This window comes from Cupriavidus basilensis (assembly GCF_000876015.1).
GTDB lineage: Bacteria > Pseudomonadota > Gammaproteobacteria > Burkholderiales > Burkholderiaceae > Cupriavidus > Cupriavidus basilensis_B.
Genome location: NZ_BBQM01000005.1, coordinates 1 through 55,458, shown reverse-complemented (window position 1 = coordinate 55,458; position 55,458 = coordinate 1). Strand labels below are relative to the sequence as shown.

Below are 55,458 nucleotides of genomic sequence, written 5' to 3'. Positions count from 1 at the left end.
GCCCAGGCTGTAGGCGGCCAGCCACTGCCCGCGCGGAATGCCGAGGATGGCGCCGCGCATGCTCTCGGAGAGATAGGCGCCCACGTTGAGGCTCAGCGTCAGCACGCCGGCCGGAGTCGGCTCCAGCGCGATGCCGATGCCCGGCAGCCCGTAGTACACCACGAAGATCTGCACCAGCAGCGGCGTGCCGCGCATGATGCTGACGTAGGCGCGCGCGAGCGCGCTCAGCACCGGCTGGTGGCCGATGCCCATCAGCGCCACCACCACGCCGGCCACCAGCCCGAACGCCATCGACAGCAGCGCGAACTTGATGGTCAGCAGCACGCCCTGCATCAGCACGGGCAGGGAAGCGACGACCAGTTGCAGGGCGGACATGAGCGCGCGCGAGCCTGCCGGCCTACCTGGCGGGCCTGGTCACGTCGCCGCCGAACCACTTCGCCGACAGCCTGGCGAGCGAGCCGTCCTTGCGCATGTCTTCCAGCGCGCGGTCGATGGCCTGCGCGAACTTCGGGTTGTCCTTGCGGAACGGAATCGCCACCTCGGAGCCGCCGCCCTCGACGATCGCGCCGGGCCGCAGCGGCAGGTTGGCGGTCTTGATCAGGTAGCCGACCATCAGGCGGTCGTTGAGCGCCGCGTCCACGCGCTGCGCGGCGAGGTCGCGCAGGTACTCGGGCGCGCCGGGATAGGTCCTGACGTCGATGCCGTCCACCGACTTGGCCAGCTCGTTGTAGTTGCTGCCCAGGCTCACGCCAAGCTTCTTGCCCTTGAGGTCCTCCAGCGACTTGAACTGGCGCTTGTCGTCCTTGCGCTGGATCAGTTGCGCGGCCGAGTAGACGTAGGGCGTGGAGAAGTCCAGCACCTGCCTGCGCGCCGGCGTGACCGCGACCTGGTTGACGATGACGTCGAACTTGCCGGCCTGCAGCCCGGCAATGATGCCGCTCCACTCGGTGGTGACGAACTCGGGCTTGACGCCCAGCCGGGACGCCACGCCCCTGGCCACGTCGACGTCGAAGCCGTCGAGCTGGTTGTTGGCGCCGCGGTAGTTGAACGGGGGATACGTGCCCTCCACGCCGATCCTGAGCACGCCGGCCTGCCTGACGGTGTCGAGCAGGTCGGCAGCGTGGGCGGCGGCGCCGGCGGCCAGCAGCGCAGCGGCAAACAGCACGGCGGACACGGCCTTGCGGCAGCCGGTGCGAAGTCGAAGTGATTGCATGGGGTCTCCAGACAGGACGGGCGGCGAATATCCGCATTAGGAGCGTAGTCCGCCTTCCCGCCTTGCGCAACTCCGCGGCCCCGCCTGCCGGGCCGCCCGGCCCGCCCGGAACCCGCGCGCCCTACTGGAACGCCTTATCGTTCGGATGCGCGTACAGGTCCTTCATGTCGGCCGACAGCGGGTAGTTGAGGTTGAGCCCGCGCGGCGGGATCGGCGACTGGAACCACTTCTTGTAGAGCTGCTCGGCGCGCCCGCTGGTCATCAGCCCGGCGATCACGTCGTCGGCCAGCTTCTTGAACGAGGGATCGTCCTTGCGGAACATGCAGGCGTAGTTCTCGGTCTGCAGCGGCGTGCCCACCACCACCCAGTCGGCGGCGTTCTTGGCCTTGGTCAGCTCGCCGTACAGCAGCGGCTCGTCCATGACGAAGGCCACCGCGCGGCCGCTTTCCAGGATCAGGAAGGACTGGCCGTGGTCCTTGGTGCTGATCAGGTTCATGTTCATGGCCTTCTCGCCGTTCATCTTGACCAGCAGGCGCTCGTCGGTGGTGCCGGCGGTCGTCACCACGTTGCGGTCCTTCAGGTCGGGGAAGTCCTTCACGCCCGAGTCCTTCTTGGTCAGCATGCGCAGGCCGTAGACGAACAGGCTGTTGGAGAACGCCACCTGCTTCTGCCGCTCGAGGTTGTTGGTGGTGGTGCCGCACTCGATGTCGATGGTGCCGTTCTGCATCAGCGGGATGCGGTTCTGCGAGGTGATCGGGGTCAGCCGGACCTGCAGGCTGGGCATCTGCAACTGCGCCTTCACCTTGTCGACGATCTGCAGCAGGATCTCGTGCGAGTAGCCCATCACGTCTTTGCCATTGGTGTACGAGAACGGGATCGACGAGTCGCGGTAGCCCAGCGAGATCACGCCGGTTTCCTTGATCTTGCGCAGCGTGTCGCCGTCCTCGGCACTGGCCATGCCGGGGGCGCCGGCGGCGCCCGCGAGCACGGCGGCGGCCAGCAGGCAGCGGGAGAATCGGTTCAGGCGGGGCAGGCGTGCATGCGGTTTCATCTTGTGTTTCTCCGTGGGTTGAGGGACGACTCTGTGAGGGTGGCTCGTATGTATGGTTGTCAGGCTCGGTGCGGACGCTGCCGCGGTACGGCCGGGGGATGCGGTAAGAAAAGCGACGGTAAAAGCGGCGGTAAAGCGCGATAACGCGGCGGCAAAGCGGATCCGTCCTGGCTGCGCGCCGCGGGCGCTACGCCGCCATCGCGCTGAAATCCTCGGCCTCGACCGCGGGCTTGCGCCCGGCCAGCCGGTCGGCCAGCAGGCTAGCGCTGCCCAGCGCCAGCGTGAAGCCCAGCGCGCCGTGGCCGAGGTTGAGCCACAGCCCGCGCACGCGCGACGGCCCCACCAGCGGCAGCCCGCTGGGCGTGGCCGGGCGCAGGCCGGCCCACGGCTGCAGCTGCGCGGGCGACTGCGCGTCGGGCGCCACCCCGGCGAACAGCGCGCGGGTCTCGCCGGCCAGCGTGGCGATGCGGCGGCGGTCGATCGCGGTATCGCCGCGCACGAGGTCGGCCATGCCCGCCACGCGCAGCGTGTTGCCGATGCGGGCATAGACGATCTTGCGCGCGAAGTCGGTGATGCTGATGTGCGGCGCGCCGGCGCCGTCGCGGATCGGCACCGTGATGCTGTAGCCCTTGAGCGGCCACAGCGGCACGCGCAGGCCGAGCGGGCGCAGCAGGCCCACGCTGCCCATGCCGCCGGCCACCACCACCGCGTCGGCGCGCTCGACGCCGGCGGCGGTGCGCACGCCTGTGACACGTCCATCCTCGCGTCCGCCCTCGCGCTCGATGCCCCGCACGTCGGTGCCGAAGCGCAGCGACACGCCGGGACGGTCATGCAGCAAGCGGGCCAGCGACAGGCAGAAGCGGTGGCAGTCCGCCACTTCCTCGCTCGGCGTATGGATGGCGCCGGCGATCTCGCCGCGGATGCCCGCCAGCGCCGGCTCCAGCGCCACGGTGGCGTCGCGGTCCAGCGCCTGCTGCTCGCAGCCCAGGCTGGCCTGGTAGTCGAGCAGGCGGCACGCCGCGGCGAAGCTCGCGGCGTCGCGGTGCACGATCAGCTTGCCGCGCCGCGCGAAGCCGAAGTCGTCCGGCCCGCCGTCGACGAAAGCCCGCATCAGGTCGCGCGAATGGAACGCCAGGCGCAGCAGCTTGCGCGTGGTGGCCTCGCTGGCGGCGGCGTTGCAGGCGCGCGCGAACGCCGCCAGCCAGCGCCATTGCGCCGGGTCCGGCGAGGGCCGGAAGCGCATCGGCGAATCGGCGCGCAGCAGCCAGCCCGGCACCTTGCCCAGCACGCCCGGCCCGGCCAGCGGCGCCACGTAGCTGTAGCTCAGCTGGCCGCCGTTGGCGAAGCTGGTTTCCTCGCCCGGGCCGGCGCGGCGCTCCAGCACCGCGACCTCGTGCCCGTCGGCCGCCAGCCGCCACGCCGTGCTCATGCCGATCACCCCCGCCCCCACGATCACTACCTTCATTGCCTGCCTCGCCGCCATTCGATCCGATCCGCGAGAGCGTAGACCAGCCGCGCCGGCTTGCCCAATGCGAATACGTGCCAGAATATGTCCTCAGGCTATGGATGCCCCGCCGCCCCTTCCCTTTCCCGTCCACGCCTGCCCCCGATGCGCCTGCGCCAGATCGAGATCTTCCGCGCCGTCATGCTGACCGGCACCGTCAGCGAGGCCGCGCGCCTGCTGCACGTCTCCCAGCCCGTGGTGACGCGCGTGCTGCAGCACGCCGAGGCCACGCTCGGCTTCCGCCTGTTCGAGCGCGTCAAGGGCCGCCTGCAGGCCACGCCGGAGGCCACCGCGCTGTACGGCGACGTGGAGCGGCTCTACGGCGAGATCGAGCGCGTGCGGCGCGTCTCGGAGAGCCTGCGCCACAAGGGCGCGGGCCGGCTGCGCGTGGCGGCCACGCCCAGCCTCGCCAACCCGCTGCTGGTGCCCGCCGTGCGCCGCTTCTGCGCGCGCCACCCGGACACCCAGGTGCAGGTGCTGACCCACCATACCGACGAGATCGTGCAGGGCCTGCTGGCCAACCAGATCGACCTCGGCTTCGCCTTCGCGCCGCCGCGCCACGAGGCCATCGCCAGCGAGCCGGTGGCCAGCGGGCAGATGCTGCTGGCGGTGCCGCGCGGCGAGCCGCTCTTGCCGTCCTCGCCGCGCGCGCGGCGCGCCGACGTGCCGATGCAGCGGCTGGTGGAGCGCCCCTTCATCGCCTACGACGACAACAGCTCGCTCGGCCTGCTGGTGCGCCAGACGCTCGCGCGCAACGCGCTCGAGCCGCGCTCGATGCTGGAAGTCCAGACCTACTCGCTGGCGCTGGCGCTGGTCGACGCGGGCCTGGGCCTGACCCTGCTCGACCAGTACACCGCGCTCGGCGCCAGCCCGGAACGGGTCTCGCTGCACACGGTCAAGCCGGCGCTGGCCTTCGAGATCCAGGCCCTGCGCGCCAGCCACCGCGGCAGCTCCAGCCTGGCCGACGACATGCGCGCGCAGTTCGCCGGCGCCGCGCTGCAACTCGCGGCCACGCTGCCCGCGCGCCTGGAAGCGCCGGCGGTCAGCTTCGAACACGTCCTCAAGTAGCGCCCGCCGGCGCCCGGAATTTGACAGCCCCATGCGCCGTGCACCATCATCAGACAGCCTGAAGCGCCCATCTGGTGCTTTCTGAAACCTATGTTCGCCCTAATCCTGCTCCTGCTCATCCTGATCAGCGCCTTCTTCTCGACCTCCGAGATCGCGCTGACCGCATCGCGCCGCACCAAGCTGCAGACGCTGTCCGAGCGCGGCGACCGCCGCGCCACCAAGATCATGCTGCTCAAGGAAGAGCCCGGGAATTTCTTCACCATCGTGCAGATCGGCGTCAACAGCGTGGCCATCCTCGCCGGTATCGTCGGCGAGAAGCACGTCTCCGACCTGCTGCACGCGGCGCTGCTGCCCTACTTCGACGCCGCGGCCGCCGGGCAGATCGCCAACGTCGGCTCGTTCCTGGTGGTCACGCTGCTGTTCATCCAGTTCGCCGACCTGATCCCCAAGCGCATCGCCATGAGCTTTCCCGAGCCCTGCGCGCTGCTGGTGATCGGGCCGATGCTGACCATGATCAAGGTCTTCAAGCCGCTGGTCTGGGTGTTCAACGCCAGCGCCGACGCCACCCTGCGCCTGTTCGGCCTGCCCACCAAGCAGATCGACCAGATCACCTCGGAAGACATCGCGGCGATGGTGGACGCCGGCGCCGAGGCCGGCGTGCTGCACAAGCACGAGATCCACCTGATCGAGAACGTGTTCGAGCTCGACGCCAAGAACGTCACCGCGGTGATGACGCCGCGCGACGACGTGGTCTACATCGGCCTGGACGAGCCCGCCGACAGCCTGCGCCGCAAGCTGGTCAACCACCCGCACGCGCAGTACCCGGTGTGCGGGCACAACCTCGACGACGTGCTCGGCTACATCGACTCCAAGGACATCCTGCAGATGTTCCTGGCCGACGACACCACCGGCGTGATCGGCAACATCGGCAACATCGGCAAGCACCACGACAAGAACGTGCTGGTGATCCCCGACACGCTCACGCTGACCGAGGCGCTCACGCGCTTTCGCGAGATGCACCAGAGCTTCGCGGTGGTGATGAACGAGTACGGGCTGGTGGTGGGCATCGTCACGCTGGACGACATCGTCGGCGCGCTGATGGGCAACATCATCTATTCCAGCGAGGACGAGCAGATCGTGCGGCGCGACGACGGCTCGTGGCTGGTGGACGGCCTGACGCCGCTGGTGGACCTCAAGAAGGCGCTGGAGCTCGACGATCTGCCCGGCGAGGACTACGTCGACACCGCCGCCGGGCTGGTGATCTACTCGCTCAAGCGCATCCCGAAGAAGTCCGAATTCATCGAGGCGGCGGGCTACCGCTTCGAAGTGCTGGACATCGACCATCACAAGATCGACCAGCTGCTGGTGTCGAGGCTGCCGCCGCCGGCGCCGTCCCAGCCGTGAGCGCGCGGCGGTAGCGCTCCACCGTCTCGTCCAGCCGGAACACCAGGATCCACGCGCCCGCCGCCAGCGCCGCGGCCGCGGCAAGCGCGCCCAGGCGCAGCGGCGCCAGCCGCTCCGGCGCGTGCAGCGCCGCGTAGGCGGTGCCCAGCAGCACGATCCACGCGAAACCCAGCGCGCAGCCGGCCAGCACGTCGGACAGCCAGTGCATGCCGAGGTACAGCCGCGACAGGCAGATCAGCGCCACCGCCACCGCGGTCAGCGCCACCACCGGCATGCGCACGCGCCACGGCTGACGCAGGCACAGCAGGAAGGCCAGGAAGCCATACGTCACCATGCTGCTGGCGGCGTGGCCGCTCGGGAACGAGAACGACTCCAGGCCATCGTAGATGCTGGCGGGCCGCCCGCGCGCCAGCGCCAGCTTGAGCACCATCACGCAGGCGCGCGCGCCGAGCAGCGCGCCCACCCAGTAGGCCGCGGCCACCCACGCGCGGCGCCATGCCAGCCACGCCAGCACGGCCACCGCCACCGCCACCGACACGCGCGCGCCGCCCAGTTCGGTGATGGCCACCATCGCCACGTCGAGCCAGTCCCGCCGCCACGCGCGCAACTGCGCGAACACGGCCTCGTCCAGCCGCACCAGCGGCGCGCCGTGGGCGATGGCCGCGCCCAGCCACAGCAGCGCCGCGGCGCACGCCAGCAGCAATGCGCCGGCGGTGGCCAGCAACAGCAGCTCGGCCACGTCTCGCTCCAGCACGCGCTCCAGCACGCGCAGCAGGCGCGGCCACGGCGGCCCGGCGCGCGCCAGCAGCGCGTCGCGCCCGCGCAGGCGCGCGCCGTCGAGCCGGCGCACCAGCGGCCGGATCACCAGCAGCAGGCCGCGCACCACGCCCAGCAGCAACAGCACGAACACGGCCAGCAGGCCGACCGCGCCCAGCGCGGCAAGCGGCGTGAGCCACGCATCGGCGCCACGGACGGCCTCCATCGCCTCAGGCCCCGGCCGCCATGCGCGCGATGTTGGCGCGCGCCGGCGCCTCGCAATCGGCGAAGGCCGGCGTCAGGAACAGGCGCTCGCGCCGCGCCATCGCCTGCAGGAAGGCGATGCGGCGCGCCATGAAGTCCGCCCGCAGCGCCTCGCCGGACAAGCCCGAGCGGCTGGCCAGCAGCGCGCGGTTTTCCTCGAACACCGCCTCGGTGTAGGCGTCGAAATCCGCCGCCGGCGCGGCCAGGCGCCACAGGTCGAGGTCCAGCACCGGTTCCGATTCGGGCGCCGAGGCGCGATGCCCGCGGGTATCCATCACGATGCGCGCGGCCAGCGCCATGACCGCGGCATCCGCGCCGCCGGCCACGGTCTCGATCAGCGCCGCGGAGGCGGCCTCGTTGTGCTCGCACCCCGGCACGTAGACCGCGTCGTGGAACAGCACCGCCAGCGCCTGCGCGGGCGAGAGCGCGAGGCCGCGCGCCTGCGCCACGGCGAACATCTCCAGCACGTGGCGGCGGTCGTGGTAGCGGCGGTACGGCGCGTCGTAGCAGGCCAGCGCCTGCAGCACCGCGGCGCGCGGCAGGAAGTCCAGGCAGGCCAGCGCCGCCGGCCAGTCCGGCGCGAAGCGCGGCTGCGCGCCCTGCGGCGTCGCCACGGTCTCGGTGAACACGGCGAGCGGGCGCACCCACAGCTCGCTGCGGTCGCGCATCGACTGGTACACCACCACGCGCGACAGGTCGGACTCGAGCAGGCCGAGCCCGGTGATGGCGTAGGCGCCGCCCTTGTAGTGGCGGAAGGGCATGCCGGGCAGGAAGTCGCCGGTGGCGGGCGGGGTCGGAGGCAGGGTCATGATGCTTGCGGTCTGGGTCGGGGCTGCGCCATGATAGTGCATGGGCCGCGCGGCGCAACGCGCACTTGCCGCGCCGGCGGCCGCGCAGGCGGGGCGCGCTCCGAAAGTTGACATGCGTCAACTTCCCCCGATGACGGGAGCGCATGATTGTGCAGTGGCACAAATGCCCGTGGAGGACGGTGTGAGAGACAGTGTGGAACCGACATGGCAGGCGCCGGCGGGCACGGGCGACGGCACGGGCGGCGAGACCAGTCGCGGCGTGATCGCCGCGGTGCGCGGCAGCGTGGTCGACGTGCGCTTCGAGGCCGCGCTGCCGCCGATCCGCACGCTGCTGCGCGCCGGCGAGGACAGCCGCATCGCCATCGAGGTGCTGTCCCAGCTCGACGCGCGCCACGTGCGCTGCATCGCGCTGACCTCCACCCAGGGGCTGGCGCGCGGCATGGCGGTGCGCGACAGCGGCGCGCCGCTGCAGGCGCCGGTCGGCGCGAGCATCCTGTCGCGCATGTTCGACGTGTTCGGCCAACCCATCGACCGCCTGCCGCCGCCGCAGGACGTGCGCTGGCGCTCGGTGCACCGCGCGCCGCCGCCGCTGGCGCGGCGCTCCACGCGCTCGGTCGTGTTCGAGACCGGCATCAAGGCCATCGACGTGCTGCTGCCGCTCGAGACCGGCGGCAAGGCCGGGCTGTTCGGCGGCGCCGGCGTGGGCAAGACCGTGCTGCTCACCGAGCTGATCCACAACATGGTCGGCCACCACCAGGGCGTGAGCATCTTCTGCGGCATCGGCGAGCGCTGCCGCGAAGGCGAGGAGCTCTACCACGACATGCGCGAGGCCGGCGTGCTGGCCGACATGGTGATGGTCTTCGGCCAGATGAACGAGCCGCCGGGCGCGCGCTTCCGCGTCGGCCACGCGGCGCTGACGATGGCCGAGTATTTCCGCGACGACGAGCATCGCGACGTGCTGCTGCTGATCGACAACATCTTCCGCTTCATCCAGGCCGGCTCGGAGGTCTCCGGGCTGATGGGCCAGATGCCGTCGCGCCTCGGCTACCAGCCGACGCTGGGCACGGAGCTGTCGGGGCTGGAGGAGCGCATCGCCAACACCGACACCGGCGCCATCACCTCGATCCAGGCGGTCTACGTGCCGGCCGACGACTTCACCGACCCGGCGGCCGTGCATACCTTCTCGCACCTGTCCGCCTCCATCGTGCTGTCGCGCAAGCGCGCCAGCGAAGGCCTCTACCCGGCCGTCGACCCGCTGCAGTCGAACTCCATGATGGCCACGCCCGGCATCGTCGGCGCGCACCACTACCAACTGGCGCAGGACATCCGGCGCACGCTGGCGCAGTACGCCGAGCTCAAGGACATCATCGCCATGCTCGGGCTCGAGCAGCTCTCCGCGTCCGACCGCAACGTGGTGGCGCGCGCGCGCCGCCTGGAACGCTTCCTGACGCAGCCGTTCTTCACCACCGAGCAGTTCACCGGCATCCCGGGCAAGACCGTCAGCCTGGCGGACGCGCTCGACGGCTGCGAGCGCATCCTGCGCGACGAATTCAAGGACTACCCGGAGAGCGCGCTCTACATGATCGGGCCGATCTCCGAGGCCAGAAGCAAGCCCGCCACGCCCCAACCCGCCGAGGTGCCGGATGCCGCCGGACAGCATGCAGCTTGAAGTGCTGCTGCCCTTCCGCGTGTTCCTGCGCAAGCCCGGGGTGTCGCGCATCGTCGCGGAAACCGCCGAGGGCTCGTTCGGCATGCTGCCGCACCGCCTCGACTGCGTGGCCGCGCTCGCGCCCGGCATCCTGGTGTTCGAGACGCCGGACGAAGGCGAGGTGTTCATCGCCATCGACCAGGGCGTGCTGGTGAAGACCGGACTCGAGGTGCGCGTGTCGGTGCGCCAGGCGATGGCCGGCACCGACCTCGCGCAGCTGCGCCGCACGGTGGAGCGCGAGTTCCTCGCGCTCGACGAGCAGGCGCTGAGCCTGCGCACGGTCATGGCCAAGCTGGAGACGGGCTTCCTGTCCCGCATCGCCAGGCTGCGCGGGACGGCGCCATGACGGCGCCGCCGGGGCACAAGGCGGAGCCAAAAGAACCGGCGCCGAAAGCGGAACCGCAGGCGCCCGCGCCCACGCTGGCCGGCAAGGTCGGCGCCAAGGCGCGGCGCAAGCTGTGGGCGCGGCGCCAGCGCGTGCCCGGGGTATGGTCCGGGCTCGGCATGATGGGGCTGGTCGGCTGGTCGGTGGTGGTGCCGACGCTGCTCGGCGCGGCGCTGGGCATCTGGCTGGACGAGCATTATCCGGGCCGGCACTCGTGGGTGCTGGCGCTGCTGGTGGCCGGGCTGGTGCTCGGCTGTTTCAATGCATGGCGCTGGGTCGCACGGGAAGACGCGGCCATGCGGCAAGACAAGGAAGGTCAGGACGATGCAGATGCATGACATGGCGGCGTTGCTGCTCGCGGGGCTGGCCGGCGGCGCGCTCGGCGCCTTCTTCTTCGGCGGGCTGTGGTGGACGGTGCGGCAAACCCTCTCGCCGGGCCTGTCGCCGGGCCGCGCGGCGCTGTGGCAACTGGGCAGCCTGCTGCTGCGCACGGGCGTCGCGCTGCTGGGCTTCTACTGGATCGGCGCGGGACAATGGGAACGCATGGCGGCGTGCCTGGCGGGCTTCACCGCGGCGCGCTTCGTCGTGATGCGCATGACGCGCACGGAACCGGCGGAGCAGACCGCGCAACAGGCGGCCGGCCGCCACGCGCCGGCCCGCGGGGAGGGCAGCCATGCGCCTCAGCCCTGACCAGTGGATCTTCTGGCAGCACGGCTTCGTCAAGCTCAATGCCACCATCGTGTTCACGTGGGCACTGATGCTGCTGCTGTGGCTGGGCTCGTGGCTGGTCACGCGGCGGCTCTCGCCGGACCACCGCCGCTCGCGCTGGCAGAACCTGCTGGAGATCGTCATCACCGGCATCGAGCAGCAGATCGCGGATGTGGGCCTGCGCCAGCCGCGCCGCTACCTCGGCTTCCTCGGCACGCTGTTCCTGTTCGTCGCGGCGGCGAGCCTGTGCACCATCGTGCCCGGCTACGATCCGCCCACCGGCTCGCTCTCGACCACGCTGGCGCTGGCGCTGTGCGTGTTCGTGGCGGTGCCGCTGTACGGCATCCGCGACCAGGGGCTGCGCGGCTACCTGCGCTCGTACCTGGAGCCGACCGTGATGATGCTGCCGTTCAACATCATCAGCGAGCTGTCGCGCACGCTGGCGCTGGCGGTGCGCCTGTTCGGCAACATGATGAGCGGGGCGATGATCATCGCCATCCTGCTGACCATCACGCCGTTCCTCTTTCCCATCGTCATGACCGCGCTCGGCCTGCTCACCGGCATGGTGCAGGCCTACATCTTCAGCATCCTGGCGGCGGTCTATCTCGCGGCCGCCACCCACACCGGCGAGACGGAGCCGGCACCGGCCCCGTCGCCCGAACCCAACTGAATCCAACCGAACCCCCAAACCAAGGAAACAGCTCATGGACAGCCTGACCATCATCGCGGTAGCGTCGATCGCCATCGCCGGCCTGTGCACCGGCTTCGGCTGCATGGGACCCGCGCTCGCCGAAGGCCGCGCGGTCGCCACCGCCCTCACCTCGCTGGCGCAGCAGCCCGACGCCTCCGCCACCATCACGCGCACGCTCTTCGTCGGCCTGGCGATGATCGAGTCGACCGCGATCTACTGCTTCGTCGTCTCGATGATCCTGATCTTCGCCAATCCGTTCTGGAACGCCGCCATTGCCCGCGCCGCGCTCAGGTGAGAGGTGAGTCATGTTGATCGACTGGTTCACCGTCGGTGCGCAGGCACTCAACTTCGTCGTGCTGGTCTGGCTGCTCAAGCGCTTTCTCTACCAGCCCGTGCTCGACGCCATCGATGCCCGCGAGAGCCGCATCGCCGCGCAGATCGCCGATGCCGAGGCGAAGGATGCCGCCGCGCGCCAGCAGGGCGACGCCTTCCGGCGGAAAAACGAAGCCTTCGACCGTGAGCGCGCGGCGCTGGTGGCGCAGGCCACCGCCGAGGCCGACGCCCTGCGCCGGCAGCTCATGGACGCGGCCCGGCAGGCCGCCGACGATCTCGGCGCCAAGCGCCAGGACGCGCTGCGCAACGAGGCCGGGCAGCTGACGCGCTCGCTCGGCGAGCTGGCGCGGCGCGAGGTGTTCGCCATCGCGCGCCGCGCGCTGGAAGACCTGGCCTCGGCCAGCCTCGAGGAGCGCGTGGCGGCGGTCTTCGTGCGGCGCCTGCGCGCGCTCGACGAGCCGGCCCGGCGCGGCCTCGCCGCCGCGCTCGGGACGGCGCCGGCGCGCATCGCGGTGCGCAGCGCGTTCGACCTGCCGCAGGCGCAGCGCGCCGCCATCCGGGCCGCGCTCGACGAATGCCTGGGCGGCGGCATTGCACCGGCCTTCGAGACCGCCCCGGAACTGGTGGGCGGCATCGAGCTGGTCGGCGGCGGCCAGAAGCTGGCGTGGAACGTCGACCATTACCTCGACGCGCTGGAACACGCCGCCGGCGAGCTGCTGGACGTGGACCGCGCGGCGGCAAAGGACACCCCGGCCACGTCGGCAGCCCCCGCCCCGCAAGCCGCGGCGGGCCAGCCATGAGCGCCGCCCTGCCCGCTCCGCGGGCCGCCATCGAGCACGCGTTCTCGGCCATGCGCGAGGCGCGCGAGCGCTTCGCGCCGCCGCTGGACACGCAGGAAATCGGCACCGTCGTCAGCGTGGCGACCGGCGTCGCGCACGTCTCGGGCCTGCCCGGCGTCGGCTTCGACGAATTGGTGCGCTTCCCCGGCGACGTGTACGGCATCGCGTTCAACATCGACGAGGACGAAGTCGGCGTGGTGCTGCTCGACGACTACTGGCGGCTCGGCGCCGGCGACCAGGTCGAGCGCACCGGCCGCGTGATGGACGTGGCGGTCGGCGAGGCCCTGCTCGGGCGCGTGATCGACCCGCTCGGCCGCCCCCTCGACGGCCTCGGCCCGGTGGCCGCGCACGCGCGGCTGCCGATCGAGCGCGCCGCCGCGCCGATCCTCGAGCGCGCCCCCGTCACGGTGCCGCTGCAGACCGGCGTCAAGGTCATCGACGCGCTGATCCCGGTCGGGCGCGGACAGCGCGAGCTGATCCTCGGCGACCGCCAGACCGGCAAGACCGCCATCGCCATCGACACCATCCTCAACCAGCGCGGGCGCGACGTGCTGTGCGTCTACTGCGCCATCGGCCAGCGCGCCTCCGCCGTGGCCAAGGCCGTGGCCACGCTGCGCGCCAACGGCGCGCTCGACTACACCGTGGTGGTCGTCACCGAAGGCGACCAGCCGCCCGGGCTGGCCTACATCGCGCCCTACGCCGCCACCAGCATCGCCGAGCATTTCATGGAAGCCGGGCGCGACGTGCTGGTCGTCTACGACGACCTCACCCAGCACGCCCGCGCCTACCGCGAGCTGTCGCTGCTGCTGCGCCGGCCGCCGGGCCGCGAGGCGTTCCCCGGCGACATCTTCTACATCCACTCGCGGCTGCTCGAGCGGGCCACCCATCTCGGCGCCGCGCGCGGCGGCGGCTCGCTCACCGCGCTGCCGATCATCGAGACCGAAGCGCAGGACATGTCGGCCTACATCCCGACCAACCTGATCTCGATCACCGACGGCCAGATCTACCTCTCGCCCACGCTGTTCGAGCTCGGCGTGCTGCCGGCGGTGGACGTCGGCAAGTCGGTGTCGCGCGTCGGCGGCAAGGCGCAGCACGGCAGCTTCCGCGCCGTGGCCGGCGACCTCAAGCTGGCCTACGCGCAGTTCGAGGAACTCGAGACGTTCTCCCGCTTCGGCGCCCGCCTCGACGACGACAGCCGCCAGGCCATCGCGCACGGCCAGCATATCCGCGCCTGCCTCATGCAGGCCGAGTCCGAGCCGGTTCCGGTGCCCGCCCAGGTCGCCATCCTCAGCGCGCTCAGCGCGGGCCTGTTCGACACCGTGCCGCTGGAGCGCATGGACGAAGCCCAGCGCGCCGTGTGCGCGGCGGCGGCCGCCATCCCGGACGCCCTCGCCGCCCGCCTCGAGGCGCCAGGCAAGCCGGGTAAGGAAGACACGCAGGCGGTCGTCGCCATCGCGCGCGCGGCGCTGGCGCCGTTCCAGCCCGCGGCGGGCAGCGCCGCGCCGCCCGCCAGCCCCGGCACGACGCCATGAGCGACACCACCGCCACGCTGCGCCACCAGATCGACAGCGCCACCGAGCTGCAAGGCGTGGTGCGCACCATGCGCGCGCTGGCGGCATCGAGCATCAGCCAGTACGAGCAGTCCGTGCTCGCGCTGGCCGACTACCGGCGCGCGGTCACGCTGAGCCTGGGCGCGTGCCTGCGCCCGCTCGGCGCCGCGGTCTCCACGCTCCGGGAAGAAAAGGCCACCGCGGCGGACAGCCTCGGCGCCATCGTGTTCGGCTCCGACCAGGGGCTGGTGGGCCAGTTCAACGAGATCATCGCCGATTACGCGGTCGCGGCGCTGCGAGCCCTGCCCGGCAAGCGCACGGTATGGGCCGTCGGCGAGCGCGTGCGCGCGCGCCTCGAGGACGCCGGCGTGGCGGTGGCCGGCGCCTATGCGGTGCCCGGCTCGGTCGAGGCCATCGCCCGGCTGGTCGACCGCCTCCAGCTCGACACCGAAACGCAGCGGAGCCAGCCGGAGCAGGCCCGCATCCACGTGTTCTACAACCAGCCCCAGCCCGGCGCGCAGTTCCGGCCGGTGGCGCAGCGCCTGCTGCCGCTCGACGCGCAATGGCTGGCCGCCCTGCTCGCGCAGCGCTGGCCCACGCGCAACCCGCCGCAGGTAATCGGCGACGGCACCGCGACGCTGCGCGCGCTGATCCGCGAGCATCTCTTCATCTCGCTGTTCAGCGCGTGCGCCGAATCGCTCGCCAGCGAGAACGCCAGCCGCCTGGCGGCGATGGAGCGCGCCGACAAGAACATCGACGAACTGCTGGACAGCCTGCGCAGCCGCTTCCACAGCGAACGGCAAAGCGCGATCGACGAGGAACTGTTCGACGTGACGGCCGGATATGAGGCGCTGTCGCAGGCGGGGACCGCCGACGGCGGGCTGTGAGTCGCGGCGGCTGCGCGTCGCGGCGCGAAGGCGGCCGCGGCCGGCCCGATCTCCGGCACCTGCCGGGACACCACTGGCACCCAGCCGCGCGACGTGCCCGGCACCACGCTCCGCCCGCAGGCTGTCTGCACGCCGGTGGCCGCCGAGACCACGACGACTTACCGCCGATGCACGAATGGACGTGTCCCGCGTGCGGGACGACTCGCCACCGTGATGCAAACGCAGCTTTGGCCCCGAGACATGACGCCGTGAGTGCCTGGGCACCGACCTCGGCGAAACGGAAAGTCGGCAGCCGATACGATATCCTTGTACGGCGTGGTCGAGATCGTCATATCTGAGCTGCAGGCCACACCTGCCGCTGCAGCGGCTGCGAGGATCCGATTCGTCCAACTTTCGCGGCCCCGGAATGGAAGACAGCATCCCCCTGATCACCACGCTCGCCGCTGGCTTCAGCATCGCCCTGATCCTCGGGTTCCTTGCCGAGCGCATCAAGGTGCCGGCGCTGGTCGGCTATCTGGTGGCCGGTATCATCATCGGCCCCAGCACGCCCGGTTTCGTGGCCGATGCGCATCTGGCCTCCCAGCTCTCCGAGATAGGCGTCATGCTGCTGATGTTCGGCGTCGGCCTGCACTTCTCGGTCAATGACCTCCTGGCGGTCAAACGCATCGCCGTGCCTGGTGCCGTGGTGCAGATGGCATTGGCTACGGTGCTGGGCATGCTGGTGGCGCGGTGGTGGGGATGGAGCTGGGGCAGCAGTCTGATCTTCGGCCTGGCCCTGTCGTGCGCCAGTACCGTGGTGTTGCTCAAGGCCCTGGAAGCACGTGGCGTGCTCGAAAGCATGAACGGCCGCATCGCGGTCGGCTGGCTGGTGGTCGAGGACCTGGCCACCGTGCTGGTGCTGGTCTTGCTGCCGCCGCTGGCCGGCGTCCTGGGCGGCACGGCGGGAGTGCCGGCAGCCGAATCGCAACCCTTGTGGATGACCATTGGGCAAACCCTGTTGCAGGTGTCGGCCTTCATTGCCCTGATGCTCATCGCCGGCCGCCGGGTGCTGCCCTGGCTGTTGTGGCAGATCTCGAAGACTGGCTCACGTGAGTTGTTCACCCTGTCGACGATCACCGCCGCCATTGGCATCGCCTACGGTGCCGCCCAGCTGTTCAGCGTCTCATTCGCTCTGGGCGCGTTCTTCGCCGGGATGGTCATGCGGGAATCCGAGTTCAGCCACCGGGCGGCTCAGGAATCCCTGCCGCTGCGCGACGCTTTTTCCGTGCTCTTCTTTGTATCGGTGGGCATGCTGTTCGAACCGGCTATCGTGATGGCACAACCGGTGCACGTGCTCGGCGTGGTGGCCATCATCATCGTCGGCAAATCCATTGGGGCACTGGCCCTCGTACTGGCTTTCCGCTACCCGCTCAACACCGCGCTGACGGTCTCCGCCAGCCTGGCGCAGATCGGCGAATTCTCGTTCATCCTGGCCGGGCTGGGGCTTTCCCTCGGCCTGCTGCCGGCCGAAGGCATGAGCCTGGTGCTGGCCGGCGCGCTCATTTCCATTGCCCTGAACCCCATGCTTTTCGCGGCCATCGAGCCGTTGCGCCGCTGGGTGCTCCGACGCTCGGAACTGGCTCGCCGCCTGGAGCGGCGAGGCGACCCCTACGCCGAACTGCCGGTGAACACCGAGCGCAAGTATCTGGAGGGGCAAGTCGTGCTGGTAGGGTATGGCCGGGTGGGCAAACGGATCGCCAGTGCACTGGATGAGCGCGGCATCCCCTATGTGGTGGCGGAACAGAACCGGGAACTGGTCGAGGATTTGCGCAAGAAGGGCATGGTGGCCGTGTCGGGCAACGCCACCGACCCCTCGGTACTGATTCAGGCCCACGTCGCCGACGCGGCCATGCTCGTGGTGGCCATGCCCGATTCGCTCAATGTCCGCCAGATAGCCGACACAGCGCGCGCACTCAATCCGAGAATCGAGATCGTCATGCGCACGCACAACGAGGACGAGTCACTGATGTTGCGCAAGGAAGGGATCGGAACGGTCTTCTTCGGCGAGGAGGAACTGGCCAAGAGCATGACTTGCCACGTACTCCAACGCTTCGCGCCGCGGTCGAATCATTCGGCTGCCTGGCATTGAGACGATCAAGACGGCACGAACGGCAATTGCCCCCTCTTTTGCGGCCCGCCATTGGCCGGACGCTACGTGGCAGGCGACGGCGCGCCAGCGTGGCCGCCGCCGCCGGAGATTCTCTCAGGCCACCGGCCCGGGCCGAACATTCTGGTTCAGGCGAAAGAAGTTGGCCGGGTCGTATTTGTTCTTGATCTCGACGAGCCTTTGGTAGTTCTCCCCATAGGCGGCCCGTACCCTGTCCTCTCCTTCCTCGCCCAGATTATTCGCATAAACCCCGCCCGTCGAGAACGGCCGGATGGCGTCCCACGTTTCACGCGCCCACCGTACATTCGCTTCATCGTCTGCCGGATCGTCCCAGATCGAGATGGGGAAGCAGTCATAAAGCGCATCGCGGTTTACATAGGGTGTCTCCGTCCTCGGGACCCGGGCAATCGCGCCGCCGACGTGCTGCAAGACCAGCAGTGGCATGCCGCCACGCGCGTTCGCATAGGCATCGAGCAGCGTATCGATGGCCGCATCCGCGAGCTCGCGCAGGAACTGCGCCTTCCAGTAGTAGCGGCGCCCGCGGGGAAAGATGGCGTCGCCGGCACGCTGGATCTGCAGGTAAGGGATCGCCTCAAACCGGCACGCGGCCGGGACGCCATGGTCCCTGAGCGGCGCGAGCACTCGCTCGCCTTCCGTGACCGGTCCGGCATAGCATGCCGAGAGGCTCAGGAAGCGCTCGCCGGACGGCGTGGTCACGAGGGCGGCGTCGACGCTGAGTTCGTCCGGCGCCTGGCTCGCAAACGCATGGTAGAAGCGCAAGGCGTCCCGCGCGTGGTCGTAGCGATGCAGCACGGATCCGGTCAGAAGGATCGGCCCGACAGGATGAAGCCGGTACTCGAACGCCGTCACAATGCCGAAGTTCCCGCCGCCGCCGCGAAGGCCCCATAGCAGGTCCGCGTTCTCGGTGGCACTGGCTCTCAGCATGCGGCCATCGGCCAGCACGATCTCGGCCGCGATCAGGTTATCGCATGCCAGGCCATGTTTGCGGCCTAGCCTGCCGAAGCCGCCGCCAAGCGTCAGCCCGGCGATGCCCGTATCGCTGTTGACCCCCATCGTCGTCGCCAGCCCGTGCGACTGGGTCGCGCTGTCGAATTCGCCCAGGCTCAGGCCCGCGCCCGCATGCGCAATGCGGTGCACCGGATCGATCTCGATCCGTTTCAGACGCGCCAGATCGATCACGATGCCGTCGTCGCAGACGGACAAGCCGGCGACGTTATGGCCTCCGCTGCGCACGGCGACCAGATAGCCGCCTGCCCGGGCAAACGTCACGGCACGGCTGACATCGTCGGCATCGGCGCAATGGACGATCATCGCCGGCCGCTTGTCGATAGCGCCGTTCCAGACCTGGCGCGCCTTGTCATATCCGTCTTCTCCGCGCAGGATCGCTTCGCCGTTCAGGCTCTGGCGGAACCGTTCCATGCCCAGGCCGGCATGCTCCGGCCTGCTTCCGGCACTCCCGGAGATGAGATGCGTATCCATGCAGCCCCCTTTCCATGTCCGGCACAGCGGCCTGTGCGCCGCGGTTTCCAGTGACATGCTTGACGCAAGCGGGAAACGAAGCAAGCTCGAAGAACTCATCTGGCAGATGAGCTCCACTCATCTACACTCAGTTCATGCGCAAACTGCCACCGCTACGTTCGCTGCGCGCTTTCGAGGCCGCGGCCCGGCACAGGAGCTTCAAGGCCGCCGCCGCGGAACTCGGTGTGACGCCGACTGCCATTAGCCATCAAATCCGGTTGCTGGAGGAAACCTGCGGCCAGACGCTGTTCCAGCGGCGCCCCCGCCCGCTGGCCCTGACTGGCGCGGGCGCGCAGCTGTTCCCGGCGCTGCGCAACGGCTTCGATGCCCTGGCGAGCGCCGTGGCATCGATCGCGGCGGCCGACCACCAGCTCCCGCTGCGCGTGACGAGCTCGAACGCGTTCGCGAGCCGATGGCTGGTTCCCCGACTACCCGAGTGGCGTGCCTTGCACCCCGGGATCGCGCTGGAAATCATCGGCACCGATGCTGTCCTGGACTTGCGGGCGGGCGAGTCCGATATCGCGATCCGCTACGCGCGAACCTCGCCGTCCGATCATGCCGCGCAGGAGATCTGCCGGGACGCCTTCTTCCCCATCTGCCGGCCGGAACTGCTCGCCACGGATGGCCGGCCCGTTCAGTGCGCCGCAGATCTGCTGCGCTTTCCGCTGATCCATTTCGACTGGATGAACCGGGATCCGCACGCCCCCACGTGGCACAAATGGCTGGCTACCGCGGGCATGATCGACCCGATGATGACGCACCTCACCGTCAAGTGCGGCCTGAGCTTCCGCGAGGAACTGCATGCGATCGACGCAGTGGTTGCCGGACAGGGAATCGCAATATGCAGTGATGTCGTGATCGGCGATGAACTGCGCGCGGGGACCTTGGTCAAGGCGCACCCTCTTTCCTTGCCGGGCTATGGGTTCTACCTGGTGACGACCGCGCATCATCCGAGGCAGGCGTCCATCGACGCCTTCGCGGGCTGGATCCGGTCGACGGCGTTGAAGACCGAGTCGATGTAACGCCGATCCGCATTGCCGAAATCGTCATTTGACTGGAACGATAACGGTAACGCTCAAACCGGTTTGCCGTGCTTTGTCAGCGAAGTCGAGGCGAATTTCCGCGCCGATGCGATTGGTGATCGCCTGGACGATGGACAGCCCAAGTCCGGAACCGATCTGCTCGCTGCCCAGCGTACGGTAGAAGGGATCGAAAACCCGGTCCCGTTCAGCCAGGGGAATACCGGGTCCGTTGTCCTGGATATGCAAGTCGGCCTTCCCGTTCGATACCCCCAGGGAAAGGTCAACTCGCCCACCCTCCGGCGTGTAGCGGATGGCGTTGTCGACCAGGTTCCTGACCACGGCGATCATGTCCAGTTCGCTCACCCATACTTCGGCGTCCTGCATGCCTTCCACACCGATGTCGATGTGCTTGGCCTCGGCCAGCGGCATGAGGTCCTCCAACACGCGGCGGTAGATACCCTGGACGGATACCGGTGACTTCGGCGTGTCAGTGGCGGACTGCGCCCTGGCCAGGGTCAGGAGTTGATCCAGCAGGCCCCGGCCGCGCTCGATCCCCTGGCGTAGCACCGACAGCCGTTCGCGTGCTCGCTCCGACATCTCCGTGTCCGCCAATCGCTCTGCCTGCAGCGACAGGGCGGTCAGCGGGGAGCGCAGCTCGTGCGCGGCATCGGCCACGAAGCGGCGCTGAGACGCCATGGACTGGCCGACACGGGCAAGCAGGCGATTGATCGCCACGGCAAACGGGCGCACCTCGACTGGAAGGTGGCGGTCTTCGACGGGGTGCAGCTCCCGCTCGGCGCGCTGGTCGATTTCCCTGGAGAGCGTGGCAATGGGCCGGAACATCTTGCGCACCAGATCGGCGACGATCAGCAGCAGAACTGGAACGAGAATCAGGAAAGGCATCACGGTGCGCAGCGCGCCATCGCGGGCGATTTCATTGCGGAAGCCCGCTTCCTGGGCCACGGCGATGCGTTCGTTGGCGGCCGTGGTCTTGACCAGCACGCGGAATGTCTCGCCGCCGACCTCCAGCGTATGCAATCCATCGGACAGCGTGGCCGGCAGCGGGAGTGTTCCTCCAGCATCCACGCCGGCCGGAGAGGGCCTGGCCTCGCCCAGGCGCTGGACGATCACGCGCGATTCTTCATCCGCATCGTTAGGGCGGGCGTCGGCAATCGAAGTGGCCGGTGACAGGCGCTGCCGATCCATGAGCTGCGCCACCTGGCGCAGAACGTCATCCTGTAGCTCGTGCGCTTCGTCGAAGGCGGACAGGAACGAGAAGGCGCCGGCCACCGTGGCCACGACAAGGATGGCCAGCGACAGGATGACAGACAGCTTCAGTTGAATCGATTCGTTCAGGCGCCTTTCGAGACCATCCATCCGACCCCCCTGACGTTCTTGATGACCTCGCTGCCGAGCTTGCGCCGCAGCGCGTGGATCAGATATTCGACCGCGTTGCTTTCGACCTCTTCCCCCCAGCCGTAGATCCGGTCCTCCAGTTCGCTGCGCGAGAGGATCGCTCCCGGCCGAACCAGCAGGGCCTGCAGCAGCGAGAACTCGCGGTTGGACAATTGCTGCGGGGAACCGCCGTTGACGCTTGCTTCCCTGGTGGCCGGATCGAGGGACACCACGCCGTTGCCGAAAACAGGCGCCGCCGTGCCGCCTTTGCGCCGCAGGACGGCGCGCATCCGCGCCAGCAGCTCCGCCATCTGGAAAGGCTTGGAGACGTAGTCGTCGGCCCCGCCGTCCAGGCCGCGCAGGCGATCATCCAGGCCATCGCGTGCCGTGATGATGAGCAGGGAAATCGGATTGTCCCTGGCTCGGATGCTGGCCAGCACCGCCAGCCCGTCCTTGCCGGGCAGGCCCAGATCGAGCAGCACCAGGTCGTAGTGCTGGCTTCCCAGTGTCGCGAGCGCCGTCTGTCCGTCTTTGACCCAGTCAGCCGCATAGGACGCATCCTTCAATGCGCCCTGAATCGCTTCGCCGATCATGGGGTCGTCTTCGACCAGCAATACCCGCATCCCCCCTCCCTTCAAGCGATGTGCAATGCGCCGCCCTGGCCGCCCGCTGCCTGAACAGCAGGATTGCCGTCAGCATGAAGGCCAGCAGCACGGCCGACGCTGAATGTACCCGATTCCCAGCGAACGATCCGCAAAATCGGCCGGGGTCGTGCCAACCCTGGCGGTGGCGATGATGGTGCGCCAGTAGAGGGAGGGATGGAAGCCCTTGGCCCTGGCCTGCGCGATCACGGCGGCCAGGAAGGTCGCCGCGAAGATGCCCGTGCCGACCGGGTAGCCCAGGTTCATGGACATCGAAACGGCATCGCCGCCGGTTTCGCCGAGCGTGGTGGCGGCAATCTTGATAAGCCAGAAGCCCAGCGTGACTTCGGGGACTTTGGCCAGGGCGTGTTCAGTGCGTGCATGGGGCGCGCTCACGGGTCAGGCTTTGCCTTCGAGCGTGTCCAAGGTTTTCAGCAGGGCGCCCAGCGCTGCCTTGCAGTCAGGCTGGCTTGGCGTATCGGCGCGCAGCGCCGCAAGCGACTTGTCGATGGCCTTGTCGAGCAGATGCCAGTCTTCGGCTGCTTGCGGTTTCAAACCGGCCTCGGCCGAATCCCAGGAGACTTCCAGATCCTTGATGCGGGTCCTGGCCGCGGGTAGATCCCCCTTGTCAACGATGGCGGCCACATCGGCGGCGATGCCGCGGAAGGCCGACAGGTCGCCCAGTCTGGAGGCCGTCTTGCCCTGCGGTGCCGGGGCAGTCCGGGCCGGCGTGGCGGGTGCTGCGCCGGCGTGGCTCTGATCGGCTGGCTTGGAACAACCGGCCGCCAAGGCCAGGAGCACGGCCGCCGACACGGCGGCCACAGGACGAACGATCGAGTGCTGCATGGTCATGATTTCTCCTTGAGCTTGGGAAGGGGGCCAAAAGGGAGTTAAAGGGGGTTACTCGGCGGCTTGCGCAGCGCTGCTTCCGTTCATGCCGATCTGTGCAAGAGCCACAAGCATGACGATCACCGAAAGGAACAGGACACTGGTCCACATGGCCCCCATGCCGAGGCCGCCGTAGGTCTTGGCCTGCGTCAGCAGGTCGCCGAGCGCCGCGCCGAAGGGACGGGTCAGGATGTATCCAATCCAGAAGGTCAGCACGGCATTGCCTCCCATGCGCCAGGCGGTGTAGGTGATGCCGATCAGCGCGCCGAACGCGACGGCGCCCCAGGTGAAGCCCAGGCCCAGTGCCTCGGTCGCCAGGTCGCCGGCGGCGGTGCCCAGAGCAAACGTGCAGAGGATGGCGGCCCAATAGAACAATTCGCGGCGGCGCGTCACGATGTCGTGGATGGACAGGGTGCGCTCGACCCGATACCAGACGAGGAAGATCGCGGCAAGCGTCACCGCGAAGGCCGAAGTACTGACGTACAGGCTGACGCCCAGGCCATCGGTCAGCAGGTCGGTGATCTGGGTACCGACCACGCTGACCAATACCACCGTCAGCCAGTAAATCCACGGGGTATGGCGGCGGGTACGCAACTGCGTGAACAAGGCGGCCGCCAGCAAGGCGGCCATGACCGCGCGGGTCATGCCCTGGCCCCAGCCCGCGTCGACCGCCAGGAAATCGGCGCCCGTCTCCCCCACCGTGGTGGACATGATCTTGATGATCCAGAACGACAGCGCGACTTCCGGAACTTTGTTGAGCCAGCCCGTGGAACTGGCCGTGGGCAAGTTGTTCATGGTGTTATTCCGCCGAGGTGAAATGGGTTGCCATCAGTCTGGCCAGGCTGACTTAGCCCTGCCATAGGCTCACCATCGGCTCACCCGCGAACCCATCCCGGCGCGGTCGGCCCGCCGCGACTCGGACAGGCCAGTTGGCCGACGAACGGCTGCTGCGTCCCCGGAAACCGTCGCCGCCCCGGCGCCTCGGCGTTCGTCTCCTTCGGGTCGAGCGGAGGCCATATGACGATGAAGACCGGCCGTTCCAAACGCTGGCGGAACGACTTCGCCGGCTGGAAGGTGGGTAATCGCCACGGCACGGAAGGAGCGCCGCCGCCGGCGAGCGCGGACGCAACGCCGGACCGCACAGCGGAACGCGCCGTTGGCGCGCGGTCCGGCGCCCCCTAGACTTTCCACACCGCCGCCCGCATGGCCCGACTTCCGGCACGTCATGGGCGACGGCCAGGAAGCCGTCTCCATGCACCTGCACGCATCACCATTCGATCTTCAAGGCCGCGCCGCCTTCATCTCCGGCGCTTCGAGCGGCATCGGCCTGCACACCGCGCGCATGCTTGCCGAAGCGGGGGCGGCGGTGGCGCTGGCGGCACGGCGCACCGACCGGCTCGAAGCCGTCGCCGCCGAGTTGCGCTCGGCGGGACACAGGGCATGCGCCGTGGCACTGGACGTGACCGACGCCACGGCCATCGCGCCCGCATGGCGGGCGGCCGAGGCGGCGCTGGACCAGCCCATCGACATCCTCGTCAACAACGCGGGCGTCATTCACGTGGCGCGCTTCGTCGAGCAATCGCCCGAGGCCATCTCGCGTGTCTTCGACACCAACCTGAAGGGGGCCTATCTGATGGCCCAGGAAGCGGCACGCCACATGGTGGCGCGCGGGCGGGGCAGCATCATCAATATCGCTTCATCCTCGGGGCTGCGCGCCGGCGGCCAGATGTCGAGCTACGGCGCATCGAAAGCCGGGCTCATTCACCTGACGCAGATCATGGCGCTGGAACTGGCCGGCAAGGGGGTGCGCGTCAACGCGATCGCCCCGGGCAACATCGAAACGGACATGCACGCCGAGTTCGCCGGGCGCGGCATCGAGGAGGGAATTCTCCGGCGGATTCCCATGCGCCGGTTCGGCAAGCCGTCGGACCTCGACGGCGCGATGCTGCTGCTGGCGTCCGATGCCGGCCGGTACATGGCCGGGGCGGTCATTCCCGTCGACGGCGGCCAGGTGCTTAGCTGGATGTAGCAACGCCTTTCGCATCAAACCAGAACCAGAACCAGAACTATCAGGAGACAACCATGCATCACAGAACGCGCACGGCGCTGGCCGGCGTGCTGGGCAGCGCTTTGCTTTCGCTCGCCCCGCTTTGCATCGCGGCGCAGGACTATCCCTCCAAGCCGGTCAAGATCGTGGCGCCATACGCGGCCGGCGGCGCGATCGACATCGTCGCCCGCACGCTGGCGCAGCCGCTCGGCCAGGCGCTGGGCCAGCCGTTCGTGGTCGACAACAGGACCGGCGCGGCCGGCAATCTTGGCGTGGATGTCGTGGCCAAGGCGCCGGCCGACGGCTACACGCTGACCGTGGCGCTGAGCTCGAACCTCATGATCAACCAGTTTCTGTACACGAAGCTGCCCTACCAGCCGGAGAAGGACCTCAAGCTCGTCGCCAAGGTCGCGGAGGCGCCGCTGGTGCTGGTCGTGACGTCCGGCATCCACGTCGGCAACCTGGCGGACCTGCGCAAGTACGTGCAGTCGCACAAGGGCAAGATGTCGTACGGCTCCTGGGGCGTCGGCACGATTTCCCATCTGAGCGCCAGCCGCCTCAACGACCTGCTCGGCGGCGACATGGCGCACGTTGCCTATCGCGGCGAATCGCCCATGATCAACGATCTGGTCGCCGGCAACATCCAGGTGTCCTTTGTCACGGGCGCGCAGGCGCCCCAGTTCATCGCCGCGGGGCGGCTCAGGCCGATCGGCGTGACCGGGCCGGCGCGGCTGGCCGCATTGCCCGACGTCCCCACGTTGACCGAGACCGGCATCGACGACGCGCTGCTGCGCGCGGTGGGCTGGGTCGGCGTGGCCGTGCCCGCCGGCACGCCGGCGCCGGTGGTGGACCGCCTGGCGCTGGAACTCGACAAGGCATTGCGCAAGCCCGACGTGCAGAAGCGCATCCGCGACCTGGGGTGGGCGCCCAGCTTCCAGGGCCCCGTCGACGTGGCGGCCACCTACCGGCGCGAAGCCCCGGTATGGAAGCAGGTCGTCCGTGAATCCGGCGCCAGGCTCGATTGACCGAATCGATTCACCCCGAGGAACACCCACGCCATGAGCACAGACCGCACCGCCGTCCGCGAAATGAATAGCTGGTTCTTCGACACCTACCTGCCCGACTGGGTGCGGATGGGGGCCGACACGGACCACGATCCCGAGGCCATCCTGAAATACTGGGGCGCGCCGCTGCATGCCGCTTCGGTCAACATGACCCGATGCCTGCACACCGGAGACCAGGTCATCGGGCTGCTGCGGGCCAACCAGGCCCCCCTGCAGGCCGAGCGGTACACCCATACCGTCGTGCTGGACCGCGCCGTCAAAGGCTACAACCACAACGCCGGATCGATCGACGTGATCTGGTCGCGGCGGCGCGCCGACGAGAGCGAGATCGAACGCCGCGCCGTGCATTTCGGCATCCACCGCACGGACAAGGGCTGGCGCGTGGTGTCCGTCGCCAGCGCGCTGACCGATCGCACGTCGCTCGCCGACATCTGGGAAACCGTCTGACGGAGCAACGACATGACCGCATCCACCCAATCCACCGGCGAACCGCTGATCCGCCATGCCATGCGCGACGGCGTGGCGATCGTCACGCTGAATCGCCCCCCGCAGAACCGCCTGACCCGGACGCTGTATGCCGAGCTCGAGGCCGCCATCCGTCATGGCGTGCGCGCCGGCGCGCGCGCCATGCTGTTCCGCAGCGAACTCGACGACTTTTGCCTGGGCGGCGATTTCCGCGAATGGCCTCACCTTGAAACGCACAGTGCCAGGCGCGAGCGCTTCGGCTATTCGAACGGCATTCTCAATGCCATCGAATCGTTGCCGATTCCCACGATCTGCGAGGTCAACGGCCGCGCCTATGGCGGCGGCTTCGAGCTTGCGCTGCATACCGACCTGATCTTCGCCGCCGAATCGACGCGGTTCCGCTTCACCGAAGCCACGCTGGGGGTTTCGCCTCTGGCGGGCGGCATCCAGCGCATAGCGGAGCGCTGCGGCCGCGGCGTGGCGGCGCGCCTGGTGATGCTGTCCGAGGAAATCACCGCGGCCGAGGCGCTCTCGCTGAACATCGTCGCCAAGGTCGTGCCCGACGGTGCGCTGGCCGAAACCGCCATGCGGCATGCCATGCAGCTGGCCGCCGGTCCCACGCGCGCGCATGCCGTGACCAAGTCGGTGCTCGGCGCCTGGTCCGCGGGCGGCGTGCGGGCCGCGGACGAAGTGATGATCGAGCAGGTTTCCGTGCTGCTGGCGACCGACGACGTGCAACGCGGCGTGCAGTCGGCCATCGCGGCCATCGAAGCCGGCCTGCCCCGGCCGGAAGTCCCGTTCCACGGACAATGAAAGGCAACGACATGATGCAACCCGAAGAACACTACATCCCGGCCGAAGGCGGAATCGAACTGCATGCCTGGGTCTTCCGGCCGGCCCCGCACGACGGGCCCGCTCCCGCCATCACGATGGCGCATGGCTTCTCCGGCCTGAAATACCGCGGACTCCGCGAGTATGCCGAGCGCTTCGCGGCCGCGGGCTTCGCGGTGCTCGTCCACGATCATCGCAATTTCGGCCTGAGCGGCGGCGCGGTGCGCGGCGACATCGACCCGTGGCAGCAGATTGCCGACTGGCGGCGCGCCATCGGCTACCTGGCATCGCTCGACGGCATCGACGCGAAGCGGATCGGCATCTGGGGCACGAGCTACGCCGGCGGCCACGCCGTGGTGCTGGGCGCCACCGATGCGCGGATTCGCGCGGTCGTGGCGCAGGTGCCGATCGTCAGCGGCTACGAGCAAAGCCTGCGCCGCGTGGCGCCCGACGCGCGCGCGGCCCAGCAGGCGCTGTTCGACGACGACGAACGGGCGCAGTTGCGCGGCGAGCCGCCGACGATGCAGCGCGTCGTCAGCCTGGACCCGGCGGTGCGCGCGGTCTACCGGTCGAAGGACATGATGGACTACCACAACGCCTACGACATTCCCGACGGCGTCGAACCCAGCGAATACGTGACGTTGCGCTCGTCCCGGCTGTCGCAGCTCTACGAGCCCGGCCACTGGATTCCGCGCATCGGGCCGAAGCCTTTGCTGATGGTCGTCGCCGAACACGACGTCGTCACGCCGACCGACCTGGCGCTGGCAGCTTACGAGCGGGCCGTGGAGCCCAAGCGGCTGCGCCTCATCGCCGGCGGCCACTTCGACGCATACCGGAAGTCGTTCGAGGCTTCCAGCTCGGCGGCGCTGCAGTGGTATCTGGAACATCTGATGCCGGAGGTGAGAGCATGACGCAGGGCATCATGGTGCTCGTGCACGGCTATCTCGACGGCCCGGGCGTCTGGAGCCGCCTGATCGGCCGGTTCGCGCCGCAGGGCTGGAAGATTGTCCCGGTGGCATTGCGCTCCGGCGCGGCCGGGGCCGGGCCGGACCGTCAACTCGAAGGCTATGCCGCGGACGTGGTGCGTCAGATCGGGGAAATCACAGCGGACGCGTCGGTGCCGGTGATCGTGGTTGGCCACAGCATGGGCGCCCAGGTGGCGGAACTGGCCGCGCTGCAACTGGGCGACCGACTCGCCGGCCTTGCCTTGATCACCGCCGCACCGCTGGCCGGCTATCCGCTGCCGCCGGCTGTCATGGCACGGTTCGCCGCACGGGCCGGACTGACGGACCGTGAGGCCATCGGCGCGGGCAAGCGCGGGCTGGCGGTGGAGCTCGATGCCGATGCGCTGGACATCCTCGTCGATGGCACCGTGGCGACACGGCGGGAGGATGCGCTGGCCCAACTGCAGGCATGGACCGGCGGCCACCCCGCCGGCCGGACGCCATCGGCTTTGCCCTGCCCCGTCCTCTGCGTGGCGACCGACGACACGTTCTTTACCGAAGACGTCATCGCGGCCACGGCCACGCGCTTCAAGGATGCGAGCCTCGAGAGGGTGCCGCGTGCCGGCCATTGGCCGCAGCTTGAGCAACCGGAGGCGCTTGCGGAAGTACTGAGACGCTTCCTTGTATGCCGTGCCAGAGGCGATACACTTCGTTGACGCGCTGCCGCGCACGAGCGTGGGCAAGTACGACAAGCGCGCGATGCGGGAACGCTGCCAGCGGAAAGGGGAGACGCCGTGAAAAAAGCATCGGGCAAGGCAGAAACTCCGAGCGTGCTTGCGGCGCGCGCGGCGGCATCCGAAGCGCCGGACAACGCGGGCGCCGTGGCGTCGATCATCGCCGAGGGATCGGACCGGAATTTCGTCGAGGCACTGGCGCGGGGCCTGCGCATCCTGCAGGCGTTCCATTCCAGCGAGGAGCGGCTCAGCAACCTCGAAATCGCCCACCGCTGCGGTTTGCCCAAGTCCACCGTCACGCGCCTGACCTATACGCTGACGACACTCGGCTTTCTCCATCACATCGCGGATCTCGGGCGCTATCGCATTGGCCTCGCCACGCTGACACTGGCTCATGTGGCGCACGCGCGGCTGGACCTGCGCGCGGCCAGCGACGCGGCGCTTCAGGCGCTGGCCGACAGTACCCACACCATGATTTCCCTTGGCATACGCGATGACCTGTCGGTGCTCTATATCGATTGCCGTCGCAGCCAGTCGACCGCCGTCACACTGAACCTCGACGTCGGCAGCCGGCTGGCGCTTGGGACAACCGCCGTTGGCCGGACGCACATCGCGATCATGGGCGCGGCGGAACGGCGCTCCGTCATGCAGCGGCTCCAGGCACTGGGGGAAGCGCAGTGGCCAGCCATCGAGCAAGGTATTGCACGCGCGTTCTCGGAACTGTCGGAAATCGGCTGCGTCACGTCGTTCGGCGAATGGAACAAGGAGATCAACGGCATCGCGGTGCCACTCAGGCTCGGTGCCGAACTGCCGCCAGTGGTCATCAATGCCGCAGCGCCATCGCGAACCATGTCCGCCGGGCATTTCATCTCCGACGTCCGTCCGCGGCTGATCGCCACGGCCCGCATGATCGAGAACCGCTATCAGCGTCACTGATGACGATCCGCCCGCAATTGGGCTTTTCCGCACGCCAGGACCTCGCCCGAGCGGACTTCATCCGGCCGGCCATATCGGTTCGCGCCGCGGAGAAGTCACCGCTCGGGCTGACCGGAAATGAACGCCACCGCCTGCCCCTCCCCGCCCGCCCCTCCCTTTCAGGGCTGTTTTACCTTGACGATCACCTTTCCCTTCGATCGCCCATTCTCGACATAGGCCAACGCATCTGCCGTGGAGTCCAGCGAATACACTCGATCAATGACTGGCTTGATTGCGCCGGAGTCGATCAACGAACCAATCTCGCGCAATTGATCTCCGCTGGCACGCATAAACACGAACGAGTAGCTGATGCCCTGCTGCTTGGCCTTCTTTCTGATCCGATAGCTCAGAAGGCGGATCACCTGCTTCAACGGCCAAGATAAGCCTTGCTCCACCGCGAACTCCGGGCTGGGAGGGCCGGATATGGAGATGAGTTTTCCGCCGGGCTTCAGCACGCGCAGCGACTTCCCAAGCACGTCGTTGCCAAGGCTGTTCAGAACGACATCATAGCCATGCAAGGCATCTTCGAAGTGCTGTTTCCTGTAGTCGATGACAATATCCGCGCCCAGGGCTTTCACCCAGTCGATGTTGCTCGTGCTGGTGGTCGTGGCCACGAAAGCGCCGAAATGCTTGGCGAGCTGAATGGCGATCGTTCCCACGCCACCGGAACCGGCGTGGATCAGCACCTTCTGCCCCCTTTTCAATTTCGCGGTTTCGACCAGAACCTGCCAGGCGGTCAGGCCGACCAGAGGAATGGAGGCCGCTTCCTCCATGCTGAGGTTGCTGGGCTTCAACGCCAGCGCACTTTCCTTTACCGCAATAAGTTCGGCGAACGTGCCAATGCGATCCTGGTCCGGACGCGCATAAACCTCGTCGCCTGGCTTGAATCCCCGCACATTGGCCCCGACACGGACGACGACGCCAGCCACGTCATTTCCGAGAACCAGAGGCAAGCGATACGGCAGGATCAGCTTGAACTCGCCTTTCCGGATCTTTGAATCCAGGACGTTGACGCTTGCCGCATGGATCTGCACCAGAACATCATCCGTCCGCACTTCAGGTTCGGCCACCTGGCCGATCCGCCCACCGCCTTTGCTGCCGTAACGATCAATGATGAAGGCTTTCATGACTTCTTCCCGATGAATGGAAACGCCGATGCGAGTACGGCCTCCACCAGAACGGCCGCCCGGATTCCGGTGCCCGCATGATCTGTGATCCGCCCGGCATCCAATGCACGAATGCCCGCTCGAACGACAGAGGGCGTCTGCATTATGATGGCCTTCAGTTGGGGAGTCATTCTTTGCCGCGCGACACTTGCGAGGCCTGTATCCGTCAGTCCCGGGCAAAGCGATGTCACCGTCACGCCATCACGCTTGAACTCCCGGTGAGGCGCCTCACCAAGCCGAAGAACATACGCCCGCAACGATTGCGCCAACGCTGCAAGCCGGTCCAAACGGCGGGCAACGAGTATCAGCTGGTGGCCAAGCTGCGCATATTGCTTGGCGAACGCTTCACCGAAGCCGGTGGATGCGCCGGAGATGAGCACCCATGTGCCGTTATCTGGTTTCATTGGACTGGCCTATTCACAATAAGAGATGTATTTGTTCGGCATCTCAGGAAACCGTCCGATAACGTTCTGCGGCATGTGCCTGCCTGATACCCGAAAGCAGGGCTTGCCGAGCGGCGTCAAGGCGCTCCCAGCGTTCGGCATCGTGCAGCGGCGGGATGGTCACGAGTTCGCGGCGATCGAAGCCGGCCAGTGCGGCATCGACCAGCTCGCTCACTTCCATGACTTCGGGCAGCGTGTTGACGTCAATGCCCGCGCGTTCCCATATCTCGGTGCGGGTGGCCGCGGGAAGCACGGCCTGGATATAGACGCCCTTGGGCAGGAGTTCCAGGCTCAACCCTTGCGAGAGGAACAGCACGAAGGCTTTCGTCGCGCCGTAGATCGACATTCCGAATTCCGGCGCCAGGCCGACGACCGAACCGATGTTGACGATTGCGCCCTCACCAGCCTGCGCCAGCCGTGGGGCAATGGCGCCGGCAAGCCGTGCCAGGGCCGTCGTGTTGAGCGTGACAAGCCGATCAATGCTGTCTGCTGTTTGCGCAAGGAAGCTGCCCGATTGGGCGGCTCCGGCATTGTTGATGAGGACACCAATTCGGGCGTCGCTGCGCAGGCGCGCCTCGACCGCCTGCAGGTCATCGGCCCGGGTCAAGTCGGCCTGGAGCACCTCGACGGCGACGCCGTTTTCCTGGCGCAGACGGGCGGCCAGCGCATCCAGTCTGGCCTTGTCGCGTGCGACAAGGACGAGATCGTGGCCACGACGCGCGAAGCGTTCGGCATAGGTTGCACCAATGCCGCTGGAGGCGCCGGTGATAAGGACCGTGGAGCGAATGGACATGGGCTTGTTCTCTGAATTTCAGTGTTTGCGAGGCCGTGCCGAAGCACGGCCCCTTCGGCTTTACTGGGCGCTTGTTCCGGCCAGCGCCGGGTAGTCGGTGTATCCCGCGGCGCCCCCGCCGTAGAGCGTGGCCGGGTTGAAGGCAGCCAGCGGTGCACCGGCCTTCAGTCGCTCCACCAGATCGGGGTTGGCGATGAACGGACGGCCGAAGGCGAACAGATCTGCCTTGCCTTCGTCGAGGCGCGAGGTGGCCAGTTCCAGGTCATAGCCGTTGTTGGCGATGTAGGTGTTCTTGAAACGCCGGCGCAGCGCATCGTAGTCGAACGGCGCCACATCGCGCGGGCCGCCGGTCGCGCCCTCGACCACATGCAGATAGACGATGCCCAAGGCATTGAGCTGGTCGGCGATGTAATCGAACTGTGGCTGCGGATCGCTGCTGGAGATGCCGTTGGCCGGCGAAACCGGCGAGATGCGTACGCCCGTGCGCCCTGCGCCGATCTCGGCCACCACGGCAGCGGTGACTTCCAGCAGTAGCCGTGCGCGGTTTTCGATGGAACCACCGTAGGCATCGGTGCGGACATTGGCCCCGTCCTTGATGAACTGTTCCAGCAGATAACCGTTGGCGCCATGAATCTCCACGCCATCGAAACCTGCGGCGATGGCATTGGCTGCGGCCTGGCGGAAATCGTTGACGATCCCCGGCAACTCATCGAGCGCCAGCGCCCTCGGCTCGGAAACGTCCACGAAGCTGTTGTTGGCGAAGGTCTTGGTTTCGGCGCGAATGGCCGACGGTGCTACCGGCGCAGCGCCGTTCGCCTGCAGGTCGACGTGCGAGACGCGGCCGACATGCCAGAGTTGCAGGAAGATTCGCCCGCCCTTCGTATGCACGGCATCAGTAACCTTGCGCCAGCCGTCGATCTGCGACTGCGTGTAGATGCCGGGCGTGTCCTGGTAGCCCTGTCCTTGCTGCGAGATCTGCGTGGCCTCGGAGATCAGCAGGCCCGCCGATGCACGCTGGCTGTAATAGGTCGCGGCAAATTCACTCGGTATGAAGCCTGCACCGGCACGATTGCGCGTCAACGGTGCCAGCACAATCCGGTTGGAAAGCGTCAACGGGCCGAGGGTGTAGGGATCGAACAACGTCTTGCCACTCATGCTTTTTCCCCCAGAAACTGGATTGCATGCTTCAGGAAACGCTCGGGATACTGGTATTGCGCGCCATGCCCGGCATCGGGATAGATCAGCAACTGAGCGTTGGGAATGTGTTGGGCCAGATGCCACGAATTGATTGAGGCGATCATGATGTCGTTGGTGCCGTTGAGCACCAGGGTCGGCTGTCTGATCGCATTCAAATAGGCATAGGGGTTCTCGCCCGACAGCGGTGCGAAATAAGCCGCGTGTGCCTGGGCCTGCGCTTGTGCAACCGCCGCCGAACTGGGTGGGTCCTGGTCAGCACGGAGATGGCGCCGTTCCCAGAAGGCCAGCCCGGCCTTCTTCGCCGCATCGGAGCGGCCGAAGAACAGGTAGAGAAAGTCTTCGGCGGTCGGCACGGGATTCGGCGCGATTTCCAGCACCTTGGGTGCCATCGTCGGATCGCCGCCACGCAGGCCGGTGCCGAGCAACAGCAGCTTGCGTACCAGTTCTGGATGGCGCAGCGCGACCTCCTGCGCCTGCATGCCGCCAATCGAGAAGCCGAGCACATCGACCTGCAACAGGCCCAGCGCCCGGATCACCAGGGCAATGTCGTCGGCCAGGTCTTCGATCCGGTTGCGCGGCGTGCCTGTCGAGGAGGCGATGCCGCGGCCGTTGAACAGGATGACTTCCCGGCCTTCGGCCAGGCCGTCGGTCAGCAGCGGGTCCCAGTGATCCAGGCCGCCACGGAAATGCTGGACGAAGAACAGCGGTGGCTGGCCGCTGGCGGCGTTGCCCCAGCGGCGGTAGGCAAACCGGTCGCCATCGGCTTCGATGAAGCGCGTCGGCGCGGTCAAGTGGGTATCGGTCATGGCATCGGCTCATCAAGTCAACGGAACTCAATGATGATGATCATCATCATAACCGTCAAGAACTTTGATGATGATCGTAATCAATGTAGTATCCAGACTTTGGATGAAGAAAAAGGCGTGCTGGCATGAAAGTCACCAAGACACAGGCGCAGGAGAACCGGACGCGCATCGTCGAGACGGCTTCCGAATTGTTCCGCGAGCACGGCTATGACGGTGTGGGCGTTGCGGACTTGATGGCGGCCGCCGGCTTCACCCACGGCGGGTTCTACAAGCACTTCGGCTCCAAAGCCGACCTGATGGCGGAGGCATCGGCCTGCGGCATGTCGCAGACTGTTGCCCTGACAGGTACGGTGGACGTCCCCGGGTTCGTCCGGCAATACCTTTCCCGCGAACACCGCGATGCTCGCGCCACCGGCTGCACGCTAGCGGCACTGGGCGGTGACGCCGCGCGTCAGCCCGAGGCAGTCAAGGCCACGTTCGCGGCCGGAATTGAAGGTCTGCTGGCAGTACTGGAGCGCGAAGACACGGAACTGGACGCGGCCGATCGGCGAAAGGCACGCGCGAGGAGGATCGACACGCTTGCCCATTTGATCGGGGCGGTCGTGCTGTCGCGTGCGTGTCCCGACGACTCCCCGCTGGCGGACGAAATCCTGGAGGTCTGTCGCGCCGCACTTCTCGCACCACACATGAACTAGGCGTTTTCGGTCTTGAAAACACCGATGCGGCAAGGCGCTGCCAGTGGACATTGAAGCCGGGCGCGGCGCGGCGCGGCGGCGCGCGGCACCTCGGTCACGAAGATCGGCCTCGCGCGCTCGTCTACTGAGCGCCGCCGCATCGGCAAGCGCCAGGGTTTCGTCCGGAATCCGCCACGACCGACGGGATGCCGGATGTCGTCAGAAGCGGTAGTTGACCGCCAGTTCCACCCGGCGGCCGGAGCCCTGCAGCCACTGCGTGGGGTTGTAGTAGGCAGTCGTCACGTAATGCTTGTCGAACACATTGAAGCCACGCAGCGACAGCGTCGTATCCTTGCGCGGGCGCCACTGCAGCAGCACGTCGGTCGTCGTGTAGGCCGGCATCTCCAGCGTGTTCGCGCGATCGGCGAAGCGGCGCCCCACGTAGCGCAGGCCCGCGCCAGCCGTCCAGCCCGGCAGGAAACGCCAGGTCAGCCAGGCATTGGCCACGCGTTCGGGAACGTCGGTCGGCACATTGCCCGCGCGTGAAACAGGCGCGCCGCCCACCGACTCCGTGAAGTCGTCGTAGCGGGCCTGCAGCAGCGCAGCATTGGCATCGAGACGCCAGCCCGGCAGGAATTCGAGTCCGACGGTGGCTTCGATCCCCCTGGAGGACTGCTGGCCCACCTGAACGCTCTGCGAGGGGTTGAACACATCGCGTGTGACCAGGTTGTTCTTCACGATCCGGTACGCGGCGAAGGTCCATTCACCCTTGCTCCGCCAGAACGACTGCTTCAGGCCGGCTTCCACCTGGTGGCCCGTGGACAGGCTGAAATTGCTGTTGGCTGGCGAGAGCATCAGCAGCGCGCTGACGGGGTCGGCCGCCGCCGAGTACTGCGCGTAGACAGCGAGGTTGTCGGTCAGGTTGTAGACCGTGCCGGCACGCCACCCCACGTGCGAGAACGACTTGTCATAGGCTTGCTGGTTGCTGGTCAGGTCGTGGCGCGTGATGTCGGCATGGTCGTAGCGCAGGCCGGCCAGCACCGACCATTTCGGCGTGATCTCCAGCCGGTCCTCGAGGAACAGCGCGTACTGCGTAGCCTGGTTGGCGTAGCGCGGCGTGGTGCCCGCCACGTTGATGAACGTGCCGCGGTCGAACACCTCGGGATCGACGACGGAACTGCCCGAGTACGGCGCATTGTTCGTGTGCTGGAAGGAGGCGCGGTTCAGGTCATAACCGGCCGAGACGTTGTTCTTCATGCCGAGCAGGTCATGGCGGATCGCGGCATCGGACGTGTTCCCCACCTGCCACTGGTCATGCAGGATCTCCGTGTAGGAGGAGCGGTTGATCAGTCCACTCGCCGGAAGGTAGTCGTAGTACTCGGCGTCGCGCCAGTGCCGCTTGCTGTCGATGTAGTACAGCCGCGAACGGACCGTGAGGTTGCTGTTCGGCGTCCATTGCGCGGACAGCTCGGACCATTGGTCGTCGTACTTGATCAGGCTGTCGCCGACGTTGTAGTTCCTGGTCCGCAGCGCCGGGTCCTGTTGCCCGTTGACGAGCGGGACGCCGAAGTATCGCGGTGGCTCCTGCCATCCCTTGGCATAGCTGAGCTTCACGCTCAACTCCGGGGTGGGGTCCCACTGCAGCGCGCCGGAGACCGACAAGTTGCGCGAGTTGCCGAAATCGACCCAGCCATCGGAGCGATTGCCGCTCACGTCCAGCCGGTAGGACCACTTGTCGTTGATGGCACCGCCGCTGCCGAAAGCCAGCCGTTGGGTGTTTTCCGTGCCGATGACCGCCTGGATTTCGTTCTCGATGGCGCCGCGCATGGGCTTCTTGGGCACCACGTTGACCACGCCGCCGATGGCACCCTCGCCATAGATGACGGAGGCCGGGCCGCGCAATACCTCGATGCGCTCGACCGACCACGTATCAAACGGAAAGGTCACGCCAATGCCGCCGTACTGGCGCAGGCCGTCGTAGAGCCGCATGACCGATGTGGAATCGGTGAAGCCGCGCGATGACAACGACGCGCCGCCGTTGCCCGGATGGCCAAGGCTGGTCATGCCGGGCGCGCGAGTGATGGCGTCCACCAGCGAAGCGTCACCGCGCTCTTCGATCCGGTCTCGCGTCATGACGTCGACACTGGCGGGCGTCTGCATGAGCGTCAGGCCAAAGTTCGAGCCCGTCGTGGTCGGCTCCCGCAACCCGGACACGGCCGACGCATTCACCGTGACCGGGGCCAGCTCCCGGATGTCGGCGCCGGGCTCCGCCGCGTGCGCGGCGACATGAGGCATGCAGGCGGCCCCGGCAGCCAGTGCGAGAAAACGTTTGCGAGGAAGGCAGCGGGACATGGATGAGCAGGCGGCAGCCGCACGCGGCGATGCACGACCTGGAAGTGGAGGAATGGGCACGCATTGTATGAATCCGGAGGCAATGACGGCATGCGGCACAGGGACGCACAACCAGTCAGGCCCGTGAGCCCGGGCATGTCCGATCCGCATGCCCGGGACGGCCTGGCGTGCATAGAAGAACCGGGAAGGATCCAGCGCGGCCATTGGTCGCACGAGCCGCAATCACGTGCGCGGTATGCTTGCGACCTGAAAGCCGCCCCGCATTCATTCCCATGAGCAAGAGTCCCTCGCCCACCGTCGCTGCCGCGGCCTGCGCCTATCGCATGCTCTGGCGCTGGCATTTCTATGCCGGCCTGTTCGTGATGCCGTTCCTGATCGTGCTGGCGATCACCGGCACGATCTACTGCTTCCAGCCACAGATCGAGCCGCTGCTCTACCCCCATCTGCTCAAGGTCCGGCCGGCCGGTGAATCCATGTCCGCGCAGGCGTTGCTGGATCGCGCGCGCGCGGCCGCGCCAGCGGGCGCCGTCGCGACGACGTACACCATCGATCCCCGCCCCGATGCCAGTACCGAATTCATCTTCCGCCTGCCGACGGGAATGAGCGAGAGCGTCTATCTGAATCCCCATTCCGGCGAGGTGCTGGGCCGCCTGAGCGTCGAGGACCGTTTCATGAAGCAAGTCCGGATGCTGCACCGCGCGCTGCTGGCCGGCAAGCCCGGGGAGCTGCTGATGGAACTGGCCGGCTGCTGGACGCTGGTGATGATCGCCACCGGCGTGGCCATGTGGTGGCCGCGCCTGCGTGCCGCCGGCATCGGGGCATTCCGGATGGCCAATGCAACGAGCAAGCGCGGATGGTGGAAGGAGATCCACCTGTTGCTGGGAGCATGGCTTGCGCTCGGCGCGCTGGCCTTCGTGCTGTCCGGCCTGCCGTGGACGGCATCATGGGGCAAGCAGTTCAAGGCCATCACCACCGCGGCGAACCTGGGCCGTCCTGATACGGGCACGGCTGCGCACCAGCACGGCAATCCCGTCGCACAGCAGCGCCAGCAGGCACCACATGACGCGCCTGCTGCGCGCGGTTCGCACAGCCACACCGTGGAAAGCCTGCCGCTGACGGACGTGCCCTGGGCCACCGGGTTCACGACGGTGCCGACAGGTTCCTCCGGGCACACGCCTGTCGGGCTCGACCGCGTCCTGGAAATCGCAAAGGCGCGTGGCGCGTCGGCGGGTTGCCAGATAGCATTGCCGGCGTCGGCCAGCGCCGTCTACACGGTTTCCTGTTTCCCGAGCGATCCGCAAGGTGAACGCACGTTGCATATCGACCAACATAGCGGCGACGTCGTCAAGGACATCCGGTTCGCAGACTACGGTGCCGTGGCCAAGGCCGTCTCCTACGGAACGTCGCTGCACATGGGGCGCTACTTCGGGCTGGCCAATCAGATCGCCTGTGCGACGATATCAATTGGCCTGATGGCGCTGGCCGTCACCGGATGTGTCATGTGGTTGCGGCGCAAACCCGCGCGGACGCTTGGCGCGCCGTCCCATCCGTCGGCGCTGCCGGCCATGCGGGTATGGGTGATCGGGCTGGGGTTGCTTGGCGTGATCTTCCCGATGATGGGCGTCACCCTGGCAGGGGTCTGGCTGATCGATCGGATGATTGCACGCGGCAAGGGTACGCCGCCGGCAGCGTCGGAGCGCGTTGCCGCGTGAGGCAGGCGCATCGCGGCGTGGTGGCTGCGCCGATGCCGGAGGCGCAGCGCGATGCGCATGCCCTGAACCCGCGGCTTGGGAAGCGCCACGACGCAATCCATCGTGCTGTTTCCTGGCGCGTGCATCGCAGGTTCTTTGACAGCAAGACCGGGAGATTTGGACATCGCGCCGTGAATCTCGACGGCGAGCAAATGGCCTCGCGGACCCTGCCTTCGATGTACCGCCCGACCGCTTCCCGGAAAAAATAAAACCGACGCCTGCTGGTGCAGTGCGTCGGTTTGAGCGTGTGTTTCTTGTTCTTGCGTGCTTACCCTTGCTTATCCAGCTAGCATCTGACCCGTTTGTTCGAAATGTTGTTTTCGATCATTCTAGTCGGCGCTAGCCGATGCTTGGCTAAGCTACTTCTTCTGGCGGAGAGGGTGGGATTCGAACCCACGGTACCGTCGCCGGTACGCCTGATTTCGAGTCAGGTACATTCGACCACTCTGCCACCTCTCCGGTAACTTGGTCGCGTGTCGCGAAGAATAAGATTATAGAGTGAAGTCCACCGCGACCGCAAGTCCCTTACGCGAGAAAATTTATGCCTCGGGTTCGAGGCGCGCGAGGCCGCCGAGGTACGGCTGCAGCGCGGCGGGCACCGTCAGCGAGCCGTCGGCGTTCTGGTAGTTCTCCAGGATCGCCACCAGCGTGCGGCCCACGGCCAGGCCGGAGCCGTTGAGCGTGTGCACAAGCTCGGGCTTGCCCTGCGCCGTGCGAAAGCGGGCCTGCATGCGGCGCGCCTGGAAATCGCCCATGTTCGAGCACGAGCTGATCTCGCGGTAGGTGTTCTGCGCGGGGATCCACACTTCGAGGTCGTAGGTCTTGGTGCTGCCGAAGCCCATGTCGCCGGTGCACAGCACGATGGTGCGGAACGGCAGGTCGAGCTTCTTGAGGATCGCCTCGGCATGGCCGGTGAGCTGCTCGAGCGCGTCGAACGACTGCTCGGGCGGCACCACCTGCACGAGCTCGACCTTGTCGAACTGGTGCTGGCGGATCATGCCGCGCGTGTCGCGGCCATACGAGCCGGCTTCGGAGCGGAAGCACGGTGTGTGGGCGACGAAGCGCAGCGGCAGCTTGTCGCCGGCCACGATGGCGTCGCGCACGATGTTGGTCAGCGGCACCTCGGCGGTGGGGATCAGGTAGAAGTTCTCGGTGCGCTCGCCGCCTTCGTTGTTCTCGCCGCCGACCTTGCGCGGCACCTTGAACAGGTCTTCCTCGAACTTGGGCAACTGGCCGGTGCCGCGCATCGACGCCGCGTTGACGATGTAGGGCACGTACATCTCGGTGTAGCCGTGCTCGAGCGTGTGGGTATCGAGCATCAGCTGCACCAGCGCGCGGTGCATGCGCGCGATGCCGCCGCGCAGCATGGCGAAGCGCGAGCCGGTGACCTTGGTGGCGGTGTCGAAGTCCAGCCCCAGCCGCGCGCCCACGTCCACGTGGTCCTTCACTTCGAAGTCGAAGCTGCGCGGCGTGCCGACGCGGCGCACTTCCACGTTCTCGGTCTCGTCGCGGCCCACCGGCACGCTGTCGTGCGGCAGGTTGGGAATGGCCAGCATGGTCTCCGCGAGCTGGGCCTGGATCTCGTCCAGGCGCGCGGCCGAGGCCTTGAGCGCATCGCCGATGCCGCCCACTTCCGCCATCACGGCCGAGGCGTCCTCGCCCTTGCCCTTGAGCATGCCGATCTGCTTGGACAGGCTGTTGCGGCGCGCCTGCAGTTCCTCGGTCTGGGTCTGCAGTTGCTTGCGCTCGGCTTCGAGTGCCTGGAAGGCCGCTACGTCGAGCTGGAAGCCGCGCGCGGCAAGGCGCTGCGCCACGGCGTCGATGTCTTTGCGGAACAACTGGATGTCTAGCATGTTGCGTGTGTGGAGGGTGCTGGGCCGGCGACATGCCGGCGGACCCGCCATTTTACTGCACTGGCCCCGCCGCCCGCCGTTCGGCCAAGCGCGGAACAGACGGCCGCGGCGGCCGCTGTTCCGCGGGACGGGCGGCCCCGGCGCCGGGGTGTGCCGGCTAGGGCTCGCCGCCCTCGTCCTTGCCCTTGCCTTTGCCCTGCTGGCGCAGCCACTGCGCGTCGAGCTCGCGCAGGTGGCGCAGCTTGTCGCCGATCTTGCCTTCGAGCCCGCGCGGCGTGGGCTGGTACCAGCCCTGGCGCTTGAGGTCGTCGGGGAAATAGTGCTCGCCGGCCGCGTAGGCTTCCGGCTCGTCGTGCGCGTAGCGGTAGGCGTGGCCGTAGCCGAGTTCCTTCATCAGCTTGGTGGGCGCGTTGCGCAGGTGCACCGGCACGCCGCGCGACTTGTCCTTGGCGACGAACGCGCGCGCCGCGTTGTAGGCGTTGTAGCCGGCGTTGGACTTGGGCGCCACGGCCAGGTAGACCAGCGCCTGCGCCAGCGCCAGCTCGCCTTCGGGCGAGCCCAGGCGCTCGTAGGTCTCGGCCGCGTCGAGCGTGATGCGGGCCGCGCGCGGGTCGGCCAGGCCGACGTCCTCCCAGGCCATGCGCACGATGCGGCGCGCCAGGTAGCGCGGGTCGGCGCCGCCGTCGAGCATGCGGCAGAACCAGTAGAGCGTGGCGTCGGGGTCGGAGCCGCGCACCGACTTGTGCAGCGCGCTGATCTGATCGTAGAAGGCGTCGCCGCCCTTGTCGAAGCGGCGCAGGTTCTCGGACAGCGCGCTGCCCAGCAGCGCCGTGTCCACGCTGGCGGCGCCGGCGTTGCGCGCGGCGCGCGCCACGATCTCGATGTTGTTGAGCAGCTTGCGGCCGTCGCCGTCGGCGGACGCGACCACCAGCGCCAGCGCCTCGTCCTCCCACTGCAGGCCGCCGAGCTCCTCGCTGGCGCGCCGCGCGAGCTGCGTGAGCTCGGCGTCGTCCAGGCTCTTGAGCACGTACACGGCCGCGCGCGACAACAGCGCGCCGTTGACCTCGAACGAGGGGTTCTCGGTGGTGGCGCCGATGAAGGTGAACAGACCGCTTTCGACGTGCGGCAGGAAGGCGTCCTGCTGGCTCTTGTTGAAGCGGTGCACTTCGTCGACGAACACCAGCGTGCGGCGGCCGTGGGCGCGGTACTGCTCGGCGCGCTCGACCGCCTCGCGGATGTCCTTGACGCCGGACAGCACCGCCGAGAGCGCGATGAACTCGGCGTCGAAGGCGGTGGCCATGAGGCGCGCCAGCGTGGTCTTGCCCACGCCGGGCGGGCCCCACAGGATCATCGAATGCGGCTCGCCGGAGGCGAAGGCCACGCGCAGCGGCTTGCCCGGGCCGAGCAGGTGCTGCTGGCCGATGACTTCGTCGATGTTGCGCGGGCGCAGGCGCTCGGCCAGCGGTTGTTGGGAACGGTCGGGAGCTTCGGAGAACAGCGAATCCGCCACGGTAATCAGGCCTCTTGGTCAGGGCGGGCGCACGGGCAGGCCGCTGCGCCCTGGAACCTGACAGTGTAGACCATCGCGGCGGGCGGCCCGGCGTTCGCGCCGCGCGGCGGGCCTGCCCGCGCCTTCGCGCCGCCCTCCCCGTTCTCTACTTCGCGGCCTGCTCGTTGCGCGTGAACGCATCCAGCACGCCGGCGCGCTCGCCGCCGACGCGCGCGCGCCAGGCGCTCACCGCGCCGGCGCCGGCCTCGCGCAAGGCCTGCTGCACGGCGGGCGCGGGGCTCGCCTGGATGGCCACGCCGTTGGCGCGCATGCGCGCGGTGTTCTCTTCCAGGCGGGTGTCCAGGCGCGCCCACTGTTTCTGCTCGGTGGCCTGCGCGGCGGCGTCCACGGCCGCGCGCGTGGCCGGCGGCAGCGCGGCGTAGGCCGCGGCGTTGACGGTGGTGAACGACAGCGGCATGGCGTAGCCGATCGCCGTGAAGTTGGGCAGGTAGTCCCACAGCTTGCGGCCCGCGCCGCCGTCGCCCGAGGACAGCACGGCGTTGACCGAACCGTCCTTGAGGCGCGGCATGGCGTCGGCGAACGACAGGTTGGTGGCCTGCGCGCCGGCGGCCTTCATGACCTCGGTGGAGGTCTCGTCGTAGGTGCGCACCGACAGCGCGCGCAGCCCGGCCAGCGTGGCGACCGGGTCGCGCGACCACAGCCCGGTGGGCGGCCACGGCGTGAGATAGAGCAGGTGCTGGCCCTGCGCCGCGAACGCGCGCGCGTAGTCGGCGCGCGCCAGCTCGGCCAGGCGCCGCGCGCCGTCCACCGAGGTGGCGACGAACGGCAGCGACGACAGCAGGAACAGCGGGTCCACCGCGCCCAGCGCGCCGCCGAAGGCATCGCCGCCCTCCAGCTTGCCTTCCCGGACCGCGGCCGGCATCTGCGCGGAGCGGATGCCGGCGCTGGCGTCGTAGCTCGGCCTGACCGCCAGCGCGCCCGCGGTGCGCGCTCCGACCTCCTCGGCGAACGTGGCCAGCCCTTCGCCGGGCATGGCGCTGGCCGGGTATTCCGTGGCCATGCGCCAGGTCGTGGCCGCGGCCGGCTGCGCCCAGCCCTGGCCGGCGCCGCAGGCAATCAGCGCGAGCAGCGCGCCGGCGCGCAGCAGCCGGCGGCGCAACGGGTGGAACGCGGACTTCGGGGAAGCGGGCATGATGAAAGGTCCTGGGGGTCGTGGGTGGGGAAATGAAAACTTCGGGGCAGGCAACCGGCAATCAGGCCGCGAGGTGGCCGCGGGCCTGGCCGCGCGGGAACGCCACCACGTCGTCGACCTCCACGCGGATGCCGATCCGCTCGCCGAGCGCGTGGTCGTGGTGCGAGGGCACCAGCGCCAGCACCTGCCCGCCGCCGGCCAGGCGCAGGGTGTAGAGGATCTCGGCGCCCCGGAACGCCTTGTGCAGGACCTCCGCGCGCAGCGGGCTGGCGTCGTCGTGGACGATGTCGTCAGGCCGGATCAGCACGTCGACCTCCGCCGTGGCGGGCGGCACGCGCAGCGGCTCGCGGCTGCGCAGCGTGCCGAGCTCCAGCGTGACGGCATGCGGGCCGTCGAGGCGCCCCGGCATCAGCACGCCCTGCCCGATGAAATCCGCGACGACGCGCGTGGCGGGGCGGTGATAGAGATTGTGCGCGTTGTCCCACTGCTCGATGGCGCCGGCATGCATCACGCCGATCTCGTCGGCCACGGCAAACGCTTCGTACTGATCGTGCGTGACCAGGATGGCGGTGGTGCCCTGGGCCTTGAGGATGTCGCGCACGTCCAGGCTCAGGCGTTCGCGCAGGTCGATGTCCAGGTTGGAGAACGGCTCGTCGAGCAGCAGCAGGCCGGGACGCGGCGCCAGCGCGCGCGCCAGCGCCACGCGCTGCTGCTGGCCGCCCGACAATTCATGCGGGAACTTGCCGCCGGCGCCGGCCAGGCCGACCAGCGCGAGCATCTCCGCCACGCGCGCGGCGCGTTCGCCGCGGCGCGCGGCGCGCAACCCGAAACCCACGTTGTCGGCCACGCTCAGGTGCGGGAACAGCGCGTAGTCCTGGAACACCATGCCCACCCGCCGCCGCTCGGGCGGCACCGCGAAGCCCGGCGACGACACGACCTCCCCCTGCAGCAGGATGCGGCCTTCGCGCAGCGGCTCGAAGCCGGCGATGGCGCGCAGCACGGTGGTCTTGCCGCAGCCGCTGGGGCCGAGCAGGCAGGCGATGCTGCCGCGCGCCAGGGTGAACGACATGCCGTTGACGACGGCGTGGCTGCCGAAGCCGTGACGGATGCGGTCGACCTCGATCACGGTGTCGGCATCGGCGCGCGCGGGCGCGGAGGAGGAATGAGGGTGGCCTCGCATGCCAGGCATTATATGGGGCGGGCGCGCGCATGCGGCGGGGATCGGGGCGGAAACCGGGGAAGGAAATCGGGGGGCGAGGATCCGGGCAAGAATCGGCGCAGGAATCGGCGTCGATGGCGGGACGGGCGGCGCGCGTCCCGGCCGGCCCGCCGCCATTGCTAGAATGCGGAGCCTGCCCAACGGTGCCGCCAGCCGGCACCGGCCCGCCGGGCCTCGCCCGCCGACCGACCGCAACCGACGCCATCCCGCCGCCGAATGAGCCTGCCCCGCCTTCGCCATGCCAGCCGCCCGCAGCCGCTCGCCCTTGTCGCGGGCCTGGCCGCGCTGCTGATCGCGCTGCCGGTCGCGCAGGTGGCCGGCAGCCTGCTCGCGCCCGGCGGCGACACCTGGCGGCACCTCGCCGACACGGTGCTGGCCGAATATGTGGGCAACACCCTGTGGCTGCTGGCCGGGGTCTGCGCCGGCGTGCTGCTGCTGGGCGTGCCCACCGCCTGGCTGGTCAGCACCTACCGCTTTGCCGGGCGGGGCTGGCTGGAGTGGGCGCTGGTGCTGCCGCTGGCCATGCCGGCCTACGTCATCGCCTACGCGTACACCGACGCGCTGCAGTTCGCCGGCCCGGTGCAGGGCTGGCTGCGGGCGCTGACCGGCTGGCGCGCGCGCGAATACTGGTTCCCGGACATCCGCTCGCTGGGCGGCGCCATCGTGCTGTTCACGCTGGTGCTCTATCCCTATGTCTACCTGACCGCGCGCGCGGCCTTCCTGCAGCAGACCCTGAACACGCTGGAGGCGGCGCGCCTGCTCGGCTACGGCACCTGGGGCAGCGTGTGGCGCGTCATGCTGCCGCTGGCGCGCCCCGGCATCGTCGCCGGCACGGCGCTGGCGCTGATGGAGACGCTGGCCGACTTCGGCACCGTGGCCTATTTCGGCATCCCGACGTTTTCCACCGGCATCTACCGCGCGTGGTTCTCGCTCGGCGACAAGAACGCCGCGGCCCAACTGTCCGCCTGCATGCTGGCATTCGTGCTCGGCATCCTGCTGGCCGAGCGCGTCAGCCGCGGGCGCGCGCGCGTGCACGGCGGCCAGCGCCGCGCGCCGGCCTATCGCCTGCATGGCTGGCGGGCCGCGCTGGCGCTGCTGGCATGCCTGCTGCCCGTGCTGCTGGGCTTCGCCGTTCCCGCGCTGATGCTGTGCAGGATGGCGCTGGCCGAGGGCGACGCGCAGTTCGGCCCGCGCTTCGTCGGGCTGGTGCGCAACAGTTTCCTGCTGGCCAGCGTCACCGCGCTGGTGGCGGTGCTGGCCGCGCTGCTGATCGGCTATGCGGGACGCGGCATCGGGGCCGGCCGGGGCTGGCTGCTGCGCGCGCTGACGCGGGTCTGCGGCATGGGCTACGCGCTGCCCGGCTCGGTGATCGCGGTGGGCGTACTGGTGCCGGTGGCGCGGCTCGACAACGCCTTGTCGTCCTGGCTGCAGCAGCACCTGGGATGGCCGGCCGGGCTCCTGCTGACCGGCGGCATCGCCGCGCTGGTCTACGCCTACCTGGTGCGCTTTCTCGGCGTGGCCCGGCAGACCGTCAACGCCGGCCTCGCGAAGATCACGCCGGACATGGACGCGGCGTCGCGCAGCCTCGGCCACGGCCCGGGCGCCACGCTGCGGCGCGTGCACCTGCCGATGCTGCGCGGCAGCCTGCTCACCGCGGCGCTGATCGTCTTCGTCGACGTCATGAAGGAGCTGCCGGCGACGTTCGTGATGCGCCCGTTCAATTTCGACACGCTCGCCGTGCAGGCCTACAACCTGGCCGCCGACGAGCGCCTGGCCGAGGCCGCCACGGCATCGCTGGTGATCGTGGCGGTGGGCCTGCTGCCGGTGATCCTGCTGTCGCGCTCGATCCGCCGCGACGCGCGGCAATAGGCCCGTGCGGCCGCCGCGCTTCTTTTCCTAAAGTTCTCCGACGGGCTGCCGATATATCGCTGATCCGAAGCTGCGCCCCGGCGCGTGCGCGTTGCCGCGCGCGCCAACCGGTCCGCCCCCGCCGCTGGCCGGCTTCGCGCTGCATTGCGGCGATATCGCCGCACTTGCCCCGTACTTGTTCGCAGCGTCTTCAGGGAGTGTTATGCAGCTTCGTTACCGCATGCTCGTGTTCAAGCTGGGCCGCCTGCCCCGCCAGGAGCGGATCAGCCCGGTCGATGAGATCGCCCTGGCGGGCCAGTTGGCGGAACAACTCGACAAGCCGGGCATGGTCGAGCGCCTCGTGGCGGACCTGTTCGACCACGAGAACGCCCATGTCAGGCGCATCGCGCTCAACGCGGTGAGGCGCGCGCACGGCTACCGGCAGGCCGACATCACGCTCGCGCTGCTGCGCAAGCTCGGCGACCCCGATCCGTGGCTGCGCCATGACGCCGCCTGGATCCTGCACGAGTCCGGGCTGGACAGCCCGCACATCCGCGCGGCGCTGCGCCAGCTGGCCGGCCCGGTCATGCTGCCCTACGACCTGGAGCGCTCCCGCGCCAACCCGGGCGACGCGCTGCTGCATGCCCAGGTGCGCGCGCGGCAGGCGCTGGACGTGCTGCTGGCGCGCCAGACCGCGGGCACGGTGATCGCCAAGCTGCCTTACGCGGACGGCACCGTGGGCCACACGCGCGTGCGGCGGCGCGAGCAGCTGAAGCTGGCCTTCGAGCGGCACAAGGAGCGCGGCGCGAAGCTGCGCTTCCGGCGCGTGGAAAACGGGGAGGAAAACAAGGAGGCGGCCGCCGTGCCGCGGCCGAAACCGAAGGCCGTGCCGTGAACATGGCGGCGCGCGCCGCCATGCCCGTCCGGCGCCGCCGCGCCGGGCTTATTTGTAGCCGGCCTTGTCCGCCAGCTTCTGCGCCTGCGGCTGGTGCTTGCCCAGTTCCGCGACGTTGATCTTGTCCGCCTTGAAGCTGCCCAGCGCCTCGAGCGCCGGGTTGCTGACCTTCACGCCGGGCACCACCGGCCATTCATTGTTGCCGTCGGCAAAATAGCGCTGCGCCTCGTCGCTCGCCAGGTATTCGAGGAAGGCGCGCGCGGACTCCTTGTTGGGCGCGTGCTTGAGCATGCCGCCGCCGGAGATGTTCATGTGCACGCCCTGGCTGGCCTGGTTGGGCCACAGCACGCCGAGCTTGTCGGCCACGGCCTTGTCCTCAGGCCTGGCCGATTTCAGGATGCGGGCGATGTAGTAGGTGTTGGCGACCGCGAGATCGCACTCGCCGGCGGCCACCGCCTTGAGCTGGTCGGTGTCGCCGCCCTTGGGCGCGCGCGCCAGGTTGGCCACCACGCCGCGCGCCCACTGTTCCGTCCTGGCCTCGCCGTCATGGGCGATCAGGCTGGACATCAGCGACAGGTTGTAGACGTGGCCGCTGGAGCGGATGCACAGCTTGCCTTTCCATCTGGGATCGGCCAGGTCTTCATAGTCCCGGATGTCGCCGGGCTTGACCGCGTCCTTGTTGTAGGCGATCACGCGGGCCCGCGCCGAGAAGCCGAACCAGTCGCCGCCGGGATCGCGGTAGTTGGCGGGAATGCGCGCCTCCAGCACGCCCGACCTGAGCGGCGCGAACACGCCCGCCTGCTGGGCGCGCCACAGGCGGCCGATGTCGACGGTGATGAACACGTCGGCGGGGCTGTTGGCGCCCTCGCTCTTGATGCGCTCGAGCAGCGGGTCTTCCTGGCCCTCGATGCGGTTGATCTTGATGCCGGTCTGCCGGGTGAAGTTGGCGTAGAGCGCCTCGTCGGTCTGGTAATGGCGCGCCGTGTAGAGGTTCAGCACCTTTTCCTGGGCGCCCGCGGCGAGCGGCAGCGCGGCGAGCATGGTGAGCACCGCGAGCGCGGCGGCGCGCGGCAGCAAGTGACGGAATGCGATCATGACTCTCCCCTCGATGATTGTTCTGCTCCGCCCTGGAGATGCCGTGCCGGCACCTTCGGCAAGACGGGCAAGAAACAATAATCATTCCTATTTTCGAGGTCAAGTGACAACGCTGTCATGTTGGCCCGCGGCAATGCCGGAGCGCCCGGCCCGCGCTGCCGGCGGAGCGCGGGCAGCGCCGGGCCCGCGGCCTTCCGCGCCCTTCTTTCATGCGCGCCGCGTCAGGCGCCGGCGCGCTCCGCCAGGACCTTCATCGCGTCGGCCGGCAGCGGCCCGTGGCAGGTACGCTCGCCGCCGGGCTTGCTCACCACCAGCCACACCTTGTCCGGCGTGCCGGCCGGATGCAGCAGCCAGGCCGGGCCGCGCCCGCTGCCGGTAGGCGGCAGGCCTTCCAGCACGCCGCTGCTGACCGACTGCAGCAGCACCGCGCAGTCGCTGGCGGGCGCCTGCGTGGCGGAGAGGAAGTCCGGGTTGGCCAGCACTTCGGGCAGGGCCGTGTCGGAGGCACGCAGGAAGGCGTCCACGTCGAAATGCCGGCTGGCGCCGCCGCCGCCGGCGCAGGCCGCGAGCAGCGTGGCCGCCGCGAGAGCGGCGAGGACGGCGCGGGCAACGAGGGCACCGGCGCGGCGCGGCGGGAAAAGTGCGGTCATGGGCGGCCTCATTGCTTCATCACGTCGGCGCCCTTCGGCACCGTGAACCGGAAGGTGTCGGCGGGCAGCGCCGGGTTCTTCTGCATGGCGCTGAAGGTCAGCAGCGTGGTGTTGCCGAACGCGTCGCGCAGCTCCATCGCTTCCAGGTTGCCGCTCTTGAAGCCGATGCCGATGCGCTCGAACTGCGTGTCCTTGGCCTTGGGCGTCAGCTCGATCCATTCCACGCCGTCGCGCGCCGGGCCGTTCTTCACCACGAAGTTCTTCTCGAGGTCGTTGCTGCCGAACAGGATCGCCGCCGGGCTGGAGCCGAGCGCGCCGTCGAGCTTGCGCTCGGTGACCTGGTTGAGGTCCTTGTCGTAGATGTAGAGGGTCTGGCCGTCGGCCTGCAGCAGCTGGTCGTAGGGCTTGACGTAGCGCCAGGTGAACTTGCCCGGGCGCGCGAAGGCAAAGGTGCCGCTGGAGGTGCCGGTGACCTTGAGGCTGTCGCCCTGCCCCTTGACCTGGCGCTGGGTGAACTCGCCGCGCGCGCTCTTGACGCTGGCGACGAAGGTCTGGAGCTGGTCCACGCCGGCCGCCATGACCGCCGGCGCCGCCAGCGACATGGCCAGGGCGGCGCATGCCGACACGAGAAAGCGGTTTCGCATGTAGTTTTCCTTGCTGGATGGAGAGGCCGCCGCGCCGTGCCGCGATGCACGCGCGCGGCGCCGCATGTCCGGTTAGAGCGGCGCGCGCCCGGCGGATTCCGCAACCGGGTGCATCGCGCGTAACCGCATGTTACTCGTGCACGTCAGCCGCGCATATCAGCCGCGCAACGGCGCCGGGATCATCTTGCCGGCGCCTCTCATTCGTCCTCGCGCGCGGCGCCCGGCTGGGCCAGGATGTCGCGGTTGCCGTTGCCCGACATGGCCGAGACCAGCCCGGACTTTTCCATGTCCTCGAGCAGGCGCGCGGCGCGGTTGTAGCCGATGCGCAGGTGGCGCTGCACCAGCGAGATCGAGGCGCGGCGGTTCTTGAGCACCACCTCGACGGCCTGGTCGTAGAGCGGGTCGGCTTCGCCGCCGCCACCGCCGATGCCGGCGCCGCCGCCCAGGCCGTCGGTGCCGGTCTCGCCCTCGGCCAGCCCGCCCTCGAGGATGCCCTCGATGTAGTTGGCCTCGCCGCCTTCCTTGAGCTTCTGCACCACGCGGTGGACTTCCTCGTCGGAGACGAAGGCGCCGTGCACGCGGATCGGCAGCCCGGTGCCGGGCGCGAGGTACAGCATGTCGCCCATGCCGAGCAGCGCCTCGGCGCCCTGCTGGTCGAGGATGGTGCGCGAGTCGATCTTGCTGCTGACCTGGAAGGCGATGCGGGTCGGCACGTTGGCCTTGATGAGACCGGTGATGACGTCGACCGACGGGCGCTGCGTGGCCAGCACCAGGTGGATGCCGGCGGCGCGCGCCTTCTGCGCGATGCGCGCGATCAGCTCTTCCACCTTCTTGCCCACCACCATCATCAGGTCGGCCAGTTCGTCGATGACGATGACGATGACCGGCAGCTTGTCGAGCGGCTCGGGCGCGTCCGGGGTCAGGCTGAACGGGTTGGGGATCTTTTCCTCGCGCGCGGCGGCTTCGTCGATCTTCTTGTTGTAGCCGGCCAGGTTGCGCACGCCGAGCTTGCTCATCAGCTTGTAGCGCCGCTCCATCTCGCCGACCGACCAGTTCAGCGCGTTGCCGGCCTGGCGCATGTCGGTGACGACCGGGCACAGCAGGTGCGGGATGCCTTCGTAGACGCTCATTTCGAGCATCTTGGGGTCGATCAGGATCAGCCGCACCGACTCGGCGCCGGCCTTGTACAGCAGCGACAGGATCATGGCGTTGATGCCGACCGACTTGCCCGAGCCGGTGGTGCCGGCCACCATGCAGTGCGGCATCTTGGCCAGGTCGGCCACCATCGGCTTGCCGGCGATGTCCTTGCCGAGCGCCATCGTCAGCATCGACGCGCTTTCGTTGTAGACCTGCGAGCCGAGGATCTCGGACAGGCGCACGGTCTGGCGCTTGGGATTGGGCAGCTCCAGCCCCATGTAGTTCTTGCCGGGAATGGTCTCGACCACGCGGATCGACACCAGCGACAGCGAGCGCGCCAGGTCGCGCGCCAGGTTGACCACCTGGCTGCCCTTGACGCCGGTGGCCGGCTCGATCTCGTAGCGGGTGATGACCGGGCCCGGATAGGCCGCCACCACCTTGACCTCGACGCCGAAGTCCTTGAGCTTCTTCTCGATCAGGCGCGAGGTGAATTCCAGCGTTTCCGCGCTCACGGTTTCCTGGTGCGCCGGGATCGGGTCGAGCAGCGCCAGCGGCGGCAGGTCGGAGTCCTGGATGTCGGCGAACAGCGGCTGCTGCTTCTCGCGCTCCACGCGCTCGTGCTTGGGCACGGCCTGCGGGCGCACGATCTGCACCGGCGTCGCTTCCTCGATCTTGACCCGCTGCACCTCCACGGTCTCGGTGCGCTCGACCTTGGCGGCCTCGCCGATGATGCGGTCCTGCTTGCTTTCGCGGCGCGCCTTGAAGCCGAGGAACAGGTTCTCGACGAAACCGCCGACGTGCTCGGCCACCGACAGCCACGAGAAATGGAAGAACAGCGACAGCCCGATGGCCAGCAGCAGCAGCAGCAGCAGCGTGGCGCCGGTGAAGCCCAGCGCCATCTGCATCCAGCCGCCCAGCAGGTCGCCCAGCACGCCGCCGGGCGCGCGCGGCAGCGCCGAGCGCAGCGGGTACATGCGGATCGCCTCCAGCCCCATGCTGGCGGTCAGCGACAGCGCGAAGCCGATCCAGCTCACCACCAGCCCCTGGCGCGCCTCGGCGGTGCGCTCGGGCAGCTCGGCGCTCAGCGCGCGCCAGCCGCGCCAGCAGCGCCGCACCAGCAGCACCGCCCACCAGTAGGCGGAAAAGCCGAAGATGAAGAACAGCACGTCGGCCAGCCAGGCGCCGACGCGACCGCCCAGGTTGTGGATGTCGGCCACCTGGTTGGCGTGCGACCAGCCCGGGTCGGCCTTGCTGTAGCTGGCCAGGATGCAGACGAAGGCCAGCGTGACGGCCAGCATCAGGAACCAGCGCACCTCGCCGAGCAGCTTGCCGATGCGCGAAGGCAGCGCGGAGGGATCGGTACGGGTGGTGGTGGTAGCTCGGGCCATGCCTGGTCTGGGTTGCCGTCTGGGATTGCGGTGCCGGCCATTTTAACCTTGCCCGGGGCTATCGCTCCCATTGGAATTTGCAACAGTGAGCAAACGCCGGTCCACTTATAATGCTGGTTTCGATTCACGCCGGTGCGCAGCATGCCGCACCGGCCACAGGAACGCATCATGGCCAAACACGCAAAAGTGCTGATTCTCGGTTCCGGCCCCGCCGGCTACACCGCCGCCGTCTACGCGGCGCGCGCCAACCTGCAGCCAGTGCTGATCACCGGCCTGGCCCAGGGCGGCCAGCTGATGACCACCACCGACGTGGAAAACTGGCCCGCCGATGCCAACGGCGTGCAAGGCCCCGAACTGATGCAGCGTTTCCTGGAGCATGCCGAGCGCTTCAACACCGAAATCATCTTCGATCACATCCACACCGCGAAGCTGACCGAGCGCCCGATCCGCCTGGTCGGCGACGCCGGCGAGTACACCTGCGACGCGCTCATCATCGCCACCGGCGCCTCGGCCCAGTACCTGGGCCTGCCCTCGGAAGAAGGCTTCATGGGCCGCGGCGTGTCGGCCTGCGCCACCTGCGACGGCTTCTTCTACAAGAACCAGGAAGTCGCGGTGATCGGCGGCGGCAACACCGCCGTGGAAGAAGCGCTGTACCTGTCGCACATCGCCAGCAAGGTCACGGTGCTCCACCGCCGCGACAAGTTCCGCGCCGAGCCGATCCTGGTCGACCGCCTGCTCCAGCGCGAGAAGGAAGGCCGCGTCGAGATCCGCTGGAACGCGGTGCTCGACGAAGTGGTCGGCGACGACTCCGGCGTGACCGGCATCAAGGTGCGCAACACCCAGACCAACGCGGTCGAGGAAGTGAAGCTGGCCGGCGTGTTCGTGGCCATCGGCCACAAGCCCAACACCGAGCTGTTCGAAGGCCAGCTCGAGATGCACAACGGCTACATCGTCACCAAGAGCGGCCTGGCCGGCGATGCCACCGCCACCAGCATCCCGGGCGTGTTCGCCGCCGGCGACGTGCAGGACCACATCTACCGCCAGGCCATCACCAGCGCCGGCACCGGCTGCATGGCCGCGCTCGACGCGCAGCGCTACGTGGAAGCGCTGCAGTAAGCGGCGCCAGCCGCGCCGGCGCGCGCCGCGCGGCAAAGGGCGGCGGGTTGCCTTCGAGCATCCCGCCGCCGATGGTTTGCTCCTCTCTCCCTCGCAAGAGCAAACAAGCGGCAAGCTGGCCTTGCCGGCCGCCTGGGGCGCCGGCGCGCATCCGCTGCACATCCGGCGCCCTTCTTGCGCCCACCGCCCTCCCCTATAATCTCCCGAGACCAGACCGAGCCTTCCCGGAGAGACCCCATGCCGCACGGCGCCAAGAAACCCGCCAGCCAGCCCAAGCCGACCAGGCGCTTCGGCCTGGATGACCTGTCCGGCCTGCGCAGCACGCTGAAAGCGCAGACCGAACAGCGCGAAGCCGAGCGCCGCGAGGCCGAGGCGGCGGCGCAGCGCGCGCGCGAGGAAGCCGACGTGTTCCGCAGCAGCGTCGGCAACGTCAACACCCTGCGCGACCGCAACCGCGTGGCGCCCGCGCCGAAGCATCCCGCGCCGGTGCCGGTGCAGACCCGGCTCGACGACCAGGCCGTGCTGGCCGCCTCGCTGTCCGACGAATTCGACGTCGAGAACCTGCTCGATACCGACGAGACGCTGTCGTTCCGCCGCCCCGGCATCGGCATCGACGTGGTCAAGAAGCTGCGCCGCGGCGAATGGGTGCCGCAGGACAAGATCGACCTGCACGGCCTGCGCAGCGACGAAGCGCGCGAGGCGCTGGCCGAGTTCGTGCGGCGCTCGGTCAAGCGCGGCGTGCGCTGCGTGCGCGTGATCCACGGCAAGGGCAACGGCTCGCCCGACAAGACGCCCGTGCTCAAGGGCAAGGTGCGCAGCTGGCTGGTGCAAAAGGAAGAAGTGCTGGCCTTCGTGCAGGCGCGCGGCGCCGAAGGCGGCGCCGGCGCGCTGATGGTGCTGCTGCGCCAGCCGCACGCCTGAGCGCGCGGGCGCGATGCACCTGCCGCTCGATCTCCTGATGGGGCGGCTGCCCCTGATCCTGCATGTGATGGAAGTCACGGGCGTGCTGGCCTTCGCCATCTCCGGCGTGGTCGACGCGCGCAAGCAGCGCTTCGATGCCGTGGGCACCTTCGTGGTGGCCTTCGCCACGGCCTTCGGCGGCGGCACCGTGCGCGACGTGCTGCTCGACCGCCGGCCCTTCTACTGGGTCGACCACGAAGGCTACGTGATCCTGATCTTCCTGCTGTCGCTGGGCGCCTCGCTGGTGCTGCGGGTGGTCAGCCGGGTGGCGTCGGAACGCGCCATGATCGCCGCCGACGCGGTCGGCCTGGGACTGTTCTCCGTCACCGGCACCTCGCTGGCGCTGGTGGCGCAGATGACGCCGACCGTGGCGGTCATGATGGGCATCATCTCGTCGGTGTTCGGCGGCGTGGTGCGCGACGTGCTGTGCAACGAAGTGCCGATGATCCTGCGCGACCGCTCGCCCTACGCCACCTGCGCGTTCGTGGGCTGCTGGGTCTATATCGGCCTGACCTGGCTGCGCGCCGACCAGGAAGTGGCCCTGCTGGCAGGCGCGATCACCATCACCGCCGCGCGCCTGCTGTCGGTCCGCTTCGGCTGGAAGCTGCCGAGCTAGGCGTCAGCATCGAGCCGTGCCGGCCGTACTTGAACCGCCGACACCAGCGCACCGGTCCACCACGCCCACCACGAAACCACGAGGGCGCCATGTCGTGACGGTCAAAACCGGCAACGGCAGATGCCGGAACAGGCAGTGCGCCCGCCATCATAGGTCTGACCGCGAAACCCATACCGCCAGCCAGATCGTGGCTGCTCGCACCGGTAACGGCAGGATGTCAGCAGAACCACGAACCCCACGACGAAACCAGCAACCCAAGCAATCCCAACGTTTCTGCCCCTGCCGGCCAGGC

52 protein-coding genes, 1 tRNA gene and 1 pseudogene (1 of these 54 only partly in view) are annotated in these 55,458 nt (G+C 68.6%); 27 read left to right on the top strand and 27 right to left on the bottom strand.

The features are described 5' to 3' along the window. From KF708C_RS03625 to KF708C_RS03610, 4 genes are all read right to left on the bottom strand, one after another. Window positions 1-375, bottom strand: the 5' portion of a protein-coding gene (locus tag KF708C_RS03625) for an amino acid ABC transporter permease (protein WP_059410777.1). Its footprint begins 285 nt before the window's first position; only the first 375 of its 660 coding nucleotides appear in the window; its start codon is at window positions 373-375; its stop codon lies off the left edge, out of view. A 22-nt stretch (window positions 376-397) separates the two neighbouring features. After that, window positions 398-1,213: a transporter substrate-binding domain-containing protein gene (locus KF708C_RS03620; RefSeq protein ID WP_059410776.1), complete on the bottom strand. Its 816-nt coding sequence runs from the start codon at window positions 1,211-1,213 to the stop codon at window positions 398-400. A gap of 121 nt (window positions 1,214-1,334) precedes the next feature. Then, window positions 1,335-2,264 (bottom strand): glutamate/aspartate ABC transporter substrate-binding protein, encoded by a 930-nt coding sequence (locus KF708C_RS03615; RefSeq protein WP_059410775.1) that lies wholly within the window; start codon window positions 2,262-2,264, stop codon window positions 1,335-1,337. A 187-nt stretch (window positions 2,265-2,451) separates the two neighbouring features. Further along, complete coding sequence (locus KF708C_RS03610) at window positions 2,452-3,729, bottom strand: D-amino acid dehydrogenase (RefSeq protein WP_020200957.1); 1,278 nt, start codon at window positions 3,727-3,729, stop codon at window positions 2,452-2,454. Window positions 3,730-3,873: 144 nt separating this feature from the next. Between KF708C_RS03610 and KF708C_RS03605 the strand changes: the two genes are divergently transcribed. Beyond that, window positions 3,874-4,836, top strand: a complete 963-nt coding sequence (locus tag KF708C_RS03605; protein ID WP_059410774.1) for a LysR family transcriptional regulator — start codon at window positions 3,874-3,876, stop codon at window positions 4,834-4,836. Between the two features lie 90 nt (window positions 4,837-4,926). Beyond that, window positions 4,927-6,240 carry a hemolysin family protein gene (locus KF708C_RS03600; protein WP_020200955.1) on the top strand — a complete coding sequence of 438 codons (1,314 nt, stop codon included), beginning with the start codon at window positions 4,927-4,929 and terminating at the stop codon, window positions 6,238-6,240. Here KF708C_RS03600 and KF708C_RS03595 read toward each other — a convergent pair. Both KF708C_RS03595 and KF708C_RS03590 read right to left on the bottom strand, forming a co-directional pair. Continuing rightward, window positions 6,134-7,222 carry a phosphatase PAP2 family protein gene (locus KF708C_RS03595; protein ID WP_059410773.1) on the bottom strand — a complete coding sequence of 363 codons (1,089 nt, stop codon included), beginning with the start codon at window positions 7,220-7,222 and terminating at the stop codon, window positions 6,134-6,136. The two genes, KF708C_RS03600 and KF708C_RS03595, sit on opposite strands and share 107 nt — an antisense overlap. 4 nt (window positions 7,223-7,226) lie before the next feature. Beyond that, complete coding sequence (locus KF708C_RS03590; protein ID WP_059410772.1) at window positions 7,227-8,069, bottom strand: DUF1653 domain-containing protein; 843 nt, start codon at window positions 8,067-8,069, stop codon at window positions 7,227-7,229. A gap of 193 nt (window positions 8,070-8,262) precedes the next feature. On the opposite strand from KF708C_RS03590, the gene atpD reads away from it, so the two are divergent. The 10 genes from atpD (at window position 8,263) to ybaL (ending at window position 17,298) form a co-directional block, all read left to right on the top strand. Further along, window positions 8,263-9,738: a F0F1 ATP synthase subunit beta gene (gene atpD / locus KF708C_RS03585; protein WP_059410771.1), complete on the top strand. Its 1,476-nt coding sequence runs from the start codon at window positions 8,263-8,265 to the stop codon at window positions 9,736-9,738. After that, complete coding sequence (locus KF708C_RS03580; protein ID WP_043365265.1) at window positions 9,728-10,123, top strand: F0F1 ATP synthase subunit epsilon; 396 nt, start codon at window positions 9,728-9,730, stop codon at window positions 10,121-10,123. The genes atpD and KF708C_RS03580 overlap by 11 nt, the downstream gene beginning before the upstream one ends. Continuing rightward, complete coding sequence (locus KF708C_RS03575; protein WP_059410770.1) at window positions 10,120-10,500, top strand: AtpZ/AtpI family protein; 381 nt, start codon at window positions 10,120-10,122, stop codon at window positions 10,498-10,500. The genes KF708C_RS03580 and KF708C_RS03575 overlap by 4 nt, the downstream gene beginning before the upstream one ends. Continuing rightward, window positions 10,487-10,852 carry an ATP synthase subunit I gene (locus KF708C_RS03570; protein ID WP_059410769.1) on the top strand — a complete coding sequence of 122 codons (366 nt, stop codon included), beginning with the start codon at window positions 10,487-10,489 and terminating at the stop codon, window positions 10,850-10,852. Before KF708C_RS03575 ends, KF708C_RS03570 begins: the two co-directional genes overlap by 14 nt. Continuing rightward, the gene (locus KF708C_RS03565) at window positions 10,836-11,540 is read left to right on the top strand and encodes a F0F1 ATP synthase subunit A (RefSeq protein WP_020200948.1); all 705 of its coding nucleotides are present in this window, start codon (window positions 10,836-10,838) and stop codon (window positions 11,538-11,540) included. The genes KF708C_RS03570 and KF708C_RS03565 overlap by 17 nt, the downstream gene beginning before the upstream one ends. A gap of 34 nt (window positions 11,541-11,574) precedes the next feature. Then, window positions 11,575-11,856: a F0F1 ATP synthase subunit C gene (locus tag KF708C_RS03560; protein ID WP_020200947.1), complete on the top strand. Its 282-nt coding sequence runs from the start codon at window positions 11,575-11,577 to the stop codon at window positions 11,854-11,856. Window positions 11,857-11,866: 10 nt separating this feature from the next. Continuing rightward, window positions 11,867-12,694, top strand: a complete 828-nt coding sequence (locus tag KF708C_RS03555) for a F0F1 ATP synthase subunit B family protein (protein ID WP_059410768.1) — start codon at window positions 11,867-11,869, stop codon at window positions 12,692-12,694. Next, window positions 12,691-14,265 (top strand): alternate F1F0 ATPase, F1 subunit alpha, encoded by a 1,575-nt coding sequence (locus KF708C_RS03550; RefSeq protein WP_059410767.1) that lies wholly within the window; start codon window positions 12,691-12,693, stop codon window positions 14,263-14,265. Before KF708C_RS03555 ends, KF708C_RS03550 begins: the two co-directional genes overlap by 4 nt. After that, window positions 14,262-15,170, top strand: coding sequence for a F0F1 ATP synthase subunit gamma (locus KF708C_RS03545; protein ID WP_020200944.1), 909 nt, complete (start codon window positions 14,262-14,264; stop codon window positions 15,168-15,170). Before KF708C_RS03550 ends, KF708C_RS03545 begins: the two co-directional genes overlap by 4 nt. Window positions 15,171-15,576: 406 nt before the next feature. After that, window positions 15,577-17,298: a YbaL family putative K(+) efflux transporter gene (gene ybaL / locus KF708C_RS03540; RefSeq protein ID WP_059410766.1), complete on the top strand. Its 1,722-nt coding sequence runs from the start codon at window positions 15,577-15,579 to the stop codon at window positions 17,296-17,298. Window positions 17,299-17,412: 114 nt separating this feature from the next. On the opposite strand, the gene KF708C_RS03535 is transcribed toward ybaL, so the two are convergent. Further along, window positions 17,413-18,816 (bottom strand): FAD-binding oxidoreductase, encoded by a 1,404-nt coding sequence (locus KF708C_RS03535; protein WP_059410765.1) that lies wholly within the window; start codon window positions 18,814-18,816, stop codon window positions 17,413-17,415. Between the two features lie 134 nt (window positions 18,817-18,950). Here KF708C_RS03535 and KF708C_RS03530 point away from each other — a divergent pair, with 134 nt between their 5' ends. Continuing rightward, a complete protein-coding gene (locus KF708C_RS03530; protein ID WP_059410764.1) occupies window positions 18,951-19,877 on the top strand; it encodes a LysR substrate-binding domain-containing protein in 927 nt (308 codons plus the stop codon). Window positions 19,878-19,901: 24 nt separating this feature from the next. Here KF708C_RS03530 and KF708C_RS03525 read toward each other — a convergent pair whose 3' ends face one another. The 5 genes and pseudogenes from KF708C_RS03525 to KF708C_RS03505 all read right to left on the bottom strand — a co-directional run bounded on the left by KF708C_RS03525 (window position 19,902) and on the right by KF708C_RS03505 (window position 23,596). Then, entirely contained in the window at window positions 19,902-21,254 is a 1,353-nt protein-coding gene (locus KF708C_RS03525; RefSeq protein WP_059410763.1) for an ATP-binding protein, read from the bottom strand. After that, window positions 21,230-21,895 (bottom strand): response regulator transcription factor, encoded by a 666-nt coding sequence (locus KF708C_RS03520; RefSeq protein ID WP_059410762.1) that lies wholly within the window; start codon window positions 21,893-21,895, stop codon window positions 21,230-21,232. Before KF708C_RS03520 ends, KF708C_RS03525 begins: the two co-directional genes overlap by 25 nt. 46 nt (window positions 21,896-21,941) lie before the next feature. Continuing rightward, window positions 21,942-22,309 (bottom strand): annotated as a pseudogene (locus KF708C_RS03515) (hypothetical protein); the annotation flags it as partial. Window positions 22,310-22,312: 3 nt separating this feature from the next. Then, on the bottom strand, window positions 22,313-22,765 hold the full coding sequence (locus KF708C_RS03510) for a hypothetical protein (RefSeq protein ID WP_059410761.1): 453 nt from the start codon (window positions 22,763-22,765) through the stop codon (window positions 22,313-22,315). A gap of 48 nt (window positions 22,766-22,813) precedes the next feature. Then, window positions 22,814-23,596, bottom strand: coding sequence for a COG4705 family protein (locus KF708C_RS03505; protein ID WP_059410760.1), 783 nt, complete (start codon window positions 23,594-23,596; stop codon window positions 22,814-22,816). Between the two features lie 457 nt (window positions 23,597-24,053). Here KF708C_RS03505 and KF708C_RS03500 point away from each other — a divergent pair, with 457 nt between their 5' ends. The 7 genes from KF708C_RS03500 to KF708C_RS03470 all read left to right on the top strand — a co-directional run bounded on the left by KF708C_RS03500 (window position 24,054) and on the right by KF708C_RS03470 (window position 29,822). Next, window positions 24,054-24,830: an SDR family NAD(P)-dependent oxidoreductase gene (locus KF708C_RS03500; RefSeq protein ID WP_043365258.1), complete on the top strand. Its 777-nt coding sequence runs from the start codon at window positions 24,054-24,056 to the stop codon at window positions 24,828-24,830. A gap of 53 nt (window positions 24,831-24,883) precedes the next feature. Further along, on the top strand, window positions 24,884-25,873 hold the full coding sequence (locus KF708C_RS03495) for a Bug family tripartite tricarboxylate transporter substrate binding protein (protein WP_059410759.1): 990 nt from the start codon (window positions 24,884-24,886) through the stop codon (window positions 25,871-25,873). A 33-nt stretch (window positions 25,874-25,906) separates the two neighbouring features. Beyond that, the gene (locus tag KF708C_RS03490) at window positions 25,907-26,359 is read left to right on the top strand and encodes a DUF6841 family protein (protein WP_020200934.1); all 453 of its coding nucleotides are present in this window, start codon (window positions 25,907-25,909) and stop codon (window positions 26,357-26,359) included. Window positions 26,360-26,371: 12 nt separating this feature from the next. Further along, window positions 26,372-27,190 (top strand): enoyl-CoA hydratase/isomerase family protein, encoded by an 819-nt coding sequence (locus KF708C_RS03485; protein WP_020200933.1) that lies wholly within the window; start codon window positions 26,372-26,374, stop codon window positions 27,188-27,190. Continuing rightward, window positions 27,187-28,119 (top strand): alpha/beta hydrolase, encoded by a 933-nt coding sequence (locus KF708C_RS03480; protein ID WP_082079418.1) that lies wholly within the window; start codon window positions 27,187-27,189, stop codon window positions 28,117-28,119. Before KF708C_RS03485 ends, KF708C_RS03480 begins: the two co-directional genes overlap by 4 nt. Then, window positions 28,116-28,868 (top strand): alpha/beta fold hydrolase, encoded by a 753-nt coding sequence (locus KF708C_RS03475; RefSeq protein WP_059410758.1) that lies wholly within the window; start codon window positions 28,116-28,118, stop codon window positions 28,866-28,868. Before KF708C_RS03480 ends, KF708C_RS03475 begins: the two co-directional genes overlap by 4 nt. A gap of 78 nt (window positions 28,869-28,946) precedes the next feature. Next, window positions 28,947-29,822: an IclR family transcriptional regulator gene (locus tag KF708C_RS03470; protein WP_231586372.1), complete on the top strand. Its 876-nt coding sequence runs from the start codon at window positions 28,947-28,949 to the stop codon at window positions 29,820-29,822. 158 nt (window positions 29,823-29,980) lie between these two features. Here the strand turns inward: KF708C_RS03470 and KF708C_RS03465 are convergent, their stop codons facing one another. The 5 genes from KF708C_RS03465 to KF708C_RS03450 are packed head-to-tail and all read right to left on the bottom strand — an operon-like array spanning window position 29,981 to window position 34,266. Next, the gene (locus KF708C_RS03465; protein ID WP_020200929.1) at window positions 29,981-30,988 is read right to left on the bottom strand and encodes an NADP-dependent oxidoreductase; all 1,008 of its coding nucleotides are present in this window, start codon (window positions 30,986-30,988) and stop codon (window positions 29,981-29,983) included. Next, on the bottom strand, window positions 30,985-31,431 hold the full coding sequence (locus KF708C_RS34305) for an SDR family NAD(P)-dependent oxidoreductase (protein WP_082079417.1): 447 nt from the start codon (window positions 31,429-31,431) through the stop codon (window positions 30,985-30,987). The genes KF708C_RS03465 and KF708C_RS34305 overlap by 4 nt, the downstream gene beginning before the upstream one ends. A 43-nt stretch (window positions 31,432-31,474) precedes the next feature. Further along, entirely contained in the window at window positions 31,475-32,263 is a 789-nt protein-coding gene (locus KF708C_RS03460; RefSeq protein WP_059410756.1) for an SDR family NAD(P)-dependent oxidoreductase, read from the bottom strand. Between the two features lie 60 nt (window positions 32,264-32,323). Continuing rightward, window positions 32,324-33,418, bottom strand: coding sequence for an alkene reductase (locus tag KF708C_RS03455; RefSeq protein ID WP_059410755.1), 1,095 nt, complete (start codon window positions 33,416-33,418; stop codon window positions 32,324-32,326). Next, window positions 33,415-34,266: an alpha/beta fold hydrolase gene (locus KF708C_RS03450; RefSeq protein WP_059410754.1), complete on the bottom strand. Its 852-nt coding sequence runs from the start codon at window positions 34,264-34,266 to the stop codon at window positions 33,415-33,417. The genes KF708C_RS03455 and KF708C_RS03450 overlap by 4 nt, the downstream gene beginning before the upstream one ends. A gap of 125 nt (window positions 34,267-34,391) precedes the next feature. Between KF708C_RS03450 and KF708C_RS03445 the strand changes: the two genes are divergently transcribed. Further along, entirely contained in the window at window positions 34,392-34,961 is a 570-nt protein-coding gene (locus KF708C_RS03445) for a TetR/AcrR family transcriptional regulator (protein WP_020200925.1), read from the top strand. 198 nt (window positions 34,962-35,159) lie between these two features. Here KF708C_RS03445 and KF708C_RS03440 read toward each other — a convergent pair whose 3' ends face one another. After that, on the bottom strand, window positions 35,160-37,235 hold the full coding sequence (locus KF708C_RS03440) for a TonB-dependent receptor (RefSeq protein WP_059410753.1): 2,076 nt from the start codon (window positions 37,233-37,235) through the stop codon (window positions 35,160-35,162). A 329-nt stretch (window positions 37,236-37,564) separates the two neighbouring features. Between KF708C_RS03440 and KF708C_RS03435 the strand changes: the two genes are divergently transcribed. Then, window positions 37,565-39,004 carry a PepSY-associated TM helix domain-containing protein gene (locus KF708C_RS03435; RefSeq protein ID WP_059410752.1) on the top strand — a complete coding sequence of 480 codons (1,440 nt, stop codon included), beginning with the start codon at window positions 37,565-37,567 and terminating at the stop codon, window positions 39,002-39,004. A 408-nt stretch (window positions 39,005-39,412) separates the two neighbouring features. Here the strand turns inward: KF708C_RS03435 and KF708C_RS03430 are convergent. The 5 genes from KF708C_RS03430 to KF708C_RS03410 all read right to left on the bottom strand — a co-directional run bounded on the left by KF708C_RS03430 (window position 39,413) and on the right by KF708C_RS03410 (window position 44,778). Next, window positions 39,413-39,502: transfer RNA gene (locus tag KF708C_RS03430), tRNA-Ser, on the bottom strand. A gap of 80 nt (window positions 39,503-39,582) precedes the next feature. Further along, window positions 39,583-40,896, bottom strand: coding sequence for a serine--tRNA ligase (gene serS, locus KF708C_RS03425; RefSeq protein WP_020200912.1), 1,314 nt, complete (start codon window positions 40,894-40,896; stop codon window positions 39,583-39,585). A gap of 157 nt (window positions 40,897-41,053) precedes the next feature. After that, window positions 41,054-42,406, bottom strand: coding sequence for a replication-associated recombination protein A (locus KF708C_RS03420; RefSeq protein WP_020200911.1), 1,353 nt, complete (start codon window positions 42,404-42,406; stop codon window positions 41,054-41,056). A 145-nt stretch (window positions 42,407-42,551) separates the two neighbouring features. Beyond that, on the bottom strand, window positions 42,552-43,598 hold the full coding sequence (locus KF708C_RS03415; RefSeq protein ID WP_231586371.1) for a TRAP transporter substrate-binding protein: 1,047 nt from the start codon (window positions 43,596-43,598) through the stop codon (window positions 42,552-42,554). Window positions 43,599-43,659: 61 nt separating this feature from the next. Beyond that, window positions 43,660-44,778 (bottom strand): ABC transporter ATP-binding protein, encoded by a 1,119-nt coding sequence (locus KF708C_RS03410; RefSeq protein ID WP_020200909.1) that lies wholly within the window; start codon window positions 44,776-44,778, stop codon window positions 43,660-43,662. Window positions 44,779-45,033: 255 nt separating this feature from the next. Here KF708C_RS03410 and KF708C_RS03405 point away from each other — a divergent pair, with 255 nt between their 5' ends. Further along, window positions 45,034-46,686 carry an ABC transporter permease gene (locus tag KF708C_RS03405; protein ID WP_059410750.1) on the top strand — a complete coding sequence of 551 codons (1,653 nt, stop codon included), beginning with the start codon at window positions 45,034-45,036 and terminating at the stop codon, window positions 46,684-46,686. A 202-nt stretch (window positions 46,687-46,888) separates the two neighbouring features. Next, window positions 46,889-47,560: a hypothetical protein gene (locus KF708C_RS03400; protein ID WP_231586370.1), complete on the top strand. Its 672-nt coding sequence runs from the start codon at window positions 46,889-46,891 to the stop codon at window positions 47,558-47,560. Between the two features lie 48 nt (window positions 47,561-47,608). Here KF708C_RS03400 and KF708C_RS03395 read toward each other — a convergent pair whose 3' ends face one another. The 4 genes from KF708C_RS03395 to KF708C_RS03380 all read right to left on the bottom strand — a co-directional run bounded on the left by KF708C_RS03395 (window position 47,609) and on the right by KF708C_RS03380 (window position 52,474). Next, the gene (locus KF708C_RS03395; protein ID WP_059410748.1) at window positions 47,609-48,655 is read right to left on the bottom strand and encodes a Fe(3+) ABC transporter substrate-binding protein; all 1,047 of its coding nucleotides are present in this window, start codon (window positions 48,653-48,655) and stop codon (window positions 47,609-47,611) included. 221 nt (window positions 48,656-48,876) lie between these two features. Beyond that, the gene (locus KF708C_RS03390; protein WP_059410747.1) at window positions 48,877-49,305 is read right to left on the bottom strand and encodes a hypothetical protein; all 429 of its coding nucleotides are present in this window, start codon (window positions 49,303-49,305) and stop codon (window positions 48,877-48,879) included. Between the two features lie 8 nt (window positions 49,306-49,313). Then, on the bottom strand, window positions 49,314-49,949 hold the full coding sequence (gene lolA / locus KF708C_RS03385; RefSeq protein ID WP_020200904.1) for an outer membrane lipoprotein chaperone LolA: 636 nt from the start codon (window positions 49,947-49,949) through the stop codon (window positions 49,314-49,316). A 197-nt stretch (window positions 49,950-50,146) separates the two neighbouring features. Further along, window positions 50,147-52,474: a DNA translocase FtsK gene (locus KF708C_RS03380; RefSeq protein WP_020200903.1), complete on the bottom strand. Its 2,328-nt coding sequence runs from the start codon at window positions 52,472-52,474 to the stop codon at window positions 50,147-50,149. A gap of 168 nt (window positions 52,475-52,642) precedes the next feature. On the opposite strand from KF708C_RS03380, the gene trxB reads away from it, so the two are divergent. The 3 genes from trxB (at window position 52,643) to KF708C_RS03365 (ending at window position 55,166) form a co-directional block, all read left to right on the top strand. Beyond that, entirely contained in the window at window positions 52,643-53,590 is a 948-nt protein-coding gene (gene trxB, locus KF708C_RS03375) for a thioredoxin-disulfide reductase (protein ID WP_020200902.1), read from the top strand. Between the two features lie 237 nt (window positions 53,591-53,827). Continuing rightward, entirely contained in the window at window positions 53,828-54,511 is a 684-nt protein-coding gene (locus KF708C_RS03370) for a Smr/MutS family protein (RefSeq protein WP_020200901.1), read from the top strand. A gap of 13 nt (window positions 54,512-54,524) precedes the next feature. After that, window positions 54,525-55,166 carry a trimeric intracellular cation channel family protein gene (locus KF708C_RS03365; RefSeq protein ID WP_059410746.1) on the top strand — a complete coding sequence of 214 codons (642 nt, stop codon included), beginning with the start codon at window positions 54,525-54,527 and terminating at the stop codon, window positions 55,164-55,166. Window positions 55,167-55,458 lie beyond the last annotated feature (292 nt).

Bases quoted from the DNA above. Each gene is read 5' to 3' on its own strand.
- KF708C_RS03620 (WP_059410776.1), bottom strand. From the start codon at position 1,213: ATGCAATCACTTCGACTTCGCACCGGCTGCCGCAAGGCCGTGTCCGCC.
- KF708C_RS03615 (WP_059410775.1), bottom strand. From the start codon at position 2,264: ATGAAACCGCATGCACGCCTGCCCCGCCTGAACCGATTCTCCCGCTGC.
- KF708C_RS03610 (WP_020200957.1), bottom strand. From the start codon at position 3,729: ATGAAGGTAGTGATCGTGGGGGCGGGGGTGATCGGCATGAGCACGGCG.
- KF708C_RS03605 (WP_059410774.1), top strand. From the start codon at position 3,874: ATGCGCCTGCGCCAGATCGAGATCTTCCGCGCCGTCATGCTGACCGGC.
- KF708C_RS03600 (WP_020200955.1), top strand. From the start codon at position 4,927: ATGTTCGCCCTAATCCTGCTCCTGCTCATCCTGATCAGCGCCTTCTTC.
- KF708C_RS03595 (WP_059410773.1), bottom strand. From the start codon at position 7,222: ATGGAGGCCGTCCGTGGCGCCGATGCGTGGCTCACGCCGCTTGCCGCG.
- KF708C_RS03590 (WP_059410772.1), bottom strand. From the start codon at position 8,069: ATGACCCTGCCTCCGACCCCGCCCGCCACCGGCGACTTCCTGCCCGGC.
- KF708C_RS03580 (WP_043365265.1), top strand. From the start codon at position 9,728: ATGCAGCTTGAAGTGCTGCTGCCCTTCCGCGTGTTCCTGCGCAAGCCC.
- KF708C_RS03575 (WP_059410770.1), top strand. From the start codon at position 10,120: ATGACGGCGCCGCCGGGGCACAAGGCGGAGCCAAAAGAACCGGCGCCG.
- KF708C_RS03570 (WP_059410769.1), top strand. From the start codon at position 10,487: ATGCAGATGCATGACATGGCGGCGTTGCTGCTCGCGGGGCTGGCCGGC.
- KF708C_RS03565 (WP_020200948.1), top strand. From the start codon at position 10,836: ATGCGCCTCAGCCCTGACCAGTGGATCTTCTGGCAGCACGGCTTCGTC.
- KF708C_RS03560 (WP_020200947.1), top strand. From the start codon at position 11,575: ATGGACAGCCTGACCATCATCGCGGTAGCGTCGATCGCCATCGCCGGC.
- KF708C_RS03555 (WP_059410768.1), top strand. From the start codon at position 11,867: ATGTTGATCGACTGGTTCACCGTCGGTGCGCAGGCACTCAACTTCGTC.
- KF708C_RS03550 (WP_059410767.1), top strand. From the start codon at position 12,691: ATGAGCGCCGCCCTGCCCGCTCCGCGGGCCGCCATCGAGCACGCGTTC.
- KF708C_RS03545 (WP_020200944.1), top strand. From the start codon at position 14,262: ATGAGCGACACCACCGCCACGCTGCGCCACCAGATCGACAGCGCCACC.
- ybaL (WP_059410766.1), top strand. From the start codon at position 15,577: ATGGAAGACAGCATCCCCCTGATCACCACGCTCGCCGCTGGCTTCAGC.
- KF708C_RS03535 (WP_059410765.1), bottom strand. From the start codon at position 18,816: ATGGATACGCATCTCATCTCCGGGAGTGCCGGAAGCAGGCCGGAGCAT.
- KF708C_RS03530 (WP_059410764.1), top strand. From the start codon at position 18,951: ATGCGCAAACTGCCACCGCTACGTTCGCTGCGCGCTTTCGAGGCCGCG.
- KF708C_RS03525 (WP_059410763.1), bottom strand. From the start codon at position 21,254: ATGGATGGTCTCGAAAGGCGCCTGAACGAATCGATTCAACTGAAGCTG.
- KF708C_RS03520 (WP_059410762.1), bottom strand. From the start codon at position 21,895: ATGCGGGTATTGCTGGTCGAAGACGACCCCATGATCGGCGAAGCGATT.
- KF708C_RS03510 (WP_059410761.1), bottom strand. From the start codon at position 22,765: ATGACCATGCAGCACTCGATCGTTCGTCCTGTGGCCGCCGTGTCGGCG.
- KF708C_RS03505 (WP_059410760.1), bottom strand. From the start codon at position 23,596: ATGAACAACTTGCCCACGGCCAGTTCCACGGGCTGGCTCAACAAAGTT.
- KF708C_RS03500 (WP_043365258.1), top strand. From the start codon at position 24,054: ATGCACCTGCACGCATCACCATTCGATCTTCAAGGCCGCGCCGCCTTC.
- KF708C_RS03495 (WP_059410759.1), top strand. From the start codon at position 24,884: ATGCATCACAGAACGCGCACGGCGCTGGCCGGCGTGCTGGGCAGCGCT.
- KF708C_RS03490 (WP_020200934.1), top strand. From the start codon at position 25,907: ATGAGCACAGACCGCACCGCCGTCCGCGAAATGAATAGCTGGTTCTTC.
- KF708C_RS03485 (WP_020200933.1), top strand. From the start codon at position 26,372: ATGACCGCATCCACCCAATCCACCGGCGAACCGCTGATCCGCCATGCC.
- KF708C_RS03480 (WP_082079418.1), top strand. From the start codon at position 27,187: ATGAAAGGCAACGACATGATGCAACCCGAAGAACACTACATCCCGGCC.
- KF708C_RS03475 (WP_059410758.1), top strand. From the start codon at position 28,116: ATGACGCAGGGCATCATGGTGCTCGTGCACGGCTATCTCGACGGCCCG.
- KF708C_RS03465 (WP_020200929.1), bottom strand. From the start codon at position 30,988: ATGAAAGCCTTCATCATTGATCGTTACGGCAGCAAAGGCGGTGGGCGG.
- KF708C_RS34305 (WP_082079417.1), bottom strand. From the start codon at position 31,431: ATGAAACCAGATAACGGCACATGGGTGCTCATCTCCGGCGCATCCACC.
- KF708C_RS03460 (WP_059410756.1), bottom strand. From the start codon at position 32,263: ATGTCCATTCGCTCCACGGTCCTTATCACCGGCGCCTCCAGCGGCATT.
- KF708C_RS03455 (WP_059410755.1), bottom strand. From the start codon at position 33,418: ATGAGTGGCAAGACGTTGTTCGATCCCTACACCCTCGGCCCGTTGACG.
- KF708C_RS03450 (WP_059410754.1), bottom strand. From the start codon at position 34,266: ATGACCGATACCCACTTGACCGCGCCGACGCGCTTCATCGAAGCCGAT.
- KF708C_RS03445 (WP_020200925.1), top strand. From the start codon at position 34,392: ATGAAAGTCACCAAGACACAGGCGCAGGAGAACCGGACGCGCATCGTC.
- KF708C_RS03440 (WP_059410753.1), bottom strand. From the start codon at position 37,235: ATGCCTCATGTCGCCGCGCACGCGGCGGAGCCCGGCGCCGACATCCGG.
- KF708C_RS03435 (WP_059410752.1), top strand. From the start codon at position 37,565: ATGAGCAAGAGTCCCTCGCCCACCGTCGCTGCCGCGGCCTGCGCCTAT.
- serS (WP_020200912.1), bottom strand. From the start codon at position 40,896: ATGCTAGACATCCAGTTGTTCCGCAAAGACATCGACGCCGTGGCGCAG.
- KF708C_RS03415 (WP_231586371.1), bottom strand. From the start codon at position 43,598: ATGCCCGCTTCCCCGAAGTCCGCGTTCCACCCGTTGCGCCGCCGGCTG.
- KF708C_RS03410 (WP_020200909.1), bottom strand. From the start codon at position 44,778: ATGCGAGGCCACCCTCATTCCTCCTCCGCGCCCGCGCGCGCCGATGCC.
- KF708C_RS03405 (WP_059410750.1), top strand. From the start codon at position 45,034: ATGAGCCTGCCCCGCCTTCGCCATGCCAGCCGCCCGCAGCCGCTCGCC.
- KF708C_RS03400 (WP_231586370.1), top strand. From the start codon at position 46,889: ATGCAGCTTCGTTACCGCATGCTCGTGTTCAAGCTGGGCCGCCTGCCC.
- KF708C_RS03395 (WP_059410748.1), bottom strand. From the start codon at position 48,655: ATGATCGCATTCCGTCACTTGCTGCCGCGCGCCGCCGCGCTCGCGGTG.
- KF708C_RS03390 (WP_059410747.1), bottom strand. From the start codon at position 49,305: ATGACCGCACTTTTCCCGCCGCGCCGCGCCGGTGCCCTCGTTGCCCGC.
- lolA (WP_020200904.1), bottom strand. From the start codon at position 49,949: ATGCGAAACCGCTTTCTCGTGTCGGCATGCGCCGCCCTGGCCATGTCG.
- KF708C_RS03380 (WP_020200903.1), bottom strand. From the start codon at position 52,474: ATGGCCCGAGCTACCACCACCACCCGTACCGATCCCTCCGCGCTGCCT.
- trxB (WP_020200902.1), top strand. From the start codon at position 52,643: ATGGCCAAACACGCAAAAGTGCTGATTCTCGGTTCCGGCCCCGCCGGC.
- KF708C_RS03370 (WP_020200901.1), top strand. From the start codon at position 53,828: ATGCCGCACGGCGCCAAGAAACCCGCCAGCCAGCCCAAGCCGACCAGG.
- KF708C_RS03365 (WP_059410746.1), top strand. From the start codon at position 54,525: ATGCACCTGCCGCTCGATCTCCTGATGGGGCGGCTGCCCCTGATCCTG.